This is a genomic window from Ruegeria sp. YTSA168 (assembly GCF_059610045.1).
On the sequence record NZ_JBXWMW010000016.1, the window covers coordinates 1 to 49,763 of the forward strand.

The 49,763-nt window shown below is 54.5% G+C and carries 46 protein-coding genes and 1 pseudogene; 12 read left to right on the top strand and 35 right to left on the bottom strand.

All coding sequences use genetic code 11. From position 1 onward, the window contains the following. Positions 1-44: 44 nt before the first annotated feature. A complete protein-coding gene (locus AC2FFE_RS18895) occupies positions 45-425 on the bottom strand; it encodes an ArdC-like ssDNA-binding domain-containing protein (RefSeq protein ID WP_496847379.1) in 381 nt (126 codons plus the stop codon). 552 nt (positions 426-977) lie between these two features. Here AC2FFE_RS18895 and AC2FFE_RS18900 point away from each other — a divergent pair. Beyond that, on the top strand, positions 978-2,018 hold the full coding sequence (locus AC2FFE_RS18900; RefSeq protein ID WP_496847380.1) for a class I SAM-dependent methyltransferase: 1,041 nt from the start codon (positions 978-980) through the stop codon (positions 2,016-2,018). Between the two features lie 75 nt (positions 2,019-2,093). On the opposite strand, the gene AC2FFE_RS18905 is transcribed toward AC2FFE_RS18900, so the two are convergent. From AC2FFE_RS18905 to AC2FFE_RS18930, 6 genes are all read right to left on the bottom strand, one after another. Next, a complete protein-coding gene (locus AC2FFE_RS18905; protein ID WP_496847381.1) occupies positions 2,094-3,005 on the bottom strand; it encodes a phospholipase D family protein in 912 nt (303 codons plus the stop codon). A 1-nt stretch (position 3,006) separates the two neighbouring features. Next, complete coding sequence (locus AC2FFE_RS18910) at positions 3,007-4,773, bottom strand: ATP-binding protein (RefSeq protein ID WP_496847382.1); 1,767 nt, start codon at positions 4,771-4,773, stop codon at positions 3,007-3,009. Then, positions 4,773-6,434, bottom strand: coding sequence for a DEAD/DEAH box helicase (locus AC2FFE_RS18915; protein WP_496847383.1), 1,662 nt, complete (start codon positions 6,432-6,434; stop codon positions 4,773-4,775). The genes AC2FFE_RS18910 and AC2FFE_RS18915 overlap by 1 nt, the downstream gene beginning before the upstream one ends. 265 nt (positions 6,435-6,699) lie before the next feature. Beyond that, the gene (locus AC2FFE_RS18920; protein WP_496847384.1) at positions 6,700-7,539 is read right to left on the bottom strand and encodes a phosphoadenosine phosphosulfate reductase domain-containing protein; all 840 of its coding nucleotides are present in this window, start codon (positions 7,537-7,539) and stop codon (positions 6,700-6,702) included. Then, positions 7,532-10,882: a hypothetical protein gene (locus AC2FFE_RS18925; protein ID WP_496847385.1), complete on the bottom strand. Its 3,351-nt coding sequence runs from the start codon at positions 10,880-10,882 to the stop codon at positions 7,532-7,534. The genes AC2FFE_RS18920 and AC2FFE_RS18925 overlap by 8 nt, the downstream gene beginning before the upstream one ends. After that, positions 10,872-11,813 carry a DUF4007 family protein gene (locus AC2FFE_RS18930; protein ID WP_496847386.1) on the bottom strand — a complete coding sequence of 314 codons (942 nt, stop codon included), beginning with the start codon at positions 11,811-11,813 and terminating at the stop codon, positions 10,872-10,874. Before AC2FFE_RS18930 ends, AC2FFE_RS18925 begins: the two co-directional genes overlap by 11 nt. A 126-nt stretch (positions 11,814-11,939) precedes the next feature. Between AC2FFE_RS18930 and AC2FFE_RS18935 the strand changes: the two genes are divergently transcribed. From AC2FFE_RS18935 to AC2FFE_RS18945, 3 genes are all read left to right on the top strand, one after another. Then, on the top strand, positions 11,940-13,082 hold the full coding sequence (locus AC2FFE_RS18935) for a cysteine desulfurase family protein (protein ID WP_496847387.1): 1,143 nt from the start codon (positions 11,940-11,942) through the stop codon (positions 13,080-13,082). Between the two features lie 71 nt (positions 13,083-13,153). Further along, complete coding sequence (locus AC2FFE_RS18940) at positions 13,154-15,181, top strand: DNA phosphorothioation-associated putative methyltransferase (RefSeq protein ID WP_496847388.1); 2,028 nt, start codon at positions 13,154-13,156, stop codon at positions 15,179-15,181. Between the two features lie 77 nt (positions 15,182-15,258). Continuing rightward, positions 15,259-16,626 (top strand): exonuclease domain-containing protein, encoded by a 1,368-nt coding sequence (locus AC2FFE_RS18945; RefSeq protein WP_496847389.1) that lies wholly within the window; start codon positions 15,259-15,261, stop codon positions 16,624-16,626. Between the two features lie 311 nt (positions 16,627-16,937). Here AC2FFE_RS18945 and AC2FFE_RS18950 read toward each other — a convergent pair whose 3' ends face one another. The 23 genes and pseudogenes from AC2FFE_RS18950 to AC2FFE_RS19060 form a co-directional block, all read right to left on the bottom strand. Beyond that, positions 16,938-17,135, bottom strand: a complete 198-nt coding sequence (locus AC2FFE_RS18950; protein WP_035262952.1) for a hypothetical protein — start codon at positions 17,133-17,135, stop codon at positions 16,938-16,940. Between the two features lie 390 nt (positions 17,136-17,525). Continuing rightward, a complete protein-coding gene (locus tag AC2FFE_RS18955; protein ID WP_496847420.1) occupies positions 17,526-18,485 on the bottom strand; it encodes a type II toxin-antitoxin system HipA family toxin in 960 nt (319 codons plus the stop codon). Positions 18,486-18,506: 21 nt separating this feature from the next. Next, a pseudogene (locus tag AC2FFE_RS18960) lies at positions 18,507-18,746 on the bottom strand (HipA N-terminal domain-containing protein); the annotation flags it as partial. Next, positions 18,739-19,041, bottom strand: a complete 303-nt coding sequence (locus tag AC2FFE_RS18965; protein ID WP_496847390.1) for a helix-turn-helix transcriptional regulator — start codon at positions 19,039-19,041, stop codon at positions 18,739-18,741. The gene AC2FFE_RS18965 and the pseudogene AC2FFE_RS18960, both read right to left, overlap by 8 nt. A gap of 256 nt (positions 19,042-19,297) precedes the next feature. Next, positions 19,298-20,161, bottom strand: a complete 864-nt coding sequence (locus AC2FFE_RS18970) for a hypothetical protein (RefSeq protein WP_496847391.1) — start codon at positions 20,159-20,161, stop codon at positions 19,298-19,300. An 811-nt stretch (positions 20,162-20,972) separates the two neighbouring features. After that, positions 20,973-22,457: a M81 family metallopeptidase gene (locus AC2FFE_RS18975; protein WP_496847392.1), complete on the bottom strand. Its 1,485-nt coding sequence runs from the start codon at positions 22,455-22,457 to the stop codon at positions 20,973-20,975. 12 nt (positions 22,458-22,469) lie between these two features. Further along, positions 22,470-23,423, bottom strand: coding sequence for an ABC transporter ATP-binding protein (locus AC2FFE_RS18980; RefSeq protein ID WP_496847393.1), 954 nt, complete (start codon positions 23,421-23,423; stop codon positions 22,470-22,472). Further along, the gene (locus AC2FFE_RS18985) at positions 23,420-24,370 is read right to left on the bottom strand and encodes an ABC transporter ATP-binding protein (RefSeq protein ID WP_496847394.1); all 951 of its coding nucleotides are present in this window, start codon (positions 24,368-24,370) and stop codon (positions 23,420-23,422) included. The genes AC2FFE_RS18980 and AC2FFE_RS18985 overlap by 4 nt, the downstream gene beginning before the upstream one ends. A 2-nt stretch (positions 24,371-24,372) precedes the next feature. Further along, on the bottom strand, positions 24,373-25,257 hold the full coding sequence (locus AC2FFE_RS18990; protein ID WP_496847395.1) for an ABC transporter permease: 885 nt from the start codon (positions 25,255-25,257) through the stop codon (positions 24,373-24,375). Further along, entirely contained in the window at positions 25,254-26,183 is a 930-nt protein-coding gene (locus tag AC2FFE_RS18995) for an ABC transporter permease (protein WP_496847396.1), read from the bottom strand. Before AC2FFE_RS18995 ends, AC2FFE_RS18990 begins: the two co-directional genes overlap by 4 nt. A 72-nt stretch (positions 26,184-26,255) precedes the next feature. Continuing rightward, positions 26,256-27,833, bottom strand: coding sequence for an ABC transporter substrate-binding protein (locus AC2FFE_RS19000; protein WP_496847397.1), 1,578 nt, complete (start codon positions 27,831-27,833; stop codon positions 26,256-26,258). 678 nt (positions 27,834-28,511) lie between these two features. Next, complete coding sequence (locus tag AC2FFE_RS19005) at positions 28,512-28,868, bottom strand: SPW repeat domain-containing protein (RefSeq protein WP_496847398.1); 357 nt, start codon at positions 28,866-28,868, stop codon at positions 28,512-28,514. A 23-nt stretch (positions 28,869-28,891) separates the two neighbouring features. After that, a complete protein-coding gene (locus AC2FFE_RS19010) occupies positions 28,892-29,140 on the bottom strand; it encodes an EF-hand domain-containing protein (RefSeq protein ID WP_496847399.1) in 249 nt (82 codons plus the stop codon). Between the two features lie 110 nt (positions 29,141-29,250). Beyond that, positions 29,251-29,439 carry a hypothetical protein gene (locus AC2FFE_RS19015; RefSeq protein WP_496847400.1) on the bottom strand — a complete coding sequence of 63 codons (189 nt, stop codon included), beginning with the start codon at positions 29,437-29,439 and terminating at the stop codon, positions 29,251-29,253. Between the two features lie 337 nt (positions 29,440-29,776). Further along, positions 29,777-31,411, bottom strand: a complete 1,635-nt coding sequence (gene groL / locus AC2FFE_RS19020; protein ID WP_496847401.1) for a chaperonin GroEL — start codon at positions 31,409-31,411, stop codon at positions 29,777-29,779. Between the two features lie 43 nt (positions 31,412-31,454). Next, entirely contained in the window at positions 31,455-31,697 is a 243-nt protein-coding gene (locus AC2FFE_RS19025; RefSeq protein ID WP_496847421.1) for a co-chaperone GroES, read from the bottom strand. A 384-nt stretch (positions 31,698-32,081) separates the two neighbouring features. Further along, positions 32,082-32,615, bottom strand: a complete 534-nt coding sequence (locus tag AC2FFE_RS19030) for a hypothetical protein (protein ID WP_496847402.1) — start codon at positions 32,613-32,615, stop codon at positions 32,082-32,084. Between the two features lie 333 nt (positions 32,616-32,948). After that, complete coding sequence (locus tag AC2FFE_RS19035) at positions 32,949-33,755, bottom strand: transglutaminase-like domain-containing protein (protein ID WP_496847422.1); 807 nt, start codon at positions 33,753-33,755, stop codon at positions 32,949-32,951. 367 nt (positions 33,756-34,122) lie between these two features. Then, entirely contained in the window at positions 34,123-34,602 is a 480-nt protein-coding gene (locus AC2FFE_RS19040) for a hypothetical protein (protein ID WP_496847403.1), read from the bottom strand. Positions 34,603-34,872: 270 nt separating this feature from the next. Next, complete coding sequence (gene hflC, locus AC2FFE_RS19045; protein WP_496847404.1) at positions 34,873-35,961, bottom strand: protease modulator HflC; 1,089 nt, start codon at positions 35,959-35,961, stop codon at positions 34,873-34,875. Continuing rightward, positions 35,958-37,025 carry an FtsH protease activity modulator HflK gene (gene hflK / locus AC2FFE_RS19050; RefSeq protein ID WP_496847405.1) on the bottom strand — a complete coding sequence of 356 codons (1,068 nt, stop codon included), beginning with the start codon at positions 37,023-37,025 and terminating at the stop codon, positions 35,958-35,960. Before hflK ends, hflC begins: the two co-directional genes overlap by 4 nt. A gap of 107 nt (positions 37,026-37,132) precedes the next feature. Further along, positions 37,133-37,477, bottom strand: coding sequence for a hypothetical protein (locus AC2FFE_RS19055; RefSeq protein WP_496847406.1), 345 nt, complete (start codon positions 37,475-37,477; stop codon positions 37,133-37,135). Continuing rightward, entirely contained in the window at positions 37,474-37,788 is a 315-nt protein-coding gene (locus AC2FFE_RS19060) for a hypothetical protein (RefSeq protein ID WP_496847407.1), read from the bottom strand. Before AC2FFE_RS19060 ends, AC2FFE_RS19055 begins: the two co-directional genes overlap by 4 nt. Before the next feature lie 272 nt (positions 37,789-38,060). Between AC2FFE_RS19060 and AC2FFE_RS19065 the strand changes: the two genes are divergently transcribed. The 3 genes from AC2FFE_RS19065 to AC2FFE_RS19075 all read left to right on the top strand — a co-directional run bounded on the left by AC2FFE_RS19065 (position 38,061) and on the right by AC2FFE_RS19075 (position 39,318). Further along, the gene (locus tag AC2FFE_RS19065) at positions 38,061-38,486 is read left to right on the top strand and encodes a hypothetical protein (protein ID WP_496847408.1); all 426 of its coding nucleotides are present in this window, start codon (positions 38,061-38,063) and stop codon (positions 38,484-38,486) included. Continuing rightward, a complete protein-coding gene (locus tag AC2FFE_RS19070; RefSeq protein WP_496847409.1) occupies positions 38,483-38,896 on the top strand; it encodes a hypothetical protein in 414 nt (137 codons plus the stop codon). The genes AC2FFE_RS19065 and AC2FFE_RS19070 overlap by 4 nt, the downstream gene beginning before the upstream one ends. 215 nt (positions 38,897-39,111) lie before the next feature. Further along, positions 39,112-39,318 (top strand): hypothetical protein, encoded by a 207-nt coding sequence (locus tag AC2FFE_RS19075; RefSeq protein WP_496847410.1) that lies wholly within the window; start codon positions 39,112-39,114, stop codon positions 39,316-39,318. A gap of 40 nt (positions 39,319-39,358) precedes the next feature. Here the strand turns inward: AC2FFE_RS19075 and AC2FFE_RS19080 are convergent, their stop codons facing one another. Next, positions 39,359-40,093, bottom strand: a complete 735-nt coding sequence (locus tag AC2FFE_RS19080; protein ID WP_496847411.1) for a Crp/Fnr family transcriptional regulator — start codon at positions 40,091-40,093, stop codon at positions 39,359-39,361. Positions 40,094-40,242: 149 nt separating this feature from the next. Here AC2FFE_RS19080 and AC2FFE_RS19085 point away from each other — a divergent pair, with 149 nt between their 5' ends. After that, positions 40,243-40,485, top strand: a complete 243-nt coding sequence (locus AC2FFE_RS19085; protein WP_496847412.1) for a hypothetical protein — start codon at positions 40,243-40,245, stop codon at positions 40,483-40,485. Positions 40,486-40,707: 222 nt separating this feature from the next. Beyond that, entirely contained in the window at positions 40,708-41,721 is a 1,014-nt protein-coding gene (locus AC2FFE_RS19090; RefSeq protein ID WP_496847423.1) for a fatty acid desaturase, read from the top strand. A 65-nt stretch (positions 41,722-41,786) separates the two neighbouring features. Here the strand turns inward: AC2FFE_RS19090 and AC2FFE_RS19095 are convergent, their stop codons facing one another. The 4 genes from AC2FFE_RS19095 to AC2FFE_RS19110 form a co-directional block, all read right to left on the bottom strand. Next, positions 41,787-42,173: a HipA domain-containing protein gene (locus AC2FFE_RS19095; RefSeq protein ID WP_496847413.1), complete on the bottom strand. Its 387-nt coding sequence runs from the start codon at positions 42,171-42,173 to the stop codon at positions 41,787-41,789. Between the two features lie 256 nt (positions 42,174-42,429). Then, positions 42,430-42,570 carry a HipA N-terminal domain-containing protein gene (locus AC2FFE_RS19100; RefSeq protein ID WP_496847414.1) on the bottom strand — a complete coding sequence of 47 codons (141 nt, stop codon included), beginning with the start codon at positions 42,568-42,570 and terminating at the stop codon, positions 42,430-42,432. 271 nt (positions 42,571-42,841) lie between these two features. Then, the gene (locus tag AC2FFE_RS19105; protein WP_496847415.1) at positions 42,842-43,705 is read right to left on the bottom strand and encodes a hypothetical protein; all 864 of its coding nucleotides are present in this window, start codon (positions 43,703-43,705) and stop codon (positions 42,842-42,844) included. A gap of 198 nt (positions 43,706-43,903) precedes the next feature. Further along, positions 43,904-44,830: a tyrosine-type recombinase/integrase gene (locus AC2FFE_RS19110; protein ID WP_496847416.1), complete on the bottom strand. Its 927-nt coding sequence runs from the start codon at positions 44,828-44,830 to the stop codon at positions 43,904-43,906. A gap of 673 nt (positions 44,831-45,503) precedes the next feature. Here AC2FFE_RS19110 and AC2FFE_RS19115 point away from each other — a divergent pair. The 3 genes from AC2FFE_RS19115 to AC2FFE_RS19125 are packed head-to-tail and all read left to right on the top strand — an operon-like array spanning position 45,504 to position 48,938. After that, entirely contained in the window at positions 45,504-45,827 is a 324-nt protein-coding gene (locus AC2FFE_RS19115) for a hypothetical protein (protein WP_496847417.1), read from the top strand. A gap of 44 nt (positions 45,828-45,871) precedes the next feature. Then, positions 45,872-46,951 (top strand): DNA cytosine methyltransferase, encoded by a 1,080-nt coding sequence (locus AC2FFE_RS19120; RefSeq protein WP_496847418.1) that lies wholly within the window; start codon positions 45,872-45,874, stop codon positions 46,949-46,951. Next, positions 46,929-48,938 (top strand): BbrUII/HgiDII family restriction enzyme, encoded by a 2,010-nt coding sequence (locus tag AC2FFE_RS19125; RefSeq protein WP_496847419.1) that lies wholly within the window; start codon positions 46,929-46,931, stop codon positions 48,936-48,938. Before AC2FFE_RS19120 ends, AC2FFE_RS19125 begins: the two co-directional genes overlap by 23 nt. The last annotated feature ends 825 nt before the right edge of the window (positions 48,939-49,763 follow it).

Below are 49,763 nucleotides of genomic sequence, written 5' to 3' on the forward strand. Positions count from 1 at the left end.
CTTAAAGGCTACGATGAACCAGAAACCCTCCGTTGTTCAAATCCTCAAATCTGTCCCATAGGTGCTGACGTCAGACAATAGGCGCGCGCATAGGGCAACTCCTCTTCGATGCCCAATTCGTTCTCTCTGGTGAACGTCCCGTATTTGACCACGGTCGACGACGTTTCGCCTTTGCGGACTTGGCCGCCCAGCTCCTGTGCCTGTTTGTAGGTCATCCAGCGGCTGGACACATAGCCGTGCTTAGCTGCCATGACCCAGAGCATCAGGATATTAATCCCGCGATACTCCTCTCCGTTGTGCCGTGTCGGCAAGGCAATGCAGGACGCGCTCCCAGTCCACGGCTTGCGCCATGGCGGCGTGCCTGCCTCGATCTCTGCAATAATGGTGTCGGTGACATGGGCATAAACATCAAACTTCGGTGCCATTTGTGGCCTCCTCGATCAAAGTGACGCGGGTGAGGCTTAACGCCCCCTTCCGCCGATGGGCTGCGTCTTGGCCACCTGATCTGACCGAATACGCATGTATTCGGCGGAACAGAGTGGGAGAGGGCAAAGCCCGACCCACGGCCCTGAACGGGGCTGTCAATCGGCCACATTTGCGAAGAAAATGTCTGCGCCAAAATCAGACACCAATTTGCCGCGCGAGGAATGGCTCGCCCGCGAGACAGGGGAAATTGGTGACTGATTTTGGGGATGGACTAAGGTTGACCGCCACGGTCAGGGATGTTGGGCGGATCTAACTAAGGGAATGATGCCTGGATCGGGGTGAGCGGGCCAACGGCCCGTTGAGCTCCGGTGCAGTCTACTGGGAAACTTTGCCCGCGCGATAAAGCGCGGGCGCATTGAAATCAACTTTCGCGTTTGATACGAAAGTTGCGAAGCTCAGATAGCAACGCGCGCATCCGTTTCGCCTTGTCAAAATCAAGATTTCTGAATTGATGAGACAACAATTCTATTGACACAAAAAAGGTGACGGGGATGTCGCTCGAAAAGGAAGCATATGAGCAGAACTATCAACAGTTTCGCTCTCTAAACCAAATAATGTGGCAGATCCCAGTCTTGGCGATGACGTTGACTGGGGGGCTTTGGTTCGGCGTTTCCAAAATTGAAGACAACCCCTTTTTGGCGAGCATCCTACTCTGCACCGCTGTCGTCGGAAATCTAGCATTTTCTGCAGTACTTTACCGGTTCCGCTTTGTCATGCGCTGCTATCTAGATGAGCTCGAGCGCGCATACCCAGAGGGGTTTGTAGACGCTAGTTCACCAAACGACGGAATGGGGCGGATAGCTAGTTTCTTCGCCGGAGAGCAACGTGTTCGCCAAACATTCTCAATCTTGCTTTATTGGGCGGCAGGTGCAAGCTTCGTGCTGCTGTCGGTAGAGCTATACCAATGGAAAAGCGAAAGCACAAAAATGAACCGCGACGCAGGCATTGAATTCTACGACAGACATGCCGCTGCTTTGGCAGACGGTTACGAAGCCATATCTTTCGAGGACGCGTACCCGTTTCTTGTTACGACTTTGAGTGATGATTCCCTTTCGATACTTGATATTGGCTCTGGAACCGGCCGAGATGCGTCTTGGCTAGCTCAGCATGGCCACAAAGTTGTCGCTGCAGAGCCGTCTGCATCTATGCGCAAAATTGCTGAAGCCATTCATCCCGGTGATGCTATCGAATGGATCGACGCACGACTTCCAGAACTCGAAAACACGCGCCTAAAGCCCAACAGCTTTGACATAATCTTAGCTAGTGCTGTTTGGATGCACATCCCCCCGGAACAACGCAAGGCCTCTTTGTCACGCATTGGAGAACTGCTTTCCGACGGTGGCAGAGCGTTTGTTTCACTCAGAATTGGGCCGCAAGATGAAGATCGTGGGATGTACGAAGTCAACGCCCCTGAGTTTGAAGAGACCGCAGAGCAAGCCGGTTTCGAACTCTTAAGTCATGGTGATTTCGATGACCTTCTCGGGCGCGCTCAAATAAGCTGGAAGATGTATGAACTCAGCATTCAGCAATAAAATCGGATCATACCTATAGTAAGATAGCCAGACTGTAAGTGCCTACGATGCAGGTCGGTAAAGAACTCCGCACGACTACACCGCGCGGATTACCTGACTGTACTGCGGCCTGACCACTTCAAACTTTGAGTTGCACCTGCTAGCCCAATCGAACAGGTTTACCACGCCCTCCTTGATGCTCTTCCGATATGGCATAGGATCGTCAAGGAGTTGGTTGTGGAACAAAGATGTGACCTTCCCAAACGATAGCTCACCGTAGTCATGCAATTGTGTTTCCAGCCAAAAACAGACTTTCGACGACATAAAGCCTTTCAACAGTTCATCTTCGTCCGCTTCCTTAGTGCTTCGCAAGAAATCGAGATCATGCTCTATTGCCGACGGTTCAGCAGACTGAGCCAATAGTTGGTCTAAACTACACATTGGAAGATCATGGAACCAGACTCCAATGGGTTGGGGGCGAAGTTGTTCAGATATGTGTTGAGGCCATTCATTCGGGTTGGCGCTCTTCTCGCATTCTACGCTAGCCAAGAAATCAGCCATCAATTCGACCGTATCTCGATCTAGCCAGTTTACCGATCCGAGGTAGTCACGAACTTTGGTCTTTTCTGTGTGACCATATTCGAACCCAGTTCCAAACTCGTCGTTCTCAAAATGCGAAAGGGACATTCCCTTTGATGTTAAATTTGCGCTTCCAATGAAGATCTTGGAATCCACGATATAGACTTTTCCATGGAGGTTTCGCGATATCCCGAATGGAATATTAGCCTCCTCGCAGAGGTAGAAGCACTCCAGGTCTGAAGCTCCAGCCACCAGATCTGACGGCTGCCAACGAGATACGATCTTAAGGTTGCTAGTTCTACTTGTATCAATAAGCCACTTGAGCGCATCGAGTTTAACAAATGCGCTAAGAACTATTACTTCTTGCTCCGCTGAGGACAAAGCATCCGCAAGTTCTCGTCTAAAAGCACCAGTTTCTAAGAGAAGCATTCTACTCGTCAATATTCTCTAAGAGTTTTGAGACCCAGTACCCCCACCGATCACGGAATTTCTCAAAAGTTTCGCCATCTAGGGTTTTCCTGAACTCATCTTCAGTACGCACATAAGCCATCGTGTAAACTTCAAGAGCACTGAGCGCTCGATCATCGCCAGAGTCTTCGACATGTTGCCATAGTTTTTCGTAATATGGCGAACGGGTGTTGATAACTCCAACCGCTGCATTTGCTACGAACTGCAGGTCCAAGAACATAGTCCCAGGCCAACTACCCTTATTCAGGTCAACCTTGTAGTCAATCGTTGCTTTGGCGAACGCTTGGGCATCCTCTTCAGAAAGCTCTGGGCGAGTTTCCAGAACATATTGTGTACGTTCTGCCAGCTTCTCCTGTTCCGACTTGGTCTCGGCCTCTTTGTCTGAGGATGTTTCAGTGTGATCCTCCGCCACATCCTTATTTACCTTTTCAGAAACGGGGTCAGGTTTGGCTTTAGATGGGTCGCCAGAACTCCCTTCCTTCCGTGTTTTAATAACGTCCAACATTGCATTGATCTTAACTGTGAGATTGCGATTGAGCTCAAGGTGCAGTGAAGATTTGTAGTGGCCAGAATTCTCCGGGTCCTCCGCAGCTTCGTTCAAGGCTTCAATCTGCTCGACGTCGTGTTTCGGGTCTAGTTTCTTGAAGCCTCGAATCTGCTGCTTGTTGTTAGTAACACCAAACAACTCATCCAAAACTGGCTTGAAACGAACTTCTACGCCCCACCACCTCTGCCTGGTATCACTGTCTAGAAAACCAAAGGAACCAAAGTCTATCTCACGGCCAGCTCGAACAAACGAGATACCAGTATTGCGTGCGTAGTGCTTGCCGAGATTTGAGTTACCACCCATTTTTTGGGTCTCCGGCTTGGCTATACTAAGGCGAATTTCAATGTCCGAAAATTTTCCCTGCTCATACTCAACTGGTATGGCATATGGTTTCTCAAACTCGACGTTCGTAGCTTTTCCATCGCTGTCTGGGCAGCTTGATGGCTCCAAAAGGTACAAAGGATCATTGGGTTTTAACTCATGTGACGCTTCGACTTTGGTATTGTCTAGATCGAAGTCCACCAAGCTCACATCACGTTTTTTGCCATAGTCATCATTATCATCCAAGAAGTGCCGATAAATGCGGCAGAGCTCTTCTTGCATCCGGGAAAAGAGAGTCGACGGGCGTTTGAAATCCACTCCATCCAGTTTGGACCACAAGACCAGCGTGCCACTGCTTCCGATCTTTCCTCCGACCGCTTCAACTATCTCCTTGGGAAGGCTAGTCTCTTCAACGCTTTTAAGATACTGTTGCTTGCCATCCTTGACTTCCGGTAGATCAAGATACGTCTTGTAAACCGCCCCATTTTGCCACGAATAAACCTCGACAAGCTCCGCCTGTGAAAGAGACGAGCCTTTAAGTCCAAAACCAAAACGTCCGAGACCTTCACGGGTATCTAGTCGAGTGCCCCAACCCAGGGATAGACAGCGCCCCAATTCATCCGGTGTCATCCCCTTCCCGTCATCCAAAACCGCTATTTTTTGGACTCGGTACACCGTACGCTTTGCTACAGGTTCTCTGGCTGACAGCGTAACTATGGTTATCTTTTTCGCCTCGGCCTCGATCGAGTTATCAACCAATTCAGCTACAGCAGTAGCCGTGTTTCGATAGCCAACTTGGCGCAATGCATTGAGCGCTAAGTACGCATCAACAATCTGCACTGGCTTGTCTTGTTTGTTCATTATGCTTCTCCGAAATGCTCATCAAAATACGTAAACGCTTGCGGCACGTTGGGTAAATTTAGAATATTATCAACCACATCCACCACAGTGCAGCTAGACGTCCCACCTACTGAATTGCCTCTAAGGCCCCGTCCCACCATTTGTGAATAAAGAACGACCGACGTTGTCGGACGCGCAATCACAACCGCCTCAGTCTTTGGTGCGTCAAATCCCGTTGTCAAAACACCAAAATTCGTTAGAACCCTGACACTTCCGTTTTTGAAATCTTCAATTGCCTCGCGCCGATCACTCGGTGGCGTTTCGCCGGTTACCGCTCTTGCCGCGCACCCTCTTTCCCTGAGGATCAGTGCCATATCGGATGCATTCTGCTTCGATGGACAAAACACGATGGTCTGTTTCTTATCGATTAGCGCAAGCTTTTCGACGGCAGCAACTACTTCCAACATCCTCTGCGCGTTGTTGCCTAACTCTGCTAGCACTTTGGGAGAAATGTCTAAAAGATCTGAAATCAGCCTGACTGCCTCAGCGTCAAGATTAATAGTAGCGCTGGTGTTGAGACGCATACGTTCAACAGATGACAAAATCCCACGATCCTGAAGGTACTCAATTGAGTTTCTCTCGCCGGTCAATCGCTGGTCGATCGTGAGTTTTTTATTGCCATAAAAATCCGATAGAGCCTTAGTTTGAGTTACATCACCCCCAACGTGATGCCTACCAGGCGTAGCCGTCAAGCCGATCAGCGTAGTGCTCGAGTTACAGAGAAACTCTATTGCTTTTTTGTAAGTCGGTGCCATCGACATGTGCGCCTCATCGACAATCAGGAGACTACATTCGCGCCTAATTTCTGCAAATCGGTCAAAATCAGCGTTTTTGTTTGAGTGAATGCTAGAGTAGCAACTCTGAAAGCTAGTAACTATGAAGCAGGGCTTGCTTAGATCGATGTTGTCTGGCTTCCTGCCCCCCCACATCGAGTAAACATTTGCATTCTCAGTTCCTAGTTTTGTCCAAATGCTAAGGAACGTTTGAACCGCCTGATCGCAGAGCTCTTCGCTATGAGCAAGCCAAACCACAACGGGATTTTCACGTGAACAGCTAAACCGAAGGAAATCTGAAATGAATTCCATGGCTGTTCGTGTTTTTCCCGAGCCTGTCGGCATATGCGCAACGATTCGTCTGCTTGTTGCATTGGCGTGGGAACCTGCCTCCAAAAAGGAAAAACTAACAAGCTGTTTTCTAATGCTGTTTTGATAATCGAATAGGGGTTTTTCAATATGTGTTTGCAGATGCGGTTCTGGGCCAGACATCAAATCGTTTGGGAAAGCTTCGTCGATGTTCAGGTCCATCAGCTTTAGAAAATTGGTCGTAGCCTCATTTCTTCCCCAAGTAAAATTCGGTGGAATAGTTACAGAACAACCATCTGGCCCTGAGCCGAGTTTGTCTCGGATAACTTGTGGCGAAAACACTTCTAGAACAGCGTTTCTGAGGTCTCGCTTCCTAAAGATAGCCAGCCCATTTTCAGAAAGCATGGCTTCAGCTACCGCACGAGGTCGAGTACTAACCCCGAGCTCTGAAAGCCCTTCTAATCGGTTCTCACCCCAAAAAGCCGCTAGTCGTGCGATACCTATGCTTGCGAGGGCGTCAACTACGGCGCTCGAACTCATCTTGTTTTCCACTCTCTCGATTTTCTACACGCAAGCAGCGCGCCCCAAGGATGTACGCTTTCGGCACACTTTGACAGATTTCGCTGCTTGGTAAAGCCCCTGAAGGGAAATGCTTTTTCATCGACGGCCCCTAAATGCGAGCTCGGTGATCTGTTGAGGGAACAAGACCCAATTTTAGGTTCATACGAAACAATCTGACGGTGAGTACCCGCGAACCCGCTTCCAAAAACCTTCAACGCTGCGTCCTGAAAAATCCTACATCAGATCATTTATGGCAGGCCAAACAAACCTTTTGCTGGCCATAAATCTCATCTAGATCAACTGCGCCTTGTTCCGGCCGTAGAGGATCAACCTTCCTCTTCGCCTTAGCTCTTTCGACACGCTTTTCATGATCTGCGCGGATTTGAGCGATGCGTTCAGGTTTTTCCAGTTCAAGCAGTGTCTCCCCTTCACTCCATGAAAACGGCGACCCGTGGTCGAGAGAGGTTTTCTCCATTTGCTTAGCCCTCTCGAAGGCTTCAGGGTGACGCTCTTTTAGGCCAACCCATTCAATTTTTTGCTGAAAGAAACAAAACGTGCAGCCACTCCTGGAACGCCAATCATAGTATGCTGGAAGGCCAAGTCCCGAGTTCTCAAGAATTTCGAAAACGCCAGCCTTGTCGATACCATCGTCTTTGAAAGGCAACTTGGTAATCAATCTTCCGTTTTTCGAGTTCAAACCTTGGCGAAAATCTTCATCAGCCCGGATTGCGACATAACTATAGACTGTGTACCCCTGCTCCGTGAATTCAGATTTCACCCACTTCTCAAAGGGCTTAATCTTTAGGTCTTTCGTACACCAACGCGTTTGGGCTGATGGAAGGAATTGATTGTACTGGGCAAGGTAGAACTTAAAATCTCGCCCTGGATCCAAGTACCGGATCTTCTTGCCGAGAAACCCCTCGAGCATCGCTAGGTACTCATAAACCTCATCTAGCTCTTCGCCCGTGTCAGTGAAGAAATACTCAATATCGAGTTCGGGGTGAGCCTGGCTCATGTAGATCGCGAGGGCTGAACTATCTTTGCCTCCAGACAAGCCTAGAACATGTTTTACCTTGTCAGCCATCTACTTCCTCTCTTGCGCCTGATTGTTTAATCCTCGCAGCACCAACTCTTGCCAAAGCAGCCAGGATCACGTTTCTACCGGTGCCTTCCGCAGCCTGCTGCAATACCTCTTCAATCTTATTACTGAGGTTATTCACTTCCTCATCGTCGGAGTCCAAAACATCGAATTCCTCCATCACAGGCGTGGGCCGATCATCAACGCTGACAATCAACGCCATAGCAGAGCGCTTGTCCTTCCGCCCAGCCACTCGCGCGACAGACTCGTGTTGGTTGAACTGTTGCGCAAGCAATGTGAGTTGAACAATTGCCCGGTCTATGTCGCTATCAATCCAAGCTTTGGGGGGCTTATTGATGCCCAACCCCGCTAGTGCCTCCATCGACTGTAAATCATCTCCGAAGCTTGTTAGCTGGGTGATAAAAGATCGAAGCCGCAAGTCACCTGCAACATCTCGGATATTCTTCGCGCGCTCATTCAGCTCTCGGTACGCTTTCGCAGTTCGTCCGTGAACTTGTAACTCATTCAAAATGTGTTCGCGCATTCTGTTGAGCATTGCAGGGTAAGCTACACGGATTTCAATGAGACCTTCCTTGATGTTTTGAGCGATCTCAAAGATCCCTTGATCTGTTAGAATGTCGATGTCCTGTCCGTAGAGACCAGGGATGTCATCAAACGCGAACTTCTGTGGGTCATTAGATCGCTTGAAGAGCGCCCTGACTTTTTTTGCGTGCTCAGGAAGGCGCGCGGTTCGTTGAACCCACGGTGCTGAAGTTTCGTATGCTGCGATGAGCGCGCGTCCAACTTCTAGCGGACTTAGCGTTGAGATCGGTTTATCCACAACTTCACCGACTGCGTTTGCAAGTTCAGTAAGTAGCCTCTTGGTCGTTCGGTTCATTTCGATCCAGCGCAGCTGGACCATTTGTGGCGCTCTCAGGACGTAGTCCACGTCGACATCCGAAATAGTCGATAGAAAAATACCTTCCCGATAGTGTGACAGGTTCCGGCGTTCAGCTAGCATGAACAGCACAGCAAGGAATGGCATCAAACCGTCCTTCAACCCAAAGGGAGGTGCCCGCCATAGGTCATAAACATCAGTAAGTTGTACGTTGCGGTTACCACGCTTCTTCAAGAAGTCTTTCGTTGCTTTCCAAATGGGCAACAGATTTGCGGGGTCCTCTCCTGAAGGCGGCACAAACTGCCAACTGTCACCCTCCTGCACGTATAGCTCGTTGGCTTCAACGAGCGATACGAACAGAGCTTTTTCCGCTGGGAACTTCTTAAACCCAAGCCCCGGAATACCTTCTTTAAGGACGGCAGCATGCAGTAACAGCTTGAGCGCTGAATTGGCCGATGCCGAGGGCTTGGTGCGGTTCAGCAGTTCGTTGTTTAGTTTGGGCGACTGCGAAAACCGACGGTCTGCCATTTCTGAGGCCAAAACTGTGAGGTTTCGGCGCGCGGAAATCGGGAGATCATCAATTCCGGTTTCCCATTCTGCGCTTGCGATCAATTGCCAGACTTCATGCTCAATCCTACCCCCAATCGCCTCGATACGATCGGTAAGCTCTCTGCGCGCGATTTTGTCTCGATGAATCTCGGGGTTCGATGCCAAGATATCCTTCAAAGCGGAGTGCTCTCGTGCGAGCGCCACAAGGTTCTTCGATTTTTCAGACCTCACAACCGCAAAGTCGCCCCCCCACCCATACTCACCAAAATCTTCAACAATGCTTGGCGTCGCATCGTCCAGCGCAATGATGAATGCGCCAAAGCATCCATTTGTAGTTGTAAAGCTAGCAACATAGTTCTCGACTTGGCTTTCGAGCAGTACCTTGAGTTCGCACCAGCGCAGAGCACCAGTTTCACGGTAGTGCCGTTTCGCGACGATATTGGGTGAAGATAAAGCGTTTGAGATTGAGCTGAGGTCGAAGTCTGATCTTTCTCTCAATGCCTCATCCAACGCCACTTCAATGTCAAAGTCGCTCCCGTCAAAGAGAGAGTATGTGCCCCTGAACTTTCGAAAAACAACAATCGACGCCGCCTCAAGTTCTGACAAGAGCTCCTCTACCGCAACACTTGTTTGATTTATTGACAGGCAAAGTGCGCCCAGCGTCGCACCTACTCCGGTCTGCTTTTGCGTCAGTTCCAAAATGGCTAGCGACTTTAGCAGCTGCACACCGATCTCACCGCCATCTTTCGCTTCCCACCGCGCAATTGCATCCCTCGCATTTGCAAAGTGATGGCTGTCCAAAGACACGGCGATCGCAGCTTGCAGATTGAAATCGAGATAATCCCAAAAATCAGCAAGTCCGTAGTCTTTCGGATCTTCTTTGCTCGCCTTCTCAAGGTACTCCTGAAAGCCGAACAGCTCGGACGAGCCTAGGAAACTGAAGATGCTACGCTGGTTTTGCCCATAGCTCCGTCGCGATGCAGGCCCTAGCACCAGTGTAACAAGCGGGTTGAGTGGCCATGCACTAGCAAGCAACTCTTTCGAAACTACGGACGCGCCACGTCGAACGCCGGCAAGTAGTTCCGCGGCCGCCTCTGCGTTCCGTCTAGCGCTATCCGGCTGCTCTGAAGCGATAATCGCCTTGCTCACCAATTCAATCTGTTCATCGCCAGATACATTTACGGGAATGTCGATGAAGCGACCTTGGATCTTTCCCCACTCATCTTTGATGTCGCGCGCCAAGCGGCTCGCATATTCTTGGAAGGATTGATGAAGGATACCCACAACGATAAGGCGGCCACCGCTTCTCGACGCCGCTTCACCAAGCAGTTGGAAGAAATATGCATCTCCTGTTGAGGATGCCGCGTGCTCAAGTAGCTTCCCCATTTCATCCAAAAAGAGGACTAAACCTCCAGAATGTTCACGGTCGTCAGCGGCCAAATACTGCAAGTACTCAATGACTTTTTCAGGCGTATCAAACTTCCTTTGGCGTGCCGCAAGCCCTGCATCCTTGATACCATCACCGATCAACTGGAAGGGTTCCATGCTGCGCCCAACGACCGACACACATTTCCAGCCATCTCTCTTCGGAGGGAGTAACTTCCATAGTTCCTTTGCAAACTCCGGATCAGTCTTGCTCGCAGCCGTCGCGCGTTCTTGCTTACTACCACTCAACAACGCGGAGAGAGCGAGTGCGAGGCTCGACTTCCCGCTCCCATACGGACCAGTCCAAGTGAAGGCACCTTGCCCGCTCTCAAATTGCTGATGCGAAAAATTTCTGAGGATTTCCCGTACTGATGACGAGAAGACAAAACCCTCGAGGGCTTCATTGCGGTCATCTTGATCAATTCGAACAGATCGCAGGAAGCGCCCATTCACCGAGACAATTTCATTAAGCGGCATATGAACCTCTCAACGCAGAAACATCGGAGGACCACAGGTTCTCTGCAAGACCCTGAGGAAACTCCTCTTGTCTCAGAAGTTGTTTCAATCCAGCTGTCTCAGACCAAGAAATCAAACCGTCGGTCATATCAGCGACATCTGCCAACCGATCAATCAGCTCACCCTCCTCAAGAACGAAAACCCTTCCAGGAGACCCGGGCTCTAGTAACATCGACTGAACGCTAAGCGTGTTTGCGGAAGATATTCGCTCCCAAAAATCGCACACCGCATAGAGGAATACGCCGTTAGACAGGCCTGGCTTTCGCCCTAAGTTCATACTGAATTTTCCATTTGAGCGCCGCCGTATTAATCCCAGCTCGGTCAGCGGCGAATTGAATGCCTCTTCGCTAGGGCCCCGCTTCGGGACGCTAGGCACGTAGTTAGCCAATAAGACGCTTATATCGTTTGACAACGTCTTCTCTGTTGGCAATTTCCAACCACGCTGACCAATAAACTCCATCAGTCTTCGTAGAACAGTATCGCGGTCAAAGTTGGGTTCATTGAAAATATTGAACAACCAATAGGTGGCTGTATGCTTAGGATTGGAGGCAATATCCCAGTGGATTTTCCAAAGAGACGAAGCGCTTTCAAGGTATGGATCGCACCCATTGGGGCCAAGTAACTGCTGACCAAATTCGGTCGTTCTTACATCCTTGCCATCCGTTGTGAGAATACCTGCGACCTGTGCCCAAAATCGAATTGCCGCCACCATGTTCTTGCCCACGCCAAAATGCGCAATCGCCTCACTCTCTGAAAAAATCCTGTTGTTATTCAGGCCACTAGCATCAACAGCTTCGAAAGCTTTTTCCAACCATCCGTAGCGCAACGGAAAGGTCTCGTGGCCGGAGAACTGCGGCTTGTAATCCTGTGTAAATGTTGTTTGCTTTTTCATAAATCTGCTACCCCGCTTGGTGGTTGTTATAGCGATCTTCCGAGGGGATGGTCAACGACGACCTGGTGCTTGACCCCAGGATCAAGCTTGGTCTACAGATAACCTTCGATTTGGCAGGAAAACCCTTTGACCATATACCTTGATCATCAAGCAAGCACTCCGATGCTGCCAACAGTTCGGGCCGCAATGCAACCGTTTTGGACTGAGTTCCATGGCAACCCGCACTCCTCCGAGCATTCCATAGGGTGGTCCGCGAATAAGGCTACCGAGACTTCGAGGGCCAAAGTGGCCAACCTCCTTGGAGTCGATCCGGATGAGATCATTTTTACATCCGGCGCTACAGAGGCGAACAATCTTGCCATCAAGGGTCTGAGCACTCCGGAGCAACGGCAAAGTCAGCGCACGACAATCCTTGTTTCAGCGACGGAGCATAAGTGCGTATTGGAAAGTGCCGCCTATGTAGCTCAGACAAAAGGATGTGCGGTTCGAGAGATTTCGGTCAACGGGAAAGGCCACGTCGACCTCGACAAACTGCGAGACATGCTAAGCGAGGATGTTCTTTTGGTAAGCGTGGCATTGGTCAACAATGAGATCGGGACCATCCAAGATCTTGCTTCAATATCAGCACTTTGCCGTGATATGGGCGCATTCCTCCACTCCGACTTCGCGCAGGCACCAAGCGCAGTCAACCTCCAAGAATTTGCAGATATGGCTGACATGGTTAGTCTGTCGGGGCATAAATTTGGTGGGCCAATGGGTGTTGGGGCGCTCTATGTGAGCCGAGAGCTGAAAAACCGGATTGAACCTCTGTTTCACGGAGGTGGGCAAGAGGGTGGGCTTCGGTCCGGCACACTGCCCCTTCCCTTGTGTGTTGGTCTTGGCTCAGCGGCGGAGTTCCATTCCTCTGAAGCCGGATCTGCTTTGAGAGCGCGGGTCGCAGGTCTACGAGATCTCTTCGTAGACAAACTGCAATCTAACCGCGACCATATTGGATTGAATGGAGATAAGCTTTGCTCCCGTCATCCTGGCAATGCGAATCTAAGGTTCGAAGGACGCGATGCGGGAGAAATGCTCCAACGGCTACAACCCATCGTGTCAGCTTCTACAGGTTCGGCCTGCTCTTCGGGAATTTCGGAACCAAGCTACGTCCTCCGTGCAATCGGGCTCACATCGGATGAAGCGCAAGCCTCCATACGCTTTAGTTTTGGGCACACCAATACATCGGATGAAGTTCTAGAAGCCGCAGAGGCCATCATAGCAGTCCTCTAGATCGATCGCCCCTCGGTCAGGTAGGATGTTTCAAAAGAGCCTTTAGAAAGATCCAACCCGAGGGGTGAAACTTGCAAAACAATAAATCTCAAAAAAATGCGGTTGGAAAAAAGGTAGGCCAGGCAATCTACGTGCACCGTAGCGCGGTCGATCACCTTCAGTCGAGCGCAAAGGATAAGCTGAGCCTTGCACTGCAAAGTGTTCCGGAAGATTTCCAATGGTCAGTGTTGAAGATCTCGGGGCAAAACGACCAGACCTTCTCGTTTTTGGACTATCAAGACTTCAGCGCCGTGGCTTTTCCAGAGCTGCGGGCAAGCCTACTCGTCAACCTCTCGGAAGAAGGCGCAAAACTGAGAAAATATTCTGACGCAAACCCACCCATTCTCCACAGAAAGGAGCTACTCCTAGCCCCGGATCATCCGCTAAGAGATGACTTTGCAAAGCTGACGCAGTTCTTAGAGAGCAAGGGGCTCTTTAAGAACATGGCAAACAAGGGAACGCGGCGGATTTGGATGAAGACATTGGCTGAAGCCGGATTGACCGTCGAAGGTCCACGCATCGTGCAGAGCGATTTGATCTCAGAAGAGTCCGCCAAGAAATCAGCCGATGACAAGAATGGCCCAGAGAAAAACACTGTTGAGCGCCACAAAACGGCGATCACGCGAGCTGCGCTCTCAGCGCCAATGTACCTGCTGTTTACAAGTGGTCTGATCCGTCGCGATAGAACCGTTTTGGACTATGGATGCGGTCAAGGTGATGACATCGGAGCCCTACAGTCTGATGGCTATACCGTCGAAGGTTGGGATCCCCACTATCGACCAAATCCCAGTACTCTAAAAAAGAGCCAAATCACCAATCTTGGATTTGTCCTCAACGTAATCGAAGATCCTGAAGAGCGGGCAGAGGCACTTAGGCGCGCCTTCAGCCTAACGGAGCTCTGCTTGGCCGTATCCGTCATGTTGTACGGCAAGGCTGACCTGAGTGGCGTGCGGCCCTACCGCGACGGATACTTGACGTCCCGACAGACGTTCCAAAAGTACTATACCCAAGCAGAACTCAAAGACTTCATCGTAAGCATTTTGAATGTCGAACCCTTGGCCGTAGGCCAAGGTATATTTTTGGTCTTTCGGGACGAGCTGGAAGAGCAAAGATACCTACTAAGGCGTCAAATAGGCTTCAAAGGCCGTGAGTATCGCTCCGTTCCAAAACCAAGTGCATCGAGAAAAGGCACCCCAAAAAACCCTAACGACAAGCTCAACAAAACAACCATCCGAGACCTTGCTGTTGAGATCAGGGCCTTTGGCCGTCAGCCCGACATCTCAGAACTTCCCAAAAGCCTTGTGACAAAGCTTTCGCGATCAAAGCAAGGCCTTCAGTATGCGGCAAGTCAGGCAATTGCAGAAATAGGTCACGAGGAACTTGAAGGAATCGTCGCCACAAGAACTGAAGATCTAAGCCTTCACTTCGCAATGCATGCATTCTCTCAAAGAAAATCGTATGGCTCATTTCCTCCTGAACTAAGGCGCGATATTCGTGCTTTCTTTGGCAGCCACAAAAGAGCGCAGGAATCTGGACAAGCGCTCCTCTATTCGATCGGCAACCGGGACCTTCTCCTAGAAGATGCTGAAACAGCAGCCGCTGCTGGAATCGGTCAATTAGAACAGGACAGATTTCAATTTCCCACTGATAGGCTCCAAGAACTGTCCGTCAGGCTTCGAGGGTTCGTAGCTCTCGCTGAAAGGCTAGCGGGTGATCTGTCCGAAACAACTCTGCTGAGAATTCACATTACCAGCCGAAAGCTGACTGCGCTGACCTATGCCGAATTTGAGACGTCCTTCTTGCCTCGTTTGATGACCCGAGTGAAAGTCGAGTTCGACACCTTCGACGTTTCCATCATCGACCATTCTGCAGACAATGACGTCCGACTTCTGTATCTAAAATCCCGCTACATGAAAGAGACTGATCCTCGGCAAGCGGCGCAGAAAGCATTTGATCAGGAAGTCTTAGACTTGAATACTCTCAATTTCAGCAATGAGGGACCAAGTTTTCGGGAGTTTGCTCAGACCCTCCTCAAGGCTGGCGTGAGAATTCCCAGCTAGATTAAGCATCCTTAGGCTTCGTCGCTAAGGCCGGTAGGAATTGGACTTTGGCGGTATAAGGCAGGTAGTAGTCACTTATGTTTGCATTTTACGACCTTGAAACCACGGGGACATCACCCGCTTTCGACCAGCCCTTACAGTTTGCGGCGATCCTGACGGATGACGACTTCAACCAAGTTGAGCGCGTAGATATTCGCTGCAAGCTCGCGCCTCACATACTTCCAGCACCATGGGCGCTCGCTGTTACGGGGATCTCACCAGATCAGCTGATGGACCCTAGCCTGCCATCCTGGTTTGAGTTTTCACATCAGATAGTTGATCTAATCAAACGCTGGGCTCCAGCGACATGGGCCGGATACAACACACTTGCCTTTGACGAAGAGTTCCTCAGGCAGTCATTCTATCAAAATCTTCATCCCAACTTGTATCAAACCCAGTTTGACAACAATGACCGCCTAGATCTCATGAAGGTGGTCTACGCAGTCCGGAAACGCCAGCCAGACGCCCTCGAATGGCCAATAGATGATCTTGGACGCGAAAGCTTCAAACTGGATCGTCTCGCTCCGGCAAACGGCTTTGCCAATCATGACGCCCACGATGCCCTCGGCGACGTAGAGGCAACGATCCATATCGCGTCACTCATTCGCAAGCGTGCCCCTGCCGTTTGGGATCAATGCTTGTTGAACCGCGACAAACACCACGTTTATCGGTTGCTGCAAAGCGGGCATCCCGTGTGCCTGATCGAACGATTTGGCGCGGCACCACCACGATCCTATTTCGGTGCTTACGCCGGCGCAAACCCGCAGAACAAGAACTCAATGGCGTTCCTCGACCTGGACCTCTGCGATGCGTCGATCATCGATGCCAATGATCGAGATCTTGCAAAAGCGGTCGCTGCATCACCCAAGCTGATACGGACGATTGCGATAAACAAAGTCCCGAACGTCTTTCCCGTGGCCAACCCGAGCGCTGCGCATAGTTCGCTTGCCCAGTTAGTTTCTGCGCACCCTGAATTTCAGAAACGAGTGGGGCTGGCTTTGGCCGATCGCTATGCGGATAAAGAGCCTTCCCAACACGTCGAACAGTTGATCTACGACGGCTTCTACAGCGCCGATGACAAGCGGGTCCTTGAGGATTTCGCTTCAGCCGACTGGCGTGACCGCTCTAGTCTTGTCGCTAACCTGAGCGACATCCGCCTGAAGCAACTGGGTATGCGGCTTATCTTCTCCAACGCCCCAGAGTTTGCGTCCATGAACTACCGATCAGCGGCAAGCGCTGCGATCCGAGATCGCTGGTTGACCAACGAGCCATCCACGCCATGGATGACTAAGGCAACGGTAGCGGAACAGCTCCAAGAGATTGTTAGTGGTCAGGTGCTCGACCAGGATCGGATTTGTGCACTTCAAGACTTCTATCACGCACGAATCTCAGAAATCGGCGCATAGGTTTGCGCCAACGAGCACGGCGCTTCACCTCTACCATCCCCTAATCTATTGTCTGGGTCTTGGCTCACCAGAAGCACTGTTGTGAATTGGCCCCAAAAACGAAACCTGTAGAGCGCCTATTGCGATCGAGCCAAAGCCCGGCTCATAGATTCAGATCACAACACGCGCCTGGATTGGTGTAGATGTTTCCACACTCAATCGCCTTAGCTTTTTCCGTTATACATTGAAAATTTAAAGAGAAATCTGAAATGCAGCTAAGCGTTACCGCCCTTGCAAAAAGCCAGGGCGGAAAACCCGCCCTGGCGCTAAGGTCACTCGGTGACTGGATCTTCGTCCCGGCGCGGAAAGGCGACCATTTCGACGTCGGGGAACATGCTGTGTTTGACGTTGATCGACGTGATGTTGCCGCTATCGTCGGTGTTGACGAAGAGGACGCCGCAGCGGTCCCAGAAGTTCTTGCCGTCTTTTTCGCCTGATTTGACGTTCAGTTTCAGAGTTTGAGTAGCCATTTTTTTGATCCTCACTTTGAGTGTTTCGATGAACATGACCAAAGCTAGCACCAAGGGGCTGTCAGCGAGAAACTTGCCTCGCGAGGAATGCGCTGGCGCAGAGGAATTTTCTTGTTGAAGCGGGGCTTGCCCCGCGTCGGACACGGCTGCCCGCTTATGTTCAGCAATCGGAAACACGGCGTTGAGGAACGGATTTGGCACTCAGAATTTAACTGGTCTCGTCAACCTGCTCCAAAAGGGCGCAGAAACTTCAAAGATCGCGGCGGCCACTATTCTCGACATCTTACGCTGCAGCGTAATTTTTCTAGATTTGCGCTTCAGCGTAAATTTCACACTGGTGTGTTGCTTTGTCTTCAAGGTAAATCATCGCGAGGCGATAGCTGCCCTAGTTCACGCACGCGCCAGATCAGCTTCCTCGTGCTCGAAGGCTGTCGCCATCTCCCTGATCTCCCTCTCCGGAGCCCCCAAGGCACGGGCAACGTCACGCCAAGCCATAGTCGCTTCGGCCACCTCGGCAATGATGCGATCTGCCTCGCCGCGTTCGAGAAGATAGGATTCATGTTGCGCGCGGTGCAGGGCTATACTGGCATCCGGGTTGTCGTCATCAACGTAGCTTTTGAGCACGCGCGGTTGGTTCGGCACAGGGTTGATGTCGTAGGCCGGTGAGAGGTGCCAGCCGCCACGCCCACGCAGAAACCCGTGATTTCGCATATGGTCATCCAGGTTCGTGACGAGAATGGAAAAGGCAACCCGCCGGTAGAGTTCCTCGCGGTCTTGGTCGGGCGTTACGCTTTCTGAAGTGATGATATCTGCCAGGTCCAAATAGCTATAGCTCTCGCCATCCTTGCCGCCCAGCATCGCCATGGCTGAAATGAACGGGATCCTGCCGTCGTCGTTCCGGTCAAACCGATGGGACAAGAAAACAGGCTTATCGCCAGCCATTTCAAGCGTGTGATCAGAAACCGTGATTCCGGCGCGTCTTGCGAGCTCCAATGCAATGGCTTCCCAGCGTTCCACGCAATAGGTGTCCGTCTCCTTTGGGAACTTGGCGACAGAAAGACGGCCGTGTTGATCGAGGATGCTGGCCTTTGGCCGCGCGCCGCCCAGAGAACTGCCCGGAGCAAACAGAATTTTCAGGTCCTCAGTGGTCTCTTCGCCGCGCAGAACGCGCTGAGACGCATGAAGCAAATCCCCGAGGCTCACGAGGGCAGGCACGCCAATGCCTTCGCGCGCTTGGAACTCGCCATCAACCCTGAAGCGCAGCGCACCCAAACGGGTTTCGTCATTCACACCAAGCAGGTAGTCGGTTTCTTGCAGCACTCTCGGACGTCGTCCCTCGGCCTCTGCCATGCGCCCCTCATAGCGCCGCATTACCGTTCTACCCCAGGTATCAGGGGCAGAATCCCCAAGCGGTGCAAGCATGTCCTGCCCTGCCTCAGGCACGAATTGCCCTCTGACGAGAGGCATGTCCGGCGAAAGCCCAAAGGCATTTTCGTCGGCAAGCCAGCCGTCATGATAGGTAAAGGACACCCGCTCTCGGCCGCGCCCCGCTGTGCGGTGGAGCGCGCCAACCTGTTTCAGCCCCTTCCAGTCGATCCATACCTCAACCATTTTTCAGTCTCGCACGCTGCGGGAGGTCATCCAGGGCCATCTGCTCGCCAACCGGGTCATCGATATCCCCCCAACCTTTCAAAAGGCCGAGCGCCTGCAGTACTGCCACGTAAGTACCGATCTTGACTGCGGGGTTCCCGCTTTCGATCTTCGCGATGGTCTGCCGCGTTGTGCCAGCACGCTGCGCAACAATCTCAGCGGTTAACTTGCGGCGCAGTCGTGCAACGCGAATGTTTTCCCCAAGTTTCACGAGCTCCTTACGCGCCGCCCTGGGCATCTTGATCGGAACAGCCATAATGAAACCTCCAAGCAACACTAAGCCCCAAAATGTTACACTGAGAAAACATTAACGTCAACTGTCGCCGCATAGCACAACGATCAAACACCTACGCTCAATCACACCTTACGTTATCTCAAAGGAACATTAAGTGGATTAAGGTTACCTTTGCGAAACGCTGCCCAGTCACTCCATTGCACCTGCAGGCTCACTTCACCACACTCACCCAACGCGTCTGCTCGAACGAAACGAATGCGTTCCCTTCCCTCGAAAGTCACGCCTGCAGCCCCGCAGCGCGGACCTGTTCGGGCGTCACCAGCTTTGACGCGATCAAATCCTCGATCTGCCGGTTGGTGATGTGGCGGCACAAGGGATGGCGCTCGCGGATCCATTCGGCGAGGCTCACACGGCCTTTGGCTTCGGCCTCTCGAGCCTTCTCGCGGTCGGCCTGGATCTGGGCCAGTCCCTTCTCCCACCGGCGCATCTTGAACCAGTTGTCTGAGAAACAAACCTTGCTGCGCGTATAGCCCTCGCTTTCCTTGGCATAGGCTTTGACCGCCTGCAGAAGGTCATCGGGCTCTACCCCGGCTTTCACAGCCGCTGCGATCAGGCGCAGACTGGTCCGCCGGTCTCGGATCCTGTCCTCGGGATAGACCGCCAGGATCTTCTCAGATTCAAAATCTTCAACCTCCTCCGCCGCCTCGCGCCTGCGCGTAGGTGGTTTATGGATGGTTTTAGGATGGTTTGGGGTCCACCGTGAACCCCGTACCCCGTTCACCGTGGACCCCGTACCGGGTTCAGGCTGGACGGGGTTCACAGTGACCCCCGTCTCAATCTCAGGCTCAGCCGTGGTTTCGAGCGCGGCCACGCGCTCCAGAACGATGCGGTAAATGACGGTGTAGCCATTCTTGCAGTGCCGCCGCCCCGTCTCAATCAGAATGCCTTCGCGCTGGAAGTCGATGATGGTGCGCTTGACCGTGCTCTCGCTAAGCTCTGTGTGGCGCTGGATCGTCCCCTTGGAACACCAGATGCCTGAGCCGTCATCGCTCGCTTTGTCGGCCAAGAACATGATGATCTGCTTGCGCGCGGCGCTGCCAAAGCGGCGCTCGGCGCATTCATTTGCGATGCGCCAGCTCATGATCTCACCGCCAATTGGGTTGAGGTCAGACCGGAAATGCCGTAGGTATTGGGACGGAAATATTCTTCTATGCCGTTGAGGTGGGTGGCCGCCCCCTCAGCGGTTTTTCTTTGCCCTTTCGTCAGAGAAAGAGACTGTGAAAAACCGTTTACTTGGGCCTCGTAACCTATTGAAAAGTGACCCTGAACGAAACAAGTCCGTTTACAATTTTTTCCTTTAAAATCAACAAAATTTTCCGGATTGCAAATCCGTGTACACCGGTTCGATTCCGGTACTCGCCTCCAATAAAATCAATGACTTAGACACATTCTCGAATGCTAAACATGAATTTAAAACACGGATATTTGAAACAAGAGAGCTGAGCCACCCCTGTGGCTAACATTCTCAATGCGAGCGCATTGACGAAAGATCGAGGCGACTACCTTCTCTTGAGAGGTCAATCAAGAAACCAAGACACAGACTTCTTAAGCAATTTCTCAGCATCGCTGCCGTTGAGCGAGCGTCAGTCTAGCGGACGCAGCGAGCTTTCGCCGCGTTGTCGCCAATGGCAGCTACCGGCGCATTGCTCCGTCAGTGAATAACACGGACGGTGGATGCTTTAGAGATATCTGGGCTCCCACCATGCAGCCGCTCACCCCCAACAGCCCGTCCTAATCACGTGCCTCAATCTTTACGCCTGGCGCTCGCGCATTTCGGCGACGGTACGTATTCTTAACAAAGCCAATGGTGCGAGAAGAGCACCGAATTCGGAAGCTGCAGCCCCCTGGACCAGACCTGTTGACGGAACGGCTGCGACCGGCGCCGTTGGCAATCAGTTCTGAAAATCATCAAGCGGATAGATCGGACGGCGCACATTGCGATAATCTAGGCCTGCGAAGTTGACGGTGCACAACGCACGGCTATCGCAAACGATAGTGCAACCGGCAATCGGGTCGAAGACCGCGCGGAAGTGCTGCATCGACTTGAGCGCAACGACGCGTTTCTGCCCCGGATCGATCCCGAATGTTTCGAATTGGCGCAGGTCGAGCAGCTGGTGCGCGATGCTTACGATGAGTAGATCGATCCCTTCGACGCATAGAACGGCAGTGGCTCCAAAGCTGCGTTGCTGCCCGCCGATGATGGGGCCACTGCCAACGTAATGACCTTCGCCGCGCCACCGGACAATACCGGTAAGTTTCAATGGCCCGCCGCCGAACGCGGGGGCCGTCTTACCGCCTAGGAGCACGGTGACCGAAGCGCCTATGTCCTGGGATTGCAGGGCGGCTGCCACCTCTTCGTCCACCATCGGTCCGAAACAGGCATCGGTGATGCCCGCTGCCAAGAGCGAGGACAGGAGCGCCGTGGAATCCGCATAGGCGCCTGAACCGGGATTGTCGGCATAATCCGCAATGACCAGCGGGCCGCCATCGCCTTTCCAGGATGCTGCAATCCGGGCTGCGTCTTCGACCGTCAAGTATGTGTTGAGTAGGTCCGCGCGACGGTCCCAGATGTCGTCGGCAATCTCTTCGGCTATGTCCTGCGCGCCGGTCAATTCGGTTTCTGCGGTGATCAGGACCGTCGGCCCAACCTCGGCGATGTCGGCATAAGGGAAGGCGCCGTTGATGCTCACGGCATACACCCCTTTTCTCTTTTCTGCCGCACGCGCCATTGCCTGGCGCTCGATCATCGGGCCAAGATCCGTGCGCCCGCCGTTGGTTTCTTCCAGCATTGGACGCTGTGCGCGCAACGTCTTGGGGCGAATGTCACCAATCACCGCCCTATGTAACAACTCGGCGGCGCGGCGGCCTGTCGACCGTATGTCTACATGCGGATAGGTTGTGAAAGAGATGAGGATTTGAGCTAGGTCGCACATCGCTTCGGTGACATTCGCATGCGGGTCCAGGGTGACCGCAATCGGCAGATCGGGTTCGGTCAACGCGCGCAGACGCCGCAGAATTTCACCCTCGCCGTCGTCATGCGAGGCGGTGACCATGGCGCCGTGCAGGATCAGCAGGACCCCGTCCCAGCTTCCGTATTTGGCCGCGTCCAGAAGCGGGCGGCAGAGCGTGTCAAAGGCCTGATCGGTAACGCGCCCGCCCGGGCCAGCCGCTGCGCTGATGACATGGGTCAGCGACCAGCCGTGAAGGCGGGCGATATCCAGAGCGCCGGCGATTTCGGTATTGGCATCGCCGCGTGCCGAAATCGCCGCGTCGCCGTCAAGCAGATAGCGGTTTTGAAAGTCTACGATTTCGGTGGGGCGAATGTTGAATGTGTTGGTCTCGTGTTCGATGTCGGCGGTGAGAATTCGCAGTGCCATGTTTTTTGACCTTCAGAGGGGGTTGTGGCAGGCGACGGCGTGCCCGAAAGCCGTCGACAAGACCGGTGTTTCGCTTCGACAGATCGCCGTCGCACGCGGGCAACGGTCGGCAAAGGCGCAGCCCGGCGGCTGATCGAATGGACTTGGCACCTCGCCCTCCAGCGGCGCGATGATGCGGCGTTGTCTCGGATCGGGCGCAAAGGTGCTATCCATCAATGTGGCGGTATAGGGATGGCGCACAGTCGCATCAGTTTCGGGCAGCGCCTCGACCACCCGGCCCAGATACATCACCAGAATTTCGTCGCAGAAATATCGCACCAAACTCAGATCGTGGCTGATGAACAGATAGGTCAGCCCCAGGTCGTCATGCAGCTTTTCAAGCAGGCTGATGATTTGCGCCTGGACCGACACGTCGAGCGATGCCGTGGGCTCGTCCAGCACCAAAAGCCGAGGCCGCAACGCCAGCGCGCGTGCGATGCCCACACGCTGTTTCTGTCCGCCCGAGATCTGGTGCGGAAAGCTGCTTGCAAGACCGGGCGACAACCCGACCATTGTCAAAAGCTCTGAAACCTCCTGGTCCGCTGTGCCATTGGTGTACCGGCCTTGAACCACGAATGGCTCGATCAGAGCCCGCGTGATGGTATAGCGCGGATCGATTGCCGAATAAGGATCCTGAAACACCATCTGCATGTCGGCGCGCAAGCGGCGCATCGCGGCGGGCGATTTGGCGCGCAGGTCATCGCCGTCAAAGCGCAGCGAGCCCGTGCTGGGCTCGATCAACCGCAGGATCAGCCGCGCCAATGTGGACTTGCCGCAGCCGCTTTCGCCGACAACGCCGATAACGCGTCCCTTGGGCAAGTCAAAGGACACGTCGTTGACTGCATACATCGCTCGAGGCTTGCGAAACGGACCGCCGGAGCTTTTGAATTGTTTGGACAGGTTGCGTACCTCAAGCAGGTTGGTCATGGCGCCGCCCCGGGAAAATGACAGGCAACGGCGCCGTCGCCTCTTGGCAATAACGATGGGCTGGTCTTCGTGCAGATATCTTCGGCCCGGATACATCGGGGATGAAACGGGCACCCTTTGGGATAGTTCATCACGGTCGGCACGGTGCCGGGAATTCCGACCAAGTGTTCATCCTCGCTCAGCCCCTTGGGAATGCAGCCGATCAATGCTTGGGTGTAGGGGTGCTGAGGTTCAGCAAAGATCGCCTCGACCGGCCCTTGCTCGATGGCGCGCCCGGCATACATGACAACGACTCTGTCGCACGTCTGAGCAACGACGCTCATATCATGGGTGATCAGCACCAGCGACAGGGCGCGCTCTTTCACCAGATCATCGAGCAGGCGGATGATCTGGGCTTGAACAGTCACGTCCAGCGCCGTGGTTGGTTCATCGGCCACCAAAAGGTCGGGATCGGCTGCAAGCGCCCCGGCGATGACAATGCGCTGTTTCATACCGCCGGACATCTGGTGCGGATAGCGGTCGCAGATCAGTGCGGGCTCGGGAATGCGCAGCGTTCCGAGAATTTCGATGGTGCGCGCGCGCGCTTGCTGTCCTGTAATGCCGAGATGTAGTCGCGCAACGGCATCGACCTGCGGTCCGATCTTTTGCAACGGGTCGAGCGAGGTCATCGGGTTCTGCGTGATCAACCCCAACCGACCGCCGCGAAGTTTGCGATAGGCGGCCTCGGGTAGTTTGGTCAACTCCTGCCCGTCAAAGATGATCGAGCCGGCAGTGATCCGGCCACCAGAGAGCGGCAGCAGACCCATGACGCTCATGGCCGTCAGGGATTTGCCAGACCCGCTTTCGCCGACGATGCCTAGCGTTTCGCCCTTCTCCAGCGCAAAGCTGACCCCGCAGAGCGGAGCAATTTGGCCGAAGGCAACCTCGAGATCGCGGACCTCCAGCATGGTCATGAGTCCCGGATTCGGTCGCGGATATCCAACGCCCGGATCAATTCGTCTCCGAACAAGTTCACGGCAATGACCGTCACGGCGACAACGACTCCGGGGAAAATTATGACCCATGGGGAAAGGAACAATTTCGCCGTCCCGGATGACATCATCGCGCCCCAGCTAGGCGTGGGCGGTTGCGCGCCGAGGCCGAAAAAGCCCAAGGTCGCCTCCAGCACGATGCCGTCGCCGATGGCCAACATGCCCACGACGATCACCGGCGCAATGGCGTTGGGCAGCAGGTGTTTCAGCAAGATATGGTGCGGTTTGGCGCCGAGATTGATCGTCACCTCGATGAAGGTTTCCTGTTTCAGTCGCACGATTTGGGCCCGGGTCAGCCGTGTGAACTGGGCCAAATAGGCAATTGCGATGGCGAAGGTGGTCGAGGTCAGGCCAGGGCCGATGATTGCGACAAAGATCAGCGCGATAAGGATATCGGGGAAAGACCATGTGAGATCGACGACCGTCATCACAGCGCGTTCAAAGAAACCGCCGAAATAGCCCGCGGCGGCGCCCAGGGTCATGCCGACGGTGATCGAGATGGCAATCGCCGTGGCGCTGACCGACAACGAGGTCCGCGCGCCATAGATTACCCGGCTGAGCACGTCGCGGCCGAATTGATCCGTTCCCAAGAGATGCGGCCATCCCGGCGGAGCATTGCCGTTGGTGAGGTCCTGCGCGGCATAATCGAACGGCGTGATCCAGGGCGCAAAGATCGCGGTTAACACAAGCAGCGCCAGAAATCCGCCAGCGATCTTGCCCAGCCATGACCCAAAGGCTCGCGACATTGGCGTGCTGCGGAAACCCGAAAGCGCGCGGGCGATGATGTCTGTGATACGCGTCATTTCTTAGTCTCACGAATGCGTGGATCCATTGCGGCTTGCGCCACGTCGCCGATCAAGGTGCCCAGCATGACCGCCAGTGCCAGCATTAAAAGGCAGCCCTGCACGACCGGGTAATCCCGCTGGCCGATCGCCCGGATCAGCAGTGACCCCAGTCCGGGACGACCGAAAACAAACTCGACGGTGACCGCGCCGCCCAGTATCCACCCGATCCTGAGCGCCAAAATGGTGACGACCGGCAACATCGCGTGCGGCATCAGGTGGCGGAAAAGTATGGTTCTCGAGGGCAGGCCTTTGGCGTACAGCAGCGTCACGAAATCCTCGCGCCGCACATCAAGCAAAGCCACGCGGGTCACACGCGCGACCAGGGCCACACCGCCGAAACCGATGGTCAGAACTGGCAGCACCAGCGAGCTCCAGCCCTTGGCGCCCGAAACCGGAAACCATTGCAGCTGCACCGCAAAAAACAGGATCATCAAAAGCGCCAGCCAAAACCCCGGCACAGTTGAACCCAGCAGAATGAAGCCGCGCATGATGTTCTCGACGATGGCCGAGCGCGTCGTGGCCGATATCGTGCCAAGTGTGATACCAGCGATGCTGGAAAACGCGAACGCCGCTCCACCCAACCTAAGGCTGTAGGGCAGATTCTGCGCGATCAGGTCGGCGACAGGCCGCCGCAGCACGATGGCCTCGCCGAAATCGCCCTGAAATATTGCTCCGATCCAACGAAAATATTGGACGGCCAGGGGCTGATCCAGCCCGTATTTGAGCACCAGCGTTTTTCGATCCTCAGTCGACGATCCCACACGGATCAGGTTGTCGATCGGATCGCCCGGCAGAAGATGAACAATCAGGAATATCACGACCGAAATCGAGATCGACACAGGGATCAGCATGAGCGCCCGAAAAAAGATGTATCGCAAAAGCATATCAAACCAACCGCGCCGCGCGTGGATCCCGCCCCTCACCTTTCAAGGGACGGGCGACGCGGCTGTCGGCGATTACTCCACGACAGCCATGTCGAGCACGGTCTGCGAGCGGAAACGCGTGCCGCGTACCGGATCCGGCACGCTTAGACGGTCGGAATTGTAGGCGATGTTCTTCGTCGGCTGATAAATCGGCACGAATAGGTGCTGCGACAGAACATACTCGTGATACGCTTTGAAGTTGGCGATACGTTCATCCGAATCTGTGCTGTCTTCCATCGCTACGTCGTTCAGGCGCTGACCTTCGGCATCTTCCCACATCGACACATTCGGATAGCCCAGACGCTTGCCGGAAAAGAACCAGTCAAGGATGTCCGAGTTGTTCCAGTCATATCCGCGTACCGCCAGTTGGTGCCGGTTGTTTTTATACTCGTCGCGAATGGTTGAGCTGTCGAAGACGGTGATAACCGCCTCCATCCCGATATCGGCCAGCTGAGCCTGAACCACCTGAGTAAGCGAGGTGAATTCTTCGCCATTTTGCGTGAACAACTTGACCGAAAGCGGCACGCCGTCTTTCGAACGCACCGCGCCGTCGCCCATCATCCATCCGGCCTCGTCCAGAAGCATCTTTGCACGATCAAGATCAAAGGAGACATTCAGCGCCGGATCGACATCGGCCTCGGGCAGAGATGATATCAGGAAGTTGTGAGCAGGCGCTCCGACGCCGTTGTAGATGGACGCGACAATTGCCTCTTGATTGATGGCAAGCCCGGTGGCTTCGCGCACTTTGATGTCATCAAAGGGTGCCGAGGTTACGTTGATTGGCATATAGTTGATGCCCGTTCCCGGCATCTGAATGACCGCGACATTGCTTTCCGCCTTCAGAATTTCAAGGAATGGCGTCGGGACACCCAACAGCAAGTCGATGCCGCCTGTTTTCAATTCAAGAAATGCAGTGGACTGGTCCGGAACCTCACGGAATGTGATCTTCCCGATATGCGCGGCCCCCTGATTCTCGGACAGATCTGAGGCCCAAGCATAGTCGTCATTGCGCACCAGAACCGTCTCTAACCCGATGGCGAAACTGTCCAGTTTAAATGGTCCGGTCCCCACCGCACCCGACACGCCAAAGTCGTCGCCCATCGAGTCAAATGCGGCGGCGCCAGGAACACCCATAAAAGTCGAGGCCAGGTTGTACAGCAGGCTCGGTTCGGGGCGTGACATCACGAACTTGACGGTCAGGTTGTCGATCACTTCGACAGAGGCGACCGCGGCCACCAAATAGGCGTTCTCTGTATCCGCGAAGTCCGGGATCCAATCGGCAACCGATTGTGCGTTGAACGGTGATCCGTCGTGAAAGGTCACGCCGTCCTTGAGGTGGAACGTCCAGGACATACCGTCCGTGCTTTCCTCCCAAGATGTGGCCAGATGGGGATGATAGGACTGGTCCGCGTCCTGCTCGATCAACCGGTCATAGATCAAGGACGCGGCGGAGTTTAAGTTGTTCGACGTCACCGGATTATAGGATGTGGCCCCCAGCTCATCGGCGGGAAACGCAATCGTCACCTCTTGTGCGACGACCGCATTGGACAGGAAGCCGGCTGCGATTAATGTTGTTCCTGCTAGAAGTCTCGACTTGATCGTATTGCGCATGGGGTTCGTCCTTTTCCTAAGGAAATTCGGTCATTAGAAATACTCGTTTAATCGTCTAACGGACCGTCGACGCCTTGCAGCCAAGGCCTGGTTTGAGCCTTGATGATCGACATATGCCCTGTTTGACCCCGGGCATTCCTGGTGCAGTGGCAAAGCGTAACGTCTTGCGAGACCATAAGGCGCGGATGCCAGGCTGGCGCTGATCGAAGTTAGCGTTCGTCCAAATTTCTTTTTCGGGGTCTGGCGGAGTCTAGTGGCCGAGGCTGTGTAAAAACTCATTCTTTTGCCATCGGCTTGTTTGATTTTACCGAGGGCATTTTTGTATTAGCCCCAATGCCGCAGTGCGGCCCGCCAGAAGAGACCTTTGCTGCGACTGCAAATTCTGAGATTTAGCAAATTCACAGTCTGCGGACAAAGGGTGAGTTCGTTGCGCTTGCGGAAGAGGCTGCTTTCGTGCGCTTTGCGGACTTTCAAATTGGATTGCACACAAGTTGCACAGTTGAAGTGGCTACGACCTTGATTCAGACGGACGGTCTGTCCACTCCCCCAAAGTCGCGAAGCGTTCGAGTCGCGGTCAATGCCTAATAGCCATCTTCGGAAGAGATGCAGGGTGAGTAGAATTGGCAAGGACAACAATTAGAAGTGTGGGGCGTTTGCCGCCCCACACGGTATTTTTCACTATGCGTGATGTTTCGGCAATTTCTGAAACACCACATAAAGGCCCGCCAGAACCAAAGCCGTTCCGACGACGTCGGCATTCCAAGCGGTCACAGGTTCGGCAAATCCGAACAGCCAAGGCGCCGCTACCAAAATCAAACCGCAGGAAACTCCTAGGTAGGTCTGGACCAGGTAATGTTTGTTGTGGCCGTAACCGGCTACGGTCAATGCCAAAAGCCCCGAGAGTATCAGCAGTCCAGAGTCGCCAACGAGGGCATTGCTAAGAGCCGATTGGCCGCCAAGAAGCATGAATGGCGACAAGATGAGCCAAAGCCCTGAAGCTGTGAAGGTCCATCTGAAAACTTCACGATTTTGCATCGCTCATACTCCAACCTTTGGTTTCAGGAGTCGGTTTCAGGATCCGCGAGGTTGCCAAGCTCAACGGCGATAGCCATTTCCTCGTCGTCGACAAGTCCATCACCATTTGTGTCGATATCGCCGAACACTTCCTCGGTAAGTTCAGGATATGAAACCCGAAGTTCAACGATGGATGCCATGCCGTCGCCGTCAGTATCAATTTCGGCGGACATTGCATGAGCAGAGAATGCGACGGATGTCATGAGGGCAGCTACGAAAATTTCATGTGTCACGTTTTTTCCTATCAAATAAGGCAATCCATTATGAATTGCGGTTCAGGTCCCGGCGCATTACATTCTGCAATTGCGCCAACTGGCCCGGGTCTTCACGCGGTCGGTAAAAATTACGCCAGGGCTTTACTGGCAGCGTCGAGTTCGTATCTCGTCTTGATGTCGTCATTCGCTTTGTGCGCGGCCTCTGCAGCGTTGTAATGTCTCCAGGCCTGCGTTCGTTTTTCGCCTAAGGGTGCGTCTCCACAGCTGGCTTTGACGGACTTCATCTTTTCTGAGATGGTATTGGTGTTGAGTTTCATTGTGGTGTCCTTTCCTGGGCACTTCGAGAAAGAGCGGCGCGCGAAAGAAGAAATTCCTTTTAGGGAACCGCCACTTGCGCGCCGCTTAAAAACTCGAAAACACATGCCCTGCTGAATTTTCAGCGGGCATTTTCTAGCTAGCTTACATTCCAGTTTTCGACGCTTACACAGATCAGCATGGAGCGATTTAATGACAGAAAGCGGAGCCTTCAGACATGGTCTACTCAGGGGGCAGAGCGACTGGAAAAAGTCGGGACGTTGGTGCGAGCCGTCTTAAGGAAAATACTGTTCGCGGCTCATAAAGATTGGTTCCAATGCCGCGCGCAAAAGTTCGCTTCTACATCATGCCTTCCATACCCTCCATGTCGGGTACGCCGTGGCGGTTCGGCTTGGCAGGTTTATCCGCCACCATCGCTTCAGTGGTGACCAGCAGGCCGGCAACCGATGCGGCATATTCCAGCGCCATCCGAACGACCTTGGTCGGATCAATGACACCGGCCTTCAACATGTCGCCGTACTGGTCCAGCTGCGCATCATAACCGAACGACTTGCTGGTGTGCTCAATTACTTTTCCAGCAACGACTGAACCATCAACTCCGGCGTTTTCAGCGATCTGGCGCAGTGGGGTCTGAAGGGCTTTGCGGATGATCTTGATACCCGCATCCTGATCCGCGTTTTCTCCTTTTAGACCTTCCAGAACCTTGCCCGCATGGACAAGTGCAACGCCACCGCCTGGAACGACGCCTTCTTGGACAGCCGCACGAGTTGCGTTCAAGGCGTCATCAACCCGATCCTTGCGCTCTTTCACTTCGATCTCGGTCGCACCACCAACTTTGATCACCGCAACGCCGCCTGCCAGTTTGGCCAGCCGCTCCTGCAGTTTTTCCTTGTCGTAGTCTGAGGTTGTCTCTTCGATCTGTGCACGGATTTGGGTGACACGCGAAGCGATAGATTCTTTGTCGCCCGCGCCGTCGATCACGGTTGTTGTGTCTTTGGTAATCGTGATTTTTTTGGCATCGCCCAGCATGTCCATCGTGACATTTTCAAGCTTGATGCCCAGCTCTTCGGAAATCACCTGTCCACCGGTAAGGATGGCCAGATCTTCCAACATCGCCTTGCGACGATCTCCGAAACCGGGCGCTTTGACACCAGCTACCTTGAGGCCGCCGCGCAGTTTGTTCACAACAAGCGTTGCGAGCGCTTCGCCGTCAATGTCCTCGGCCATCACCAAGAGCTGCTTGTTCGCCTGCATGACAGCTTCAAGCAAGGGCACCATAGGGGCCAGAGACGTCAGTTTCTCCTCGTGCAAGAGGATGACGCAGTCTTCGAGAGTCGCCGTCATCTTGGCGGTATCTGTGATGAAATACGGGCTGAGATAGCCACGATCAAATTGCATGCCTTCGACCACTTCGGTCTCGGTCTCAAGGGCCTTGTTCTCTTCGACGGTGATGACACCTTCGTTGCCGACCTTGGCCATCGCGTCCGCGATCTGTTGACCGATAGCAGCTTCACCGTTTGCGGAGATGGTGCCGACCTTGACGATCTCGGCCGTATCGCCCACTGGCCGCGACATTGCCTTGACCTCGGCAACAACGGCGGTGACCGCTTTGTCGATACCGCGTTTAAGGTCCATCGGATTCATGCCAGCGGCGACCGATTTCATACCTTCCTTAACGATGGCCTGAGCGAGAACCGTGGCGGTGGTCGTGCCGTCGCCAGCCTCGTCATTGGTGCGCGATGCAACATCTTTGACGAGCTGTGCACCCATGTTCTCGAACGCATCCGAGAGTTCGAATTCCTTGGCGACCGTAACACCGTCTTTGGTGATGCGTGGCGCTCCGTAGGATTTGTCGAGGACCACGTTGCGGCCCTTGGGGCCAAGCGTGACCTTGACGGCGTTGGCGAGCGTATTGATGCCCTTGAGCATGTGGTCGCGGGAGTCCGTGCCGAATTTTACGTCTTTTGCAGACATGTCGGTATTCCTAAATGAAAAATGGGTGAGGGTTCAGCGTCGGTCAGGCCCTAATGCCAAAGATGTCACTCTCCTTCATTATCACCAGCTCTTCGCTGTCGATCTTGATTTCCGTGCCCGACCATTTGCCGAACAGAATTTTGTCGCCATCTTTGACGTCCATTGCGATACGCACGCCGGCATTGTCTTTTGCGTCGGCACCGACGGATACGACTTCGCCTTCCTGCGAAGGAGTTGGCTGTGGCAGAGGCCTTCGGCTATTCTTGATTGGGTTTCTTGGGCGCAGGCGAATGACGGAGCTGCCCTTGTGATAGAGCCGACTGCGTTTCCTGTGACGGTAGCGAAGTTCCAAGCCCTCTTCGCTCCATAAGACACCGGTCGGCGTGATGCGAGTGAAGTCAAGACAGGCCGAATGACGGGTCCAATACGGTACGGGGAAACGCCGCGCCCTGTGGGGATCAGCGGCGACGAAATGCACCACCAGCGCTGACGGGAACGGCGTTCCGCCAGGCGCTCAAACCCTTGCAGCGACGACAGATCCGTTCTCCAAAGCCTTCACTCCAGAAAACAGCATCGCATCTCAGACAAGGACGCTCTCGTGGTACGTCGCCAAAGGCCCCTCCGCAGGCGATGTCCGAAAATGCTACGTCGACCGAGGTTTTGTTCGTGATCATGTCAAATCCGCGTTGACTTCCGTGGGCATATCCGATGTCCCTCTCGGTCGTGGAGGCATGCCCTCGTTTTCAGCAGCATGGATTGACACCATGTCATGTGCGCCTTGCCGCGCCGGGTTCTGGTCCAGGACATCCCTGTCAGACTGGGGCGTTCGGTGCTCAGAATAAAGATGCCGCATATGTGCTGCAGAGACCCCATCGGCCTCCATCACGAGGCGCACCATCGGATCAGCAAGCATTTCCTCAAGGAAGAAGTCGGACAACGCTCTGCCTGTCAGCTTGTCCCTGGCGCGGGCATAGTCCAGATCGGCAAGGGAAACAGTCAGAAACCGTGTAAGCCCCGGATGCGATGTCCGGGGATGAAGTTTCACCATGACAGAGGCTTTCCAGGCTGCGGGGTCCTGTTGATCCGGGGGTGAAACCAATTCCGTTTCGATCTCGTACTCTCCCGCAGGAAGCGTCTCGTCAAAGCCCGGAACGGTGAACGGGCGGGAAAAAACTGCAACAGTCTTGCTCGTCAATTCTTCCATTAGTATGGTCCTCTCCCTTGTTGCTGTGGGTGGTCCGCGCGCGCGTTAAGAATGGGGCGCGTGGCTGGTGCAAATCTCAAGATGTCTTGGATTTCGCTGGCGCTTCCTTGCCAACGGCCTTGGACTCGTTCTCTTTGGCAGGGGGCTTCGCAGGCTTCGGCTTCATTGCGGCCGCAACCCTGGCGGTCAGGTCCTTGAAGGACATATCATCGATCCTTTGATTGGCCGGCGCCAACTCCTCGTCCATGATGGACCGGGATGCTTGGCGTCGGTACTACCTATATGGGGGCTGGCGACCCAATTTACGATGGCGCGCCGCCAAGAAGACAAAGATCACACCAAGTCGTCGGTCCAAACCTTGAACTCCGTCAGCGTGTTCTGACCAAATGTCTGGGTCAGAGGGACGTCAGCGGCATCGCGGCCACGCGCGACCAGAATTCTCGCAAACTTAGGCTTGTTGTTCCGCGGGTCGAACATGTGCCATTCACCCGCGAGAAAGACTTCCATCCACGCCGCAAAGTCACCGGGCGGATGTGGCAGAGGTTCACCGATGTCGCTCAGATATCCGGTGCAGTAGCGTGCCGGAATATTCATGCAGCGGCACAATGCGATAGCGAGGTGAGCAAAATCACGGCAGACGCCCTGTCGCTCGGCCATTGACTGCGATGCGGTGCGCGTCGCTTTCGCCTGCATGTAGTCGAAGCGGACATGCCCATGCACGAAATCGCAGATCGCCTGAACGCGGGACCATCCCGGGTCCGTGGTCTCGAAAAGACGCCAGGCCTCCTCCGAAAGAAGATCGGTATCGCAATACCGGCTGCCTCGAAGAAACACGAGGATCTCGAAAGGCAGATCCTGGACTGCGTGCTGCTGCGCGCCAGGGGACGCGGGATCGGGTCGGCCATAGTCGCGGAAGATGCCATCCGTTGACAGCGCGAAGTCGCCCGCCGGAGCCAGGAGGCGCGTACACCAGTTGCCGAAGCCGTCGCGGTAGCTTTCGAGCGGCACGCTTGGCGACGTCACGAGGTAATCGGCACGCTCCAGATCGCCAAAGCGCGAGTAGTGGACGTTCAGCATCGCAATCAGCGGCGTCGGCTGCGGGAAGCTGTATCGCAGACGACACCCGATGCTGACCCGCATGCCAGACACACGGTCGCGCCTGATCATGTCATGATTATCTTGCAAGGAAGAGCGTCCCGAGGCATCGGGCCGGTGCCATCCTGCGCAAGCACGGGGAAGGCCAGGGACGCTATCACTCCAGCCAAGATGGCCAGCCTCGAGATCAACCTTGCCAGCGGGTGTCTCATCGCCGCTTGCTCCCTGGCAAGCCAGAGTCCGCCGGTTGGCGCGCGAGCCTTCGATAGCCCAAGCGTGAGCGTTCCGGTCAGCCGTCGAGTAGGCGCGACCGGTAGCGGGGAGGCTCTGGAATTCGGTCTCGTTGGCATGCCCTCGTTCTCAGCCACTTGGATCGAGAAGTCCGTCGGGACTGTGGGGTGGGTGCAGCTGGTCATCGGGGCGACAATTTGTGCAAGGCCGCAGCGGCAAGAGCATGTTCCTTCTGGTGGTAGTCGCCGCGGAACTTGCCATCTATCTTTACTTCCCAGATGCCGTTCCTTTCGCGCACCTGAACTCCACCGCGGTGCGGTGGCCAGTTCATGGAAGACCCCTGTCCTCTTTTGCTTTTTGGCGGCACGCGTTGCTTATCAGTCATTTCCGGCTCCTTCGCATTGGGCGCGCGCGCTTCTCCCAGAAGCATCACGGCGCGTATAAACTCTTCCGCGTAATCATTCGTTTCGCGGTGGTCATGCTCGTGCCGGGTCAATCTCATCGGCTCTACGAACCGTTCTCGCAGATGGTCGACGAAACGCGGCTCGGTACGTGCCATGTAAGCGATCAGGGCCTGCAGAATCCGTTCATGGGCCAGCACGCGCCGTTCAAGATCGGTCGTCTCTGCGGCCGTGCTGGTTGGATTTTTGACTGATGTCATAGCGTAGTGTCCTCTTCGTTGCACGGTTCGACGCTGGATGCCGTGTCCTTGAGTGCGCGCGGGCAGGTCTTCGTCTCATCGCGATCCGGATCTTGCCATCCACCTACCAGCCAAGCGCAAGTCGTGCGCTGACGCAGATTAGGGGCACGGAAATTAAGTGGTCGTGTCTTGCTCAGAAACAGAAAGGAACCGATCTCGGTGGTCCAGATGTCATTGACATGCTTCCCGATTGATACCCTCAATTCATGGCTGAAACCTTCCACCATGAACCTATCGACCTGCATCGGCCTCCGTCTGTGTCACAATTGGCGTTGTGGGGTCTTGCGCTGGTCCGGCCCTGCCGGTTGACGCCACGCCACGGTCGTCCGGGACGCTGCGGGGGTCGAGGAAGGGGTCTGCCTCGACCTGCATGCCGCGCAGGAACCGGAACAGATCGCTGTCCGTCGTCAAGACAAGCGTTGTGTCGTCGGAGATCATGTCGCCGTAGGCCTGCATTGTTCGTGTGAAATCGTAGAATTCGGCTGAAACGGCATCGACATTGTAGGCGCCCGCATAGGTTGCCGCTGCTGCGGCATCGGCGGCACCACGGATTTCCTCGACGGCGCGATATGCTTCGGACTGGGTCTTGTTCAGATCCCGCACCCTGTTGCCGTGAATACGAGCCGCTTCACCGTTGCCTTCGGACAGGAATCTTTCGGCGATCTGCCGGCGTTCCGAGATCATGCGGTCATAGATCTTGGGTCGCACGCTCTCATTGTAGTTTATGCGCTTGAAACGAATGTCGAGAAGCTCAATCCCGAAGACGCGTACCTTCTCCGCGGCCGCCTCAAAGATTTGCTGCTCGACCAGCGCCCGCCCCTTCGTGATAGGTACCAATGCGCCAATGTCCTGCGCAAGCTCCTGATCAGTCAGAAGCGTGTCCCGAAGTGGCGTCCGGCCCCTGGTCGTGCGCACAATCTCGATAAGTTCGTGCTTGGCGACAGCATTCCGCGTCTCGCTGCCAAGGATATCATCGAGGCGCGACTGGGCGCTGCGTTCGTCACGCAGGCGCAAAAAGTACTGCAGAGGATCGGTGATCTTCCAGCGCGCGAAGAGATCGACCGAGATATAGAGCTTGTCCTTGGTGGGCATGTCCGATGGCGAGCCGTCCCACTCCAGAACCCGGCTGTCGATCCGGTTAACCTCCTGAACGAAGGGGAGTTTCAACTTGAGACCAGCCTCGGTGATCGGCGCGCCGACCGGCCTGCCGAACTGGGTGATGATGGCCTGTTCGACCTCGCCGACCGTGTAGACGGCGGATGACGCAGCGACGACCCCGGCAACCGCGATCCCCGAGGCAATAAGCGAAAGGGTCTTCATCTTTGCTCTCCTGTCTGTCGATCAAGGTTCAAAAGCGGGAGGATGCTTGCCGTGGATCCGTCGACAATGATCTTGGATCCAATTCCCGGCAGAACATCCTGAAGGGTTTCGATGTAGATCCGGCGTCGCGTCACTTCGGGCGCCAGACGGTATTCTGTCAGGAGGGCCGTGAAACGGGCCGCATCGCCCTCGGCTTCGTTGATCCGCCTCAGGCGATAACCATCGGCTTCACGGATCCGCTGGTCCTTTTCGCCTTCGGCTAGAGGTATGACGCGGTTGTATTCGCGGCGGGCCTCGTTGATGATCCGCTCTTTTTCTTGCTGCGCCTGATTGACCTCGTTGAACGAGGCCTGAACGGGTTGGGGTGGATTGATATTCTTCAGCTGCACCTGATCGATGCTGATGCCCATCGCGTATTTGGTCGCGAGCGCCTGCATCTTCAGCAGGGCTTCGCTTTCGATTTCCTGGCGTCCGACGGTGATCACCTCGTCTACTGTGCGGTCTCCCACGACTTCGCGCATGACGGACTCCGAGACGTATCGCAGGGTCGCGCTTGGTTCGCGCACTTCAAATAAGAACTTCCGGGGTTCGGAAATCCGGTACTGAACCACCCACTCCACGAGCGCGGCGTTAAGATCGCCAGTCACCATCTCTGTCTCGCGGCGACCGTCCGTCGGGCTCTGATAGGGATCGGAGGTACCCGGAGTCGTGAACCCGAACTCTTGTTTCAACTGGCGCTTGACCGGGACCAACGTGGTCACGTCAATCCCGAACGGGATCTTGAAGTGCAGCCCCGGAGGGACCTCGGCTGCGTACTTCCCGAACCGTTGGACAATCGCAACGGAGTCGCTCGGCACCGTGTAATATGAGGACCACACCCCAAACGCCGTAAGCGCAATGGCGGCCCCGATTGCAATACGCTTCACCGGTGGCAGACCGTCCGGCAGGATGCCGTGCATCCGATCCCGACCTCGCCTAAGAATTGCGTCAACCTCAGGGGGAACGCGGGTCTGCTTTTTTTTCCAAGGTCCGCGATTTTCCGGTTCATTGTCATCAGAAGGCATCGCAAGCTCCTATCTCGGTTTTGGCACTCGGTGCGATGCCTGGCTCGCGCGTTTAACGGTGCGACCCGTTTTGCGCCATCACATCATCGGCTCTGAACTGCATGACCTCAGAGTTCCAGTTCCTTGAGGCAGGCTTGAGCAATGTCTCGGTCTGGGGCGTCAGTTCCTGGCATCGTCGCCCAGCCGGCTGTCATAAGCGCGTCGCGCCTCTGGTAGGTCGAGGCTGCCCGGATCGTTGCAAGCTTGTCCGCCCTCGCCGGGTCTGACCGCGCCATGTCGAGGCAGACTGGTACCATTGAGGTGACGACATCGTTACGGGACATCGCCAGCGCGCGGTCATTCGAAGTGCCGCCGGTCACCCAGCCACCCCATGAAAATCCGATGACGCCGACAAAGACAGCACCGATCACGGCACCATAGATGCCGGGTTTGAGCCATTCGGGAGTATTCATTGCAAGTCCTCCTGCGGAGAAAGCGCCGCTTCGCTATGGTTGTTCGTTTCGGATGTGTCAGCGTCCCGGCGCAGCGCCTCCTTAATGTCGCTCTCGGTCGTCAATCGACGCTCACTTCGCCCCGCGTGAACACCCTTGCCGTGCACTGTCATGTAGGTCGCCGTCCGTCGATAGGCCTCGAAGCTCAGCCCCTGGAGAAGCTCCTCTTCGACGAGAACTTCATAGTCGCCCGCAGGCAGTTCACCGGGGTATCCCGCCAAGGTAAACGGGTTCGAAAACGTCATCGTCGATCTGGTCGACCGCATGTTCATCTCTGGCCTCCGCGATGTTGGCAGATCCGTCGCTCACCACTGTTGACGGCCCCCTGGAGTCCGGGACGGACCAGTCGAACGAGTAACTCTCTTTTACCCCGAAATCGTTCGACTGGCGCTGACGCATGTTAGTCCCACGCACCGAACCGGCTGCGACGATCCTGGGGGCAGCCATCCGCACTGACCTGTGTAAGGGCGGCGAGACCGCCCTGCGCGTACACTTTGGGAAACAGGGATGATCTCCATTCCTGCAACCCTTGAAAGGATTGGCGATGGCCGACCCCAATGTACTCAACCCGCACCCGCCCGAGTTTGATCGGTTTCTCTATGCGTCCGTCGGCGAGGACCGGAACGGCTATGCCGTGACTGTGCTCTCAACGCTCGCGCGGCTTGGCCTCGATCCATGGAAAGAAACCGCTGAGCTGGTCACGTTGGGGCACGATGCCGCGCAGGCACGCTTGGGAACGCTGCTTGCCCGATTTCAAGACGTACCTGCGCTCGCCAGCGATCACGGCAGGATCGCACGAAACCTGAGCCAACTGCTTCCCGAAGGCCGGACGTCAGGTCGCCTGAAGCGAGCTGCTTCGACCGTCCCAGACGGCCACCCGGGCAAAAGCAGAGCGATCTGGACAGTGCTCGCGATCATCATTCTGCTGTTTCAGATGATTATTGTTGGCGGCTTGGGGTCAGGCGAATGACCGTCCTAACTGAGACCGAGAGGACACCGGGTCATGCAGCGCACGAGTCCGGAACTCTATCGCCGCGTGAACAGGGCGTTCTCTGGGACATGGAGGAACAGTTTTGGACCAGCGGTGACGATAGTGCGCGGGCGACGACAGCGACCAACGCAGTCATGGTCTTCCCCTATCCGCCCGGCATCCTTCAGGGTGACCAGATCTGGCCACATCTTCGCGAAAGGACCGGCTGGCGTTCCGTTGTCATGGCCGAACGGCGCGTGACGCGATGTGGTGACATCGCGATCCTCACTTACCGGATCTCGGCTGAAAAAACCGACGTGCCGATCTACAAGGCGCTCTGCGCGTCAACATACCTTGTCGATGACGACAAATGGTTGAGGATTTCCCACCAGCAAACTGCGGTGACATGAGAAGCGCAGAGGCAATCGACCTGCCGCGGCCGCCAGGACTAACCTGCGTCAGTACGGCGTGGCGCCAACATCGGTTAGGTGGGACGTGCCCGCCGAGTATTTGGCGGTGCATCTTTTTCCGAGCACCCGGGAAGCGTGTGGGCTTGCCGATCCCAAAAGGGTCGGCATGTCGGCACGCTTCTTATTCTCGGAGCGTCCTGGAAAGGACATGCCCAATGACTCCCGAACAGAACAAGACTGCCGAGAAGATGACCTCCGTGAAGGCCGCGTGGGACAAGGCGCCCGCTGGTCCGAAGAAGGACACGGCGCTGAAGCACTACCAGGCAGCCGAGAAAGCCAACACGGCGAAGAACGACGCTGACACCAAAAAGAACTCGATCCGGCGACCCACGCGCTCGCTTGATGTCCAGCGTCTGGCCTGAACACCGGGACCGCCCGCCGATCAATGGCCGACGGCCCTTCTTATTTCAAGAGCGGTCCGGTCTGATCCAGATACGCTGCATCAAACTCGGCCAGTTCCACCAACCCGGCACGATCTTCAAAGGACACCCGACCGTCTCGAAAGGCCACCAGCCCTCTTTCGCGCAACTTTCGCAGGACGCGATTCACATGAATGGCACTTAACCCCAGCACATCGGCCAAGTGATACTGGGTCAGTGGGCAGTCGTATCCTTCCCGGGATCCCATACCTACCAGTGCCAGCCTCGATCCCAGTTCCAACAGAAAATGTCCCATCCGGGCGTCCGCGTCGCGCCTGCCGATCCCGACAAGGTGTTCGACCACCATTGCCTCGTCCCGCGACGCCGCCCAGAGAATGGCTGTCGCAAGCCGCGGTGTCTGTGCGAAGGCCGCCAGAAGGTCGCTCTTCAACACTTCGGCAGCCTCGATTTCCACGATGGGTTCGAAACTGTGATCAGAGGTGCGCAACAGCAAGCTGCGCAAGCCGAGGAAATCTCCGGGCACCTGAAAATCGACAATCTGGCGTGTCCCGTCAGGCTGGAGCTTGTAGGAACAAACCCATCCTTCCGACAGGATATAGGCAGCCTGATCCGACTGCCCCTGATGCACCATATCTCGCCCAGCGACAAAGGAGCGACGGCGCTGGTGCAGGCGCTCGAGCACATCCAATTCCGCCTTTGACAAAGCGACAAAGGCCAAAAGCTTGCGGGTGAGCGGGCTGGTCACGAATGGTGTCATAGCTTCTCCCTCACAGGTCCGTCAGACGCGTGGAAATCGTTTCTTCGACTGCTCTCGATCAGTCCAGTGTAGCTCATTTCGTGCGAAAAGTACGGATAGGTCCGGCGCGAATTCAACCTAGATCGCGAAACAAGAAGGGAACCTCCAAGATGTCAACGGCGAACGAGCATTCAGGACAGGCCGCCCTTTCAATCTGCGAAGCACTTCTGCTTGCCATGAACGATAGCGGACTGCTGCCGGAGCATGAGATCGTGGGTGTTCTTCGCGACGCTGCAGCAACCCATGAGAACGCAAATGGATCGGAGGGCGAAATGGAAACGCATCGATCTGTTGCGGCACTCATTAACCAGATTATTGCTGGTGGCAACTCCGTTCGAAGGCCGCAGGTGTAAACGCTCAATCACACAGGATTTCTATTGTCGATGAAGCTTTCGTCCCATTCAACCAACAGTCGTCGCCAAGGGCGAGATCGAGAAGAGATACCGGATCAGACCACCAACCGTGTCCGCAAAGCTCAGCCTCTGAGCGCGCCGCAGCCTCCAGTACAAGCGCGGACCTCGTCCATCACGGGTAAGGCGCCGGGCACGCGAAATGCTGCCGGTCAGACTGACCTGATGCAGGAAGAGCCCAAATTGGCTCCGTCAGATTGGTCGCGGGCGATGGCGAAATACCGACAGCCAATCCATTCGCGCAGCATCTTCGAGCTGACTGTGACAGTGGCCCCGTTCGTGGCAATATGGTCGGTCGCCTGGTGGATGCTCTCGATCAGCACTGCGCTGGCAATGGCCCTGGCACTGGTGAATGCGGCGTTCCTCGTCCGTCTGTTCATGATCCAGCACGATTGCGGCCACGGGTCCCTATTTCGCAATCGGCGCCTGTGCGACTGGATCGGTCGCCTGATCGGCGTGATCACCCTGACGCCCTATGACGTCTGGCGCAAAACGCATGCAATCCATCATGCCACGACCGGAAACCTCGACCGGCGGGGTGTCGGAGATATGCCGACACTCACAGTCACGGAATACCGAGAAAAGGGGTGGCTCGGCCGGGCGCTCTATCGGCTTATCCGCAATCCAGTTTTCCTGTTCGGGGTGGTGCCGTTCTATACGTTCTTTTTGCAGAACCGACTGCCCGTTCACTTAATGCGGTCGGGCTGGCGATACTGGCTGAGCGCGATGGGAACAAATGCCGCCATTGGTTCGGCGCTGACCTTGATCGTATGGCTGGGCGGCTGGGACGTTGTTCTGTTCGTCTTCCTGCCAACCATGCTGTTGGGTGCAGTCGCCGGCATGTGGTTCTTCTATGTCCAGCATCAGTTCGAAGAAACCAGTTGGCAGCACGAAGAAAATTGGAACATCCACGAAGCAGCACTTTACGGAAGCTCACATTACGAGCTTCCGAGCGTTCTACGCTGGATCACTGGCAATATCGGTATCCACCATGTTCATCATTTGGCCAGTCGAATTCCGTTTTATCGCCTGCCCGAGGTGATCGAGGATCACGAGATGCTGGCACAGACCAAACGCATAACGCTCCGGCAAAGCCTCCGCTGTGCGCACCTCCACCTCTGGGATGAGCATCGCCGCAGACTTTTGTCGTTCGCCGAGGCACGCGCTCTGTCCGCCTAGTGTCCGTCGACGGCCATCGCGAGGCGCATCCGGTTCTGGCGGATATGGCCGTCATCCACTGCTTTCTAGGCGCCCAGCACATCATGAAGCGGGGTCATGCGGAAACCTCCGGGGCGCAATGCAATGCTGAAGTTCTTGGCGTGCCCGTCCGTCGCTCCTAAGAGCCAAAACAGCACCTGCGCGCGGCAAAAGGCAAGTTGATCTGCTTCAGGGTCATCACTACCAGTCAACAACCCGATCCCTTCAGTGATCCCCGGCCCGCCATCCATTTGGTATTTCTGGCTGGGTTGAACTGTGAGCGCCAGGCAAAAGTCTTCCTGCAGGAGGCGGATCAACCGGCCATCCTTGGGCCAGCGCCGATCGAACCGGGTCACAACAAGGCTCCGCACGTCCTCGAAGTCGGCAATCTCGACTTCAGCCACATCCATGCCCATGGCACGGCAAAAACTCATGCAGAAATACTCGTTCTCAACACAGTCAGACAAATCGACCCCTGCGGGCAGAACGCCAAGCTGCCGTCTTGAGGATATGCGTTGTCGGGGTGAGCCCCGATGGACGGATCCACGCGCCCTCGGGGCATAGCAGCGCCGTTTTCTCCTGTGCCCCTGCGATAGAAATGCAGAAGTCGTCGTCCTCGTCCAAGCCAAGGTAGGCACTTGCAAGGTTGCGTAACATACCCGCAATCTGTGCATCAGAAACGGGCTCGCCCTAAAGTGCGCCAACCTCGGGGATCTCACCCGAAACGAACTGCAAGGCTCCTACGCAATCGCGACAAATCTTCTCGAGCATGTGCCACGCGTCCGTGCCGCCTGCGCGCACTCGAGCGGCAACGTGCTGACGTATCGCCATAACAGCGAGCACTGTGGCGAGCTTGGCTCCCGCGTCGCCATTCTCGAGCGACGAAATCGTCGCGACGCGCAAATTCGTACGCGCGCTGATGTCGCTTTAGGTCCAGCCGCGCGCCTTGCGCGTCCGGCGAAGTGTCTCGCCGATCTGCTCGGCCGTTCGTGCTGTAAGGTCCATGATGTGGCTCCTTTTACGGCACAGCGTAAATCAAAAAAAATTACGCCACAGCGTAAATATCTACCTTTTACGCCATGGCGTAACAATCGAGCAAAACTTATGCCTGCAGCCCCGCAGCGCGCACCTGTTCAGGCGTCACCAGCTTTGACGCAATCAAATCCTCGATCTGGCGGTTTGTGATGTGGCGGCACAGGGGATGGCGCTCGTGGATCCACTCGGCGAGGCTCGCACGGCCTTTGGCTTCGGCATCTCGTGCCTTCTCGCGATCAGCCTGGATCTGGGCAAGCCCCTTCTCCCAACGCCGCATCTTGAACCAATTATCTGAGAAACAGACCTTGCTGCGCGTGTAGCCCTCGCTTTCCTTGGCATAGGCTTTGACCGCTTGCTTCAGGTCATCGGGGCCCACACCGGCCTTCACAGCTGCTGCGATCAGGCGCAGACTGGTTCGTCGGTCTCGGATCCTGTCTTCGGGATAGGCCGCTAAGATCTTCTCAAATTCAAGATCTTCAACCTCCTCCGCCGCCTCGCGCCGGCGCGTAGGTGGTTTATGGATGGTTTTAGGATGGTTTGGGGTCCACCGTGAACCCCGTACCCCGTTCACCGTGGACCCCGTACCGGGTTCAGGCTGGACGGGGTTCACAGTGACCCCCGTCTCAATATCGGGCTCAGCCGTGGGCTCGAGCGCGGCCACGCGTTCCAGAACAATGCGATAAATGACGGTGTAGCCGTTCTTGCACTGCCGCCGCCCTGTCTCAATCAAAATGCCTTCGCGCAGGAAGTCGATAATGGTGCGCTTGACCGTGCTCTCGCTGAGCTCTGTATGACGCTGGATGGTCCCCTTGGAGCACCAGATGCCCGAGCCATCATCGCTCGCCTTGTCGGCCAGGAACATGATGATCTGTTTGCGCGCGGCACTGCCAAAACGGCGCTCTGCGCATTCGTTTGCGATACGCCAGCTCATTGGCTTGCCTCATTTGAAAGCGTAGCTGCGCTTTTCTTCAGGACCGCACGTGGCTTTGAAACTTTCGCTTTTTGTTCACCTTTTATCAGGGGGTGATTTGCACCCTTAAGTCGTTGTTTTCGCTTGCGCTCTTTCTGGATTGCAAATCCGTGTACACCGGTTCGATTCCGGTACTCGCCTCCATTTACTTTCAAGCACTTAGCTGCCTCCTCTCATTGCCCCATCGGGGGCGTTTACAGTTGCGTTTACAGTTTTGCCCTCGCGGCGCTGCTTTTCGCGCTCCAGTAAGTCTAGGACTTCCGCGCTCTCGGCAGGCGAAACGGCGGCATAATGTTCGATCACAGCGGCGGCGTAGCGAAGCGACCAGCCCATGTGATTGGCGATTTGGTTAAGACCCAGCCCCGCACGCAAGAGCCGTGTCGCAGCCGTTCCGCGCGTATCCTGGAGCCTAAGCGTCGGATCGCTCAGCTTGTCGGCAATGCGATCCCGGTAGCGCGCAATGGCTCGACTTGCAGACGTGGGCTTGAGCGGTTTGTTCCGATCATTGACCAACAAAACAAGCTGATCCGCAGGTGTTTCATCGATCAGCTGCCGAAGTTCAGGCGTTACAGGAATATGTGCCACGCGCCCCCTCTTCTGCGTCCGAACCCGAAAACGATCGATTCCATCGAAGCTTTCAAGGTTGCCCCGCGTCAGTCGCACAAGATCTGCAGGCCTAAGCCCGGTCTCGCATGCGAGCGTCATCACGCGTTGCACCCAGGACGGTGCGGCTTCTTTGAAATACCGTTGGTCTGCGTCCGTCCAAACGATCTCTGCCCGGTCTACTGTATAAATGCGGTGAAGACGGTCGCAGTAGTGGGCTGCAATTTTGCCCTCATCCCGCGCCCAATTGAGAATGCGTACAGCTACCGTGCCCGCATAGTCATGCTGCTTTGGCGAGTCTTTCCACTTTGCCCGCCACTCATTTAGTTCACCCCGAGATTTTGGGTTCTCCCAAAGTTTCGCTGGATCGTCAGCAAACTCATGAGCAAAGCGCAATGCCCATAACCGGTAGTCAGCTTTGGTTCGCTCACCCGTCGGCATAGCAGTGCTGTCGAGAAAATCATCCACCATCTGCGGGGTCATGTACTGGCTTGAAAACTGCGTTCGTACAGCATCCGCAAACGCTATCAAAAACTCAGGGTCTCGTGGATCTCGAACAGCGGAGGTCCAGAAATTCGGACCACCGCGCCAAGCATAGAAATAGTAGAGTGGGCCATTCTTGGTTACCTTTTTGACCCTGTGAACACCTTTGGGGAGACTAGGTGGCGGCAATTCTCGCCCTCCTCGCTTCGACCAAGTCACATTCATCATCTACACCGGCTATCGCCGCACTTAACCCTTGCACCAAATCAAGTTTCATTCGTACCAATTTGGGGTCGTACCATCCTCTTCTACCAGGCACCGGCAGAATTCCCATGTTGCGGCAGAATTCATAGAACGCTGCATTCGGCTCGCAATACCCTAAAGATCTAGCCAGCTCACGCGAAGAAATCAGACGTATTTCACTTAACATCTTGGTCCTCCGCCGGTGGCCGCGTCGCGCTCTCAGACATCGCAGCTCGCAGGCAAGCTACTATTTGTGCCCCCTGTGATCGGATGTTTTTTTTAGCCTCAACCTCCAGCCAAGCTTTTACATCAACGGGCAAATTTACCTTGAACTGAACCTGCAACACAACCACCTCCGGACATTTCATGTCCTTCATTTGGACATAAAATGTCCCTAGCATCAAGGACAAAATTTGTCCATTGTGCGCTCATGAAAGACGCTGATTTGCTACAATTCAAACTTATGCTGCCCGCACCGTTGAAGGCTCGCGTGGAAGAACAGGCGGCGCTGAACCGCCGGAGTCTATCCCAAGAAATTGTGACGGCGCTTGAGGAGAAATATCCACTCCCAAAACCCGAGAAAGTTTCGGACCCGGCAGCAAAAATTCTGTACTGGCTCGCCGCAAGAATCCGCAGACGGCAGCCGAAGCCAGGTTCTTTACGCGACAAACAAGCTGCCCTCTACGAAGGTATTGCCGCCGATTTGGAGACGCGCATGGAAACCATTGAGGGAACAACAAAAATTGAAAAATAGGGAATGCGAGTCATTAGCAAAAATATGACTCAACGAGGCAAAAAATGACCAACGGGCAACAATCTATTCAAACCGACATTCAAGCAATTGACCTGTTTTGTGGAGCGGGCGGGCTGTCATGCGGCCTTAAGCAGGCAGGCATCGGTGTCGTTGCTGGGCTGGATTTTGACAAAAAGTGCGAATACCCGTTCACTGAGAACATTGAAGCTACTTTTCTTGGCGAGGACCTTGCCGAAACTAGCTCTGAAGCACTGAAATCCCATTTCAAATCACCGAAATACTCCCTGATTGCAGGTTGCGCGCCGTGCCAGCCGTTTTCGACGTTAAGCAACGGAAGTGATAGAAGAAAAAGCAGCAAGTGGCCGTTGCTGCGCCAATTCGGACGTGTCGTTTCGGATATTCAGCCGGACCTAGTAACCATGGAGAACGTTCCGGTTCTCCAAAAGGAAGAAATCTTTGACGAATTTGTCGCCGAACTTAAGAAGCTGGATTACTCCTTGGTTTTCAAAATTATGGATGCCTCACGCTACGGGGTTCCCCAGAAACGCAAGCGGCTAGTATTGCTCGCTTCAAGGCTAGGGCCGATCCGAATTATTTCGCCAGAAGAAATGGGCGTAACACAGAAATCAGTTAGGCAAGCCATAGGGCATTTGCCCCCAGTCGCTGCAGGTGAAACCAGCAGTTATGATACATTGCACCGAGCCCAGTCACTTACCGCGATCAATCTAAGAAGGATGAAGAGTTCCAAGCCCGGAGGGACTTGGGAAGACTGGCCTAGTGAGCTTCTACTAGAATGTCACAAAAAACCTGGTGGCTCGACTTACAAAAGTGTCTACGGACGCATGGAATGGGACAAACCATCAGGCACCATGACGACTCAGTCATATAGCTTTGGGACTGGTCGATATGGGCATCCCGAACAAGATCGGTCCTTAACTTTGAGGGAAATGGCGATCCTCCAATCGTTTCCCGACGATTACAAATTTGTCCCGGAAGGCGAAATTCCAGAATTTTCTCCGGTTGGGCGACTTATCGGGAACGCAGTCCCCGTCCAACTTGGTTTCGTAATCGGCAAATCAATTCAGCAGCACATCACAGAACATGAAAGCCAACACATTGCCTAACAAGCATAATTTTAAGTTTGAAGTCGATCTGAACGTTATCAACCATCTCGGAGTGGGCTTATACAGTTCAACCCCGGCTGCCCTGACAGAACTTGTCGCAAATGCTTGGGATGCCGAAGCAAACAATGTTTGGATCACCATTGACGATGCCAAAGACACCATCGTCATTGAAGATGATGGTCATGGAATGGACGCCAAGGACATTAGAAGAAAGTTTTTGCATGTAGGCTACTCGCGCAGGATCGTTTCCTCATCAAACATGAGTTCTAACGGCAAACGCAGAGTGATGGGACGTAAAGGCATTGGCAAACTGTCGATGTTTGCCCTTTCAGATTTTGTGCGCGTGACTTCTCAAAAAGCAGGCGGAGAGTTGATCGCGTTCGAAGTAGATGTGCCGGATCTCAAGAAGAACTTAGAGAACAGGCAGGCAATTGTTCTCGACGAGTTCAAGCCTAAGTCATTGCGACACGGTAAGGGCACTCGGATTGAGTTAACGAAAGTCCTAAAAACACTCAATCGCACAGAGAGCTTTCTGAGAACCAGGCTCGCCCGACGCTTCAGCATATTGGGACCTAAACATAATTTTCGTGTACATCTGCAGGGTCGCGAAATCACGGAGGCAGATCGGAACATTTACGACAAGGTTCAGTTCCTTTGGGCATTTGATCAAGATACCATGGATCGGCTGACTAAATTGGCACCTAATATCGCCGAAACCATGGAAGACCCAAAGGAAACTTGCAAAAAACTCTTGCCTGCAGGCCTCACCCTTCTCGACGGAAGCAGCGTTCAGGTCAAAGGCTATATAGCGAGTGTGTTTAAGCCTAAAGACCTTGGATCGAAAGAGGATAGCGCCAACGCTCTTTCAATCTTCGCAAACGGTCGCGTATTTGCAGAAAACGTTCTGAACAATCTGAATAGTGCAAAGTACTATCAGAGCTACCTTGTCGGCGAAATTCATGCCGATTTTCTAGACGAAGACGACACCGACCGGGCAACTGCTAGCCGCGAGGCAATCAAGAGAGACGACCCAAAGTACCGTGCACTCATGGGGTTTGCTATGTCGACTTTGGAGGACATTGGCGGCCAATGGGATGATTGGCGGCTAGCCTTGGGTTTGAACAGCGGCACACCTGGAAATGACGCAGTGATTGAGTGGCTAGATGGCCTTGAGGATAAACGCGACCAGCGATTAGCAAGACGGATGATGACGTCTATCCAAAATTCGATAGTTCATTCAGATGAAAAAAAGAATGATGAGGCCAAAGCCAATCTCTATCGTGGTTCAATCATCGGCTTTGAGAAACTAAGGATCAAGAAGAAGCTTGATGAACTCGAACACATCACAGATGTTCTAGGGCCTGAGTTCGCGGCGATTTTCGGAAGCCTTAGTGAAGTTGAGGAAGCCGCCTACGCAGATATTACCAAGCAGCGCCTTGAAATAATTAAGAAATTCAAGAGCATCAAAGACGACAAAGATGCCCTCGAAAAAGTTGCGCAACAATATCTTTTTGACCATCTCTGGTTGCTTGACCCCGCATGGGATCGGGTTTCAGGACGGGCCGAAATGGAGCTGACACTTACCAAAGAAATAAAGAAAATTGACCCTGGTTCATCAGGTGCAAGACTTGATATTTCCTACCGTGCAAGCAGCGGTCGGCATATCGTCGTTGAGCTCAAACGGCCAAGACTGGAAAATTTGAACTTTGACGATCTTTCGAAACAGGCCAGGAAATATCGAAAGGCAGTAACGCAGTATTATCGCGATAAGCATCCGAACAAACCTATCCCACCCCTCGATATCTACTTGCTCATTTCAAAACTCCCGACCGGTTACGACGAGGAAGATCGTCAATCTATGGCACAACAAAACGCGAAAATAATAACTTACGAAGAGCTGATCTCCGACGCTACCAACGCCTACCAATCCTATTTGGATGCGAGCCAGGAAGTTGGAGGGTTAGAAACTATCCTTCAAAAAATCTAGCCATCTTTTGCTTTGATGCGCGACTGCCCTCTAATGTCATCACGTACGCAGGCTATTTGAAAAGGATGCGCACTGATCCAGGCAGGATTGGATCGGGTCCAACGTCGAAGCCGTTGGATGCCAAAATGGCATCCCTCATTTGTCTCTCACAAGTGGCAAGAATCATGCAGGCCTGTTGAAGTGTCGAACCAGGGAAACAGTCATCCGCGCTGTAGCCCTGCATTTTCTTCAACGTAGAAATAACTCTTTCGCTGATTGAATAGAATGGCTCATAAACCAAGCCTCGTTCCACAGAGTCTTGGTGCAGAATACCGTACAATCGTTCCATGGAATCCAGCTTTTCTCCACCCTCTGCGTCTACTGGCAGAGATAGATCAGGCCGCCGGTTAAAGCCTGCATGGCATTTTTTGTGGCATTCCCTGCATAGTGTTATCCCGTTTCCAGGGTCGAACTGTGCTGGCGGGGCCAGAACTTTCCTAAAGATATGATGTGCTGACAACCGATCTGTTGAATGACAGTCGACACACCGTAACCCGTCCCGGGTGCGAATGAAATCACTCCAAATTGAGAGACAGTAGGCCTTCGATCGCTCCGCCCTGACGGCATTCACAAGCTTCGCAAGCTTAACATTTAACAGCAAAAAATCTGGTTCAACCAACCTTAACCTCAATTCAAATTTGTATATGCTGGTCCATACGATCACATTGTCATCTGAAACCGCAATACAGGTTCGTTGATGACGGAAATCTAGGCTCCAGACTCATTAAATTACAGCCAGAACAGGACGGTAGCTGCGAGTGCGATTGCGGATAGGAAGACCTTCGG

Excerpts from the sequence above, each read along its gene's own strand:
- AC2FFE_RS18895 (WP_496847379.1), bottom strand. The coding sequence starts at position 425 with ATGGCACCGAAGTTTGATGTTTATGCCCATGTCACCGACACCATTATT.
- AC2FFE_RS18900 (WP_496847380.1), top strand. The coding sequence starts at position 978 with ATGTCGCTCGAAAAGGAAGCATATGAGCAGAACTATCAACAGTTTCGC.
- AC2FFE_RS18905 (WP_496847381.1), bottom strand. The coding sequence starts at position 3,005 with ATGCTTCTCTTAGAAACTGGTGCTTTTAGACGAGAACTTGCGGATGCT.
- AC2FFE_RS18910 (WP_496847382.1), bottom strand. The coding sequence starts at position 4,773 with ATGAACAAACAAGACAAGCCAGTGCAGATTGTTGATGCGTACTTAGCG.
- AC2FFE_RS18915 (WP_496847383.1), bottom strand. The coding sequence starts at position 6,434 with ATGAGTTCGAGCGCCGTAGTTGACGCCCTCGCAAGCATAGGTATCGCA.
- AC2FFE_RS18920 (WP_496847384.1), bottom strand. The coding sequence starts at position 7,539 with ATGGCTGACAAGGTAAAACATGTTCTAGGCTTGTCTGGAGGCAAAGAT.
- AC2FFE_RS18925 (WP_496847385.1), bottom strand. The coding sequence starts at position 10,882 with ATGCCGCTTAATGAAATTGTCTCGGTGAATGGGCGCTTCCTGCGATCT.
- AC2FFE_RS18930 (WP_496847386.1), bottom strand. The coding sequence starts at position 11,813 with ATGAAAAAGCAAACAACATTTACACAGGATTACAAGCCGCAGTTCTCC.
- AC2FFE_RS18945 (WP_496847389.1), top strand. The coding sequence starts at position 15,259 with ATGTTTGCATTTTACGACCTTGAAACCACGGGGACATCACCCGCTTTC.
- AC2FFE_RS18950 (WP_035262952.1), bottom strand. The coding sequence starts at position 17,135 with ATGGCTACTCAAACTCTGAAACTGAACGTCAAATCAGGCGAAAAAGAC.
- AC2FFE_RS18955 (WP_496847420.1), bottom strand. The coding sequence starts at position 18,485 with ATGGCAGAGGCCGAGGGACGACGTCCGAGAGTGCTGCAAGAAACCGAC.
- AC2FFE_RS18965 (WP_496847390.1), bottom strand. The coding sequence starts at position 19,041 with ATGGCTGTTCCGATCAAGATGCCCAGGGCGGCGCGTAAGGAGCTCGTG.
- AC2FFE_RS18970 (WP_496847391.1), bottom strand. The coding sequence starts at position 20,161 with ATGAGCTGGCGCATCGCAAATGAATGCGCCGAGCGCCGCTTTGGCAGC.
- AC2FFE_RS18975 (WP_496847392.1), bottom strand. The coding sequence starts at position 22,457 with ATGGCACTGCGAATTCTCACCGCCGACATCGAACACGAGACCAACACA.
- AC2FFE_RS18980 (WP_496847393.1), bottom strand. The coding sequence starts at position 23,423 with ATGACCAACCTGCTTGAGGTACGCAACCTGTCCAAACAATTCAAAAGC.
- AC2FFE_RS18985 (WP_496847394.1), bottom strand. The coding sequence starts at position 24,370 with ATGCTGGAGGTCCGCGATCTCGAGGTTGCCTTCGGCCAAATTGCTCCG.
- AC2FFE_RS18990 (WP_496847395.1), bottom strand. The coding sequence starts at position 25,257 with ATGACGCGTATCACAGACATCATCGCCCGCGCGCTTTCGGGTTTCCGC.
- AC2FFE_RS18995 (WP_496847396.1), bottom strand. The coding sequence starts at position 26,183 with ATGCTTTTGCGATACATCTTTTTTCGGGCGCTCATGCTGATCCCTGTG.
- AC2FFE_RS19000 (WP_496847397.1), bottom strand. The coding sequence starts at position 27,833 with ATGCGCAATACGATCAAGTCGAGACTTCTAGCAGGAACAACATTAATC.
- AC2FFE_RS19005 (WP_496847398.1), bottom strand. The coding sequence starts at position 28,868 with ATGCAAAATCGTGAAGTTTTCAGATGGACCTTCACAGCTTCAGGGCTT.
- AC2FFE_RS19015 (WP_496847400.1), bottom strand. The coding sequence starts at position 29,439 with ATGAAACTCAACACCAATACCATCTCAGAAAAGATGAAGTCCGTCAAA.
- groL (WP_496847401.1), bottom strand. The coding sequence starts at position 31,411 with ATGTCTGCAAAAGACGTAAAATTCGGCACGGACTCCCGCGACCACATG.
- AC2FFE_RS19030 (WP_496847402.1), bottom strand. The coding sequence starts at position 32,615 with ATGGAAGAATTGACGAGCAAGACTGTTGCAGTTTTTTCCCGCCCGTTC.
- AC2FFE_RS19035 (WP_496847422.1), bottom strand. The coding sequence starts at position 33,755 with ATGCGGGTCAGCATCGGGTGTCGTCTGCGATACAGCTTCCCGCAGCCG.
- AC2FFE_RS19040 (WP_496847403.1), bottom strand. The coding sequence starts at position 34,602 with ATGACATCAGTCAAAAATCCAACCAGCACGGCCGCAGAGACGACCGAT.
- hflC (WP_496847404.1), bottom strand. The coding sequence starts at position 35,961 with ATGAAGACCCTTTCGCTTATTGCCTCGGGGATCGCGGTTGCCGGGGTC.
- hflK (WP_496847405.1), bottom strand. The coding sequence starts at position 37,025 with ATGCCTTCTGATGACAATGAACCGGAAAATCGCGGACCTTGGAAAAAA.
- AC2FFE_RS19055 (WP_496847406.1), bottom strand. The coding sequence starts at position 37,477 with ATGAATACTCCCGAATGGCTCAAACCCGGCATCTATGGTGCCGTGATC.
- AC2FFE_RS19060 (WP_496847407.1), bottom strand. The coding sequence starts at position 37,788 with ATGAACATGCGGTCGACCAGATCGACGATGACGTTTTCGAACCCGTTT.
- AC2FFE_RS19065 (WP_496847408.1), top strand. The coding sequence starts at position 38,061 with ATGGCCGACCCCAATGTACTCAACCCGCACCCGCCCGAGTTTGATCGG.
- AC2FFE_RS19070 (WP_496847409.1), top strand. The coding sequence starts at position 38,483 with ATGACCGTCCTAACTGAGACCGAGAGGACACCGGGTCATGCAGCGCAC.
- AC2FFE_RS19075 (WP_496847410.1), top strand. The coding sequence starts at position 39,112 with ATGACTCCCGAACAGAACAAGACTGCCGAGAAGATGACCTCCGTGAAG.
- AC2FFE_RS19080 (WP_496847411.1), bottom strand. The coding sequence starts at position 40,093 with ATGACACCATTCGTGACCAGCCCGCTCACCCGCAAGCTTTTGGCCTTT.
- AC2FFE_RS19085 (WP_496847412.1), top strand. The coding sequence starts at position 40,243 with ATGTCAACGGCGAACGAGCATTCAGGACAGGCCGCCCTTTCAATCTGC.
- AC2FFE_RS19090 (WP_496847423.1), top strand. The coding sequence starts at position 40,708 with ATGCAGGAAGAGCCCAAATTGGCTCCGTCAGATTGGTCGCGGGCGATG.
- AC2FFE_RS19095 (WP_496847413.1), bottom strand. The coding sequence starts at position 42,173 with ATGAGTTTTTGCCGTGCCATGGGCATGGATGTGGCTGAAGTCGAGATT.
- AC2FFE_RS19100 (WP_496847414.1), bottom strand. The coding sequence starts at position 42,570 with ATGGCGATACGTCAGCACGTTGCCGCTCGAGTGCGCGCAGGCGGCACG.
- AC2FFE_RS19105 (WP_496847415.1), bottom strand. The coding sequence starts at position 43,705 with ATGAGCTGGCGTATCGCAAACGAATGCGCAGAGCGCCGTTTTGGCAGT.
- AC2FFE_RS19110 (WP_496847416.1), bottom strand. The coding sequence starts at position 44,830 with ATGACCCCGCAGATGGTGGATGATTTTCTCGACAGCACTGCTATGCCG.
- AC2FFE_RS19115 (WP_496847417.1), top strand. The coding sequence starts at position 45,504 with ATGAAAGACGCTGATTTGCTACAATTCAAACTTATGCTGCCCGCACCG.
- AC2FFE_RS19120 (WP_496847418.1), top strand. The coding sequence starts at position 45,872 with ATGACCAACGGGCAACAATCTATTCAAACCGACATTCAAGCAATTGAC.
- AC2FFE_RS19125 (WP_496847419.1), top strand. The coding sequence starts at position 46,929 with ATGAAAGCCAACACATTGCCTAACAAGCATAATTTTAAGTTTGAAGTC.